Below are 57,259 nucleotides of genomic sequence, written 5' to 3' on the forward strand. Positions count from 1 at the left end.
AGTAGCTGGTGCCGTAGAAGTCGTTGTCGCCGTACTCCTCGACCCCGACCCGGTTGATCGCGGCGACGAAGTACTCGTTGGCGACCGCGGCGGCGGGCTGCTCCAGCTTCCACAGGTACGACGACAGCCCCCGATGTGTCGCCGACGGGTTGTAGACGAGCTGCGCGCCGGCCAGGCCGAGGGCGCGCCAGCCCTCCGGGAAGTGCCGGTCGTAGCAGATGTAGACGCCGACGCGGCCGACGGCCGTGTCGAACACCGGCCAGCCCACATTGCCGGGCCGGAAGTAGAACTTCTCCCAGAAGCCCTTGACCTGCGGGATGTGGTGTTTGCGGTATTTGCCGAGGAAGGTGCCGTCCGCGTCGATGACGGCCGCGGTGTTGTAGTAGAAGCCGGACTGCTCGATCTCGAAGACCGGCACGACGATGACCATGCCGGTCTCGCGGGCGAGCGCCTGCATCCGCCGTACGGTCGGCCCGTCCGGCACCGGCTCGGCCCACCGGTAGTGCTCGGCGTCCTGGACCTGGCAGAAGTACGGAGCGTTGAAGACCTCCTGGAAACCGATGACCTTCGCACCCTGCGCGGCGGCCGCGCGGGCGTGCTCCTCATGTTTCGCGATCATCGTCTCGGTGTCACCGGTCCAGGTGGCCTGGACCAGGGCCGCGCGCACGATCGGGCTCATCGGAACTTCCCTCCGGAAAAGATGTCGTCCTAAGGGCGAAAAGGACAACGCCCGCCTATGACGGCTGACGCTACGAGCCCGCCGATGGGACGTACAGTGCCACGCTGTAACGCGATCCTGTCTCCATGTTCCACCACGTCACCTGCGGCGATATCGCCCAGGCGCATGTTGCGAACAGAAGTGTCCGGTGTTAATTCCCGGTTCCCTCTTGTTCGATGAGCCAGGCCGCGATCTGTGTTCTGGAGTGGAAGCCGAGTTTGTGGAGGATGCGCTCGACGTGGCCCTCCGCGGTGCGCTCCGCGACCACGAGCGCGGTGGCGATCTGCCGGTTGCTCAGGCCCTTGGCGATGAGCCGGGCGACCTCCGTCTCCCGCCGGGTGAGCGGCGAGCCGGGATCGGCGCTCCGCGGACCGGAGGAGGGCGAAGGCTGTTCGAGGACGTAGGCGAGCGCCTCGTCGTAGGGCATCGCGGCCCCGCGCCGGACGGCGGCCTGGAAGGCATCGTCGCCGAGGGCGGCGCGGACATTCGCCTCGCACTCCTCGTGATACCGGAGGAGATTCCCGTACCCGGACAGCGGCGCGCTGATCGCCTGCCAGGTCCGCCGCCGGATCCCCATGAGCAGGGCGGCCCTCTTGTGGTCCCCGCCCGTGGCGGCGATCCAGGCCAGAACCTCTTCACCGACCGCGACGCCCAGCCGGTCGTCGAGCGCGTGGTTGAAGCGCACGCTCTCCTGTTCCAGGGATGCGGCGCGTGGCAGGTCGCCCTCGCGCCACACCTCGACGCCGAGCGCGAATGTCGTGTACGCCTTGTGCCATCCCTCCCCGTGGGCGTCGCACACGGCGATGCCCTCCTCCGCGGCGGCGACGGCGCATGCGGACTCGCCGCGCAGGGAGTGGCCCAGGGTCAGCCGCATGAGCGAGAGCACCAGGCCGGCCAGGTCACCGGTGGTCCGGTGCAGGGCCACCGCCTCCCGGTAGCAGGTGATCGCAGCTTCGGCCTGGTTCCGATAGACGGCGATCATCCCCGTGTAGAGCGCGGCATAGGCCTGGACCGACGTCAGCCCGAGACGCTGCCCGATGGCGCGGCCCTCCTCGAGCATCGACTCCGCCGCGTCGAGGTCGCCCTGGATGATCGCGACCCAGGAGCAGGTCCACAGGGCCCGCGCCCGGACGGCGTCCGGCCGCGGGTACGCAGCGAGGCCCTGCTCGAGCCAGTCGCGGCCCTCACCGAGGTAGTAGCTGCTGATCCAGTGGTAGAGCAGGTCGGTGGCCATGCTCAGGCCGGCCGGGGCGCCGTCGGGATCGGCGCGGTAGTGCTCCAGCGCGGCGCGCAGGTTCGGGTGGTCGGCCCGCAGCCGGGTGAACCACTCCACCTGCGACGGGCCGAACAGATTGGCGCACGCGTCGGCGGCCAGTCTCCGGTAGTGGTCGCGGTAGCGGCGACGCAGCGTCGCCTCCTGCCCGGACTCGGCGAGGCGTTCCCTGCCGTACTCCCGGATGACGTCGAGCAGCCGGTACCGGACTCCGAAGGGGCCCTCCTCCCGGGTCAGGACGGACTTCTCCACCAGCCCGGTCACCAGGTCGACGATCTCCTCTTCGGCGATGCCGTCACCGGCGCAGACCGCCTCGGCCGCGGCCAGGTCCAGGCCGCCGGTGAACACCGAGATCCGCGCCCACAACAGGCGCTCCTCCTCGTCGCACAGGCCGTAACTCCAGCCGACCAGGGCTCGCAGGGTCTGGTGGCGGGGCAGGACGGCCCTCGAACCCGACGCCAGCAGCCGGAACCGATCGTCGAGCCGGTCGAGCAACTCGCTCGCGGACAACACCCGCAGCCGTACGGCCGCCAGCTCCAGGGCGAGGGGAATGCCGTCGAGCCGGTGACAGATCCGCTCGACCACGTCGCGGTTCTCGTCCGTTATGGCGAAGTCGGGCACCACCGCCATGGCCCGTTCCCCGAAGAGCCGGATCGCGTCGGAGACGGCGGGCGTGGCCGGGCGCGCTCCATCGGCGTCCGGCAATGCCAGCGGCGGAACGCTGAGCGTCCGCTCGGCGAAGATCCCCAGGGGCTGCCGGCTCGTGGCGAGGATCCGCAGCTCCGGCACGGCGGCCAGCAGGGCATCGGCCAGGACGGCGCACGCCTGCACCAGATGCTCGCAGTTGTCCAGTACGAGCAGTGTCCGTGTGCCCTCGAGGTGTTCGATGAGCACCTCGAGAGGCGGCCGGGCGGATTGATCACGGATCTCCAGCGCCTCGACGATGGCATGTGCGAGCAACTCCGGCCGGTCCAGCGACGCCAGCTCGATGAACCACACGCCGTCGGGGAACACCCGCTGCAGGCCGTCGGCGACCTTGAGGGACAGCCGGGTCTTCCCGACCCCGCCGGGGCCGGTGAGCGTCACCATCCGGCACTCGGACAGCAGCCGCCGGACGGCGTCGATCTCCCGCCGGCGTCCCACGAAGCTGGTCAACTCGGCGGGCAGGGCCGGCGTTCGGCGTCGGTGCAGGGCGTTGGACGACATGGCGCGCACGGGGCCCCTGAAGTCCGGCCCGGCGTCGGCCGGGCCGGATTCCGGATCAGGGCACTGGTCCTTCCTGGGCGGGCTCGAGCCGGGCCCCGTCGTAGAATCCGGCTCCCATGTACACCAGTGGGGCCACGTCGAGACAGGTCGCGGCGAGGACCCGGCCGATGAAGATGGTGTGCGTGGCGGCGCGGACGCGTTCGCGGACCTCCGCCTCGAGACTGGCGCACGCTCCGTCGAGGATCGGGCTGCCGTGCTCGCCCATATGCCAGTGCACGTCGCGGAACTTGTCGGGGTTCTTGGTCGCGAAGTGCCGGGCCACGCCGGCCTGGTCGCCGGCGAGCAGGTTCACCGCGAACCGCTCCGCGCGGAACAGCGGTTCGTAGGTGGACGAGGTCTTGGCCACGCAGACGAGGATCAGCGCCGGATCGAGCGAGACGCTGGAGAACGCGTTGACGGCGAGGCCCCGCGGCGTGCCGCGGTCCACGGTCGTGACGATGGTCACGCCGGTGACGAACTTGCGGTGGAACGCACGCAGGTGATCGGCGTCGACGACCGGTGAGGCGATGTTCGTGGTGTCTGTCATGTGACGTCCCGGAGGCTCAGGATGCCGAGAGTTGTCAGGAGGTCGCGCGGATCCCAGGTGACCCACTCCTCGGCGACGAGGGGCCCGTCGAAGCGCGCGATGGTGATGCCGGAGACGACGACCTCGCGTTCGGTGGGGGGCACGTCGAGGAACTCCCCCTGGTGGGTCCCCACGCTGTGCCAGCGGACCACCGTCTTCTCATTCTCGCTGATGAGGTCGTCGATGGTGGTAACGAGGTCGGGAAACGCCCGCTTGACCATCGTGATGGCCTTCTTCAGGCTCGCGGCGTCCTGATCTCCGGACTGTGTGTGGCGCACGTATCCGGGCGCGAGCAGCTCGTCCAGCGCGTCGACCCGGCCGTCGTTCCAGGCGCGGTGCCAGACGTCGGAGATCCGTTGCTTCCGGTGCTCAGTGCCGTTCATGATCCCGTCCCGATGGTGCTCGTCGTCCGGCCGGGCCCGTCCGCCGTTCCACCCTGATCAGCGCATGACGAAGGGGTCGGCCATGGGCTCGTCGCTGGTGTTGATCCAGACGCTCTTGACGCGGGTGTACTCATGAATCACCTCGGGTCCGTTCTCCTTGCCGAGGCCGCTCTGCTTGAAACCGCCGAGCGGCGACAGCGGTGACATGGCGCGGTAGGTGTTGACCCATACCGTGCCCGCGTCGATGGCGGCCGCCATCCGGTGGGCGCGGGCGAGGTCACGGGTCCAGACGCCGGCCGCCAGCCCGTACGACGTGGCGTTGGCGAGGGCGACGGCCTCCTCCTCGCCCCGGAAGCGCATGACGGTCAGCACCGGTCCGAAGATCTCCTCCTGGCAGATCCGCATCGTGTTGTCGGTCTCGGTGAAGATCGTCGGCTGGTAGTACCAGCCGTCGCCGAGTCCTTCGGGTTCGGCGGCCCCGAGGACGACCTTGCCGCCCTCCTCCAGGCCGAGCCCGACGTAGTGGCGGACCTTCTCCAGCTGTTCGCGGAGGGCCAGCGGACCGAGTTCGGTGGAGTCGTCCAGCGGGTCGCCGAGGCGGATCGCGGCTGCCCGCTCGGTGACCAGGCTCAGCACCTCGTCATGCACGTCCTCGTGCAGGAACGCCCGCGATCCGGCGACACAGGTCTGCCCGCCGGCGGCGAAGATGCCCGCGACGATCCCCATGGCGGCGCTGCGCGGGTCCGCGTCGGAGAAGACGATGTTCGGCGACTTGCCGCCGAGCTCGAGGCTGACGCGGGCCAGCCGGGAGCCGGCGATCCCGGCGATGGCCCGCCCGGTCTCCGTACTGCCGGTGAACGCGACCTTGTCGACGCCCGGATGCTCGATCAGCGCGGCTCCCGCCGGGCGCCCGTGTCCGGTGACGACGTTGACGACGCCGGGCGGGAAGCCCGCCTCGTCCAGCAGCGCGACCAGCCCCAGCAGGGAGGCGGAGGTGTGCTCGGACGGTTTGACGACGACGGTGTTGCCGGTCGCGAGCGCCGGCGCGAGCTTCATGGAGGTGAGCAGCAGCGGGGAGTTCCACGGCGTGATGGCGCCGACCACGCCGACCGGCTCACGCCGCGTGTAGTTGAAGATCGCGGGATCCATGGTGTGCAGCACCTCGCCGCCGACCTTGTCCGCGATCCCGGCGAAGTAGTAGTAGTACTCCGGCAGCACGGCCAGCTGCCCGCGCATCTCCCGCAGCAGCTTGCCGTTGTCCATCGACTCCCGCCGGGCGAGCTCCTCGGCGTGCTCGCCGATCAGGTCGCCGAGACGGCGCAGCAGCCGGCCGCGCCGGGTGGCGGTCAGACCGCGCCAGCGCGGGTCCTCGAACGCCGCGCGGGCGGCGCGCACGGCGCGGTCCACGTCGGCGGCGTTCCCCTCGGCCGCCTCGTACCACGGCCGGCCGGTCGCCGGATTGAAGCTGGGGAAGTACTCGCCGCTCTCCGGGGCGACCTGCTCACCCCCGATGTGATGCTGATGCCGCGGAAGGGTCGTGGCGGATGTCGGCACTGGCGCTCCTGACATGGGTGAGGATTGCATGGCAGAGCTCGGCGGGCCGCTCGAGCGGCAGCAGGTGCCGTGCTCCCGGGATGATCAGGGACCCGGCCTCGGGGATCGCCGAGGCGAGGCGCCGGGTCATTGCGGGCGTGGAGCCGGGATCGTCCGATCCGGTCACGGCCAGGGTGGGCGCGGAGATCTCGCCGAGGCGGGGCCACAGGTCCCGGTCGGCGGTGGCGAAGACCTCATAACAGGCGAGGTACGACGTCCGGTCGTTGGCGAGAAGCGTGGCGAGCACCTCACGGCGCAACTCTGGCTCCCGGGCGCTCCACTCGCCGGAGAACCAGCGCTCCACCGCCGCACGGGCGGTGCCCTCGAAGTCGGCGGCGGCCCGTTCGAGCCGGGCACGCACCGCGGCGGCCTCCTCCGGGTCACGGCCGGCGACCGAGCCGACCAGGGTCAGGCTGCGCACGCGGTCCGGGGCCGCGAGCGCGAGCTCCTGGGCGACGAGGGCGCCGAGCGAGAACCCGACGACGTGGGAGGAATCGGCCACCACCTCGGCGACGTCGGACGCGAGATCGGCCGCCGTGACGCCCGGCTCGGCCCGCGGCGAACGGCCGTGCCCGCGAAGGTCGACGACCGTGACCCGGTGGTGCCGCGCGAGCTCCGGCAGACATCGGTCCCACATCGACCGGTCGAGCCCGACCCCGTGGATCAGCACGAGGTCCGGACCCTGGCCGGTCGTCCGGTGATGGATCACTGCTCGCTCGACAGCGGTGCGAGCCGCGCCTGCGGCCGTCCCTGGGCGGCGGCGGCGAGACCGACGACGATCTCGTCGGCGCGGGGCGCGTCGGCGACCCGCGCCTCGACGGTCTGATGGTGCGACCTCGTCGTCGCGTCGGTGACGTGCTTGAGCGGGATGTCGAACACCGTCCCGGCCGGGGCGCGCTTCTCGACGGCGGGCAGCAGCGTGGTGGCGTTCGCCGCCGTACGGAAGTGGTCGCCGAACTTCAGGGTGTGGATCAGCGCGGAGCCGTGCTCGACCTCGCCGTCCAGCCCGACGATCGCGGCCTTGCCGTACGCCTCGACCGGCGCCCCGAGGGCCTCGACGACACGTGGGGCGAGCAGGGCGCCCAGCTCGGGGGCGACCTTGTCGATCAACGGGCCCAGGTCGTCGACGAATCCCTCTCCGGCCCAGGGGTTCTCGATGACGGCGAGGACGACGGCGGTGCGGGCGGCGGGCCGTACGGCGTTGCCGCCCTCGGAGTGGATCTCTTCTACGAAGGTGACGATCTTCCGGACGTTCATGGGGCGGCGCCTTCCAATTCGGTGATCTCGACGGCGGAGTCGGTGGTGCGGTCGCCGATGCGGGCGTTGGGCCGCGAGCCGGACGACGCGGCGGCGATGACGACGATCTCGTCGGGGCGCGGAGCGTCGCCGACGCGGATCTCCACTGTCTGGTAGTGCGAGCGGGTGGCGCTCGCGGTCTTGTGCCACATCGGCACCGTCAGCGGTGTGCCCGGCGCGGCGCGCTGCTCGGAGAAGACGATGATCGAGGTGCCGTCGACGGCGTCGCGGAGGACATCGCCGAAGTACGGGGTGTGGATCAGCGCGGAGCCGTGCTCGGTCTCGCCGTCCACCCCGACGATGGCCGCCTTGCCGAACGCCTCGATCCGGTCGGCGCCGCCCAGCGCCTCGATCAGCCGGCCGGTCAGCGCCCGGGCGAGGAGGGGGGCCACGTCGCGGACCTCGGGCTGGAGGTCGGCGACGTGCCCGCGGCCGTGCCACGGGTTGCGGATGACCGCGGCGGCCACGGCGCGGCGGCTGATCCGGTCGACCGGGCGGCCGAGCTCGGCGACGACGTCCTCGGTCATCACGACGATCTTGCGGATGAGCGGGTCCACGGTCAGCCGCCCTGCGTCCCGGAGAACTGCGGCATGACCTTCTCGGCGAACAACTCCAGGCTCCGCATGGCGTTCCGGTGCGGCAGGCCGGGATGGGTCGTCCACAGCAGCAGGTGCTGGAGATCGATCTCGTCGCGCAGCTCGGCGATCTTCTCAGTGACGTACTCGGGGGTGCCGACGAGCATGTTGCGCGGGAACAGGAAGTCGAACGACAGCTCGTGCTCGTCGGTGAGCTCCTCGCCGGCGTTCATCAGGTTGCGCAGCCCCCGCCAGTGCATGATCCACCGGTAGGTGGTCATCACCGACTCTTCGAACTCCCGCCGGGCCTGCTCCATCGTGTCGGCGACGTAGACGTCACGGACCAGCCCGATGCCCTCGCCGAGCGCGTACTCGCGGCCGGACGCCTCACTCGCGGCGTCCCGGTACAACGCGAAGCGCTCCTTGAGCGCCGAGACCGGCGGAAGCCAGAACATGCCCTGGATGCCGCGCTCGGCCGCCCACCGGATCGACCGGGGAGAGTCGATGACCTGCCACAGCGGCATGGGCGACTGCAGCGGCCGCGGGGTGACGGCCATCTTGGTGATGACGCCGTCCTCGGTGTAGTCGGGGGTCGCGGGGGAGAGCGGGTGGCTCCAACGGACACCCGGCGCGGGGAACTCGTAGAACCGGCCCTTGTGCGCGAAGAACTCACCGCTCCACGCCTGCTGCATGATCTCGAGGGTCTCCTCGAACAGCGCGCGGTTCTGCTCCTCGTCACGCGGATCGGCCAGCGCGTTGAGGTTCAGGGCCTCCCGGCCGTACAGACCCCGGCCGACTCCGACCTCCACCCGGCCGCCGGACAGCCGGTCGAGCATCGCGATGTCCTCCGCGAGGCGCAGCGGATGCCAGAAGGTGGCGATGTTGGCCGCCTGCCCGATCCGGATGCGGCTCGTACGGGCGGCGATGTCCGCTCCCATGAGCACCGGGTTCGGCGTGATCTCGAATCCCTCGTGGCCGAAATGGTGCTCGGTGTACCAGATCGACCAGAATCCGGCCTGGTCGGCGGCGCGGGCGAACTCCCGTGCCTCATCCATGAGCTCGTGATATTCGCCCAAACGTCCCGGCGCGCCGAGGTTGTGGAAGATCGAGAAGCGCATACGGGTCACCTTTCCTCTTCATCCGCGCTGGCGCGGTCCTGGGTCTCGATTCCGGCCACGAGCGCCTGATGGCTCGCCCGGACGTGTTCGCGCATCACGCGTTCGGCGCCGTCGCCGTCCTTGGCCTCGATGTACTCCAGGACGCGGTGGTGCTCGGCGTTCGAGTTGGCCAGGCGCCTGGGCTGCGAAAGGGACGTGCGCACCAAGCGGTGGTAGGCCAGCTGGTTCATCAGGATGCGGTAGTGGGCCTCGAGCTTGCCGTTGTCCGCGCCCTCGATGAGCAGTTCGTGGAACTCGTGCACCAGCTCGGCGTAGCGCTCCACGTCACCGGCGGCGACCGCCGCGTCGGCCGCGTGGACGCTGGCGCGGAGCCGATCGAGCTCGGGAACCTGGCCGCGGAAGGCCAGCAGGCGGGCGGCGGCGGCCTCCAGCAGCTCCTTCATCTGGAACAGCTCGGTGATCTCCCGGCGGGACGGGGTGGAGACGAAGGTGCCGACGCGCGGCCGGATCTCGACCAGCCCCTCCGTCTGCAGCTGCTTGAGAGCCTCGCGGACCGGCGTGCGGCTGACGCCGAACTCCTCGGCGAGGGCCACCTCGGACAGGCTCGATCCGGGGGTGAGGTCGCCCATGGTGATCTTCCGGCGGAGCTTGTCGGCGACGCCGGCCTGGATGCTGACACCGCCGTTGCGGAGTGCCCGTCTTCCGGGATCGGCTGTTCTGGAGGACTCTTGCATGGTACGAGACGGTAAGTTGAGCGTCGCTGTGCGTCAAGACGTTGCGGGCTCATTACCTTCTGCCCAGGTAGATCGCGTTACCTGAATTCGCGCCGAGCTATTGACATCGCCGACGATCTGGGTCGAATCTCGTGCCTACCATGCAAGTCGATCGAGATACGGAGCGCCCCATGGCCCACATCGACTCTGCTGCTGACACGGGGGACCGCGGCTACCGTGACGCAATCGCCAAAGTCGAGCCGTACGGCGTCGACCACATTCCCGACGCCGAACGGCATGGCAGGCCCAGTTCGCAGTTCTTCACGTGGTTCGGGGGGAACCTCACCCTGCCCCTGCTCCTGCTCGGGTTCTGGCCGATCTACTTCGGGCTGTCGCTGCCCCAGGCCCTGCTGGCTATCGCCGTCGGCACCGCGGCGGGCGCCCTGCTCATGGGCGTGCTCGCCGCCATGGGCACCCGGCTCGGCCTGCCACAGCAGGTGCAGGCCCGCGGGGCGCTCGGCTACTACGGCAACTATCCGCCCGTCGCGATCGTCAACGTCTTCGCCGCGGTGGGCTGGGCCGTGGTCAACACGATCATCGGCGCGCAGGCCCTGAAGGAACTGCTGCCGGTTCCGTTCTGGGCCGGGATCGTCGCCATCTCGGTGCTGCAGGGACTGCTGGTCGTGTTCGGGTACAACATGATCCACTTTGTGAACCGGATCGGCAGCGTCCTGCTCGGCGTCCTGTTCGTCGCGATCACGATCGTGGCCCTGACCAAGGCGCACTGGACCACGCACGCCGATCCGCACGCGGCCTTCTACGTCGGGGTGGCGGGCGGCTGGATCACCTCGGCCGGATACTTCTTCTCCTTCCTGCTCGCCTGGGCGCCCTTCGCCTCCGACTACTCCCGGTACCTCCCCGCCGACACGCCGGGCCGCCGGGTGCGGCTCAACACCGCGGCGGGCAACTTCTGCGCGATCTTCTGGCTCGGCGCCATCGGTGCCTTGGTCGCCAGCGCGGCGGGCAAGGCCGGCGTCATCGAGTCGGTCAAGCACCTGACCGGTGGCTTCGCCCCGTTGGCGATGCTCACCATCGTCGTCTCGACCTTCCCCGTGAACGGACTCAACCTGTACGGCGGCGCGATCTCCCTGCTGACCCTGCGGGTGCCGGTGTCCCGCCGGACCGCCGCGGTCGTCGCGACCGTTCTGACGATGGTGCTGTCGCTGTGGCTGAGCGGCGACATCTACACCAAGTTCCACGACTTCCTCGTCGCGTCCGGCTACCTCATCGCGCCCTGGGTGACCGTCGTCTTCCTCGACTACTTCCTCACCGATCGGGTCAACAAGATCAACGAACTGTACGACCGCTCGCGGACCTTCGAGTGGGGCTTTCTCGCCTGGCTGATCGGCTGCGCGGCGTCCCTTCCGTTCTGGGTGTCCAACGTGTGGACCGGTCCGGTGGCCAAGGCGTATCCGGGTCTCGGTGACGTCTCCTACTACGTCGGCGCGGCCGTCGCGGCCGTCGTGTACCTCCTCACGTACCGCCTCTCGCCGCTGTCGGGGTATCTGGGCGGGCGGGGGAGCAGCGCAGTGCCCGCCGACTCGGGAGCATCGTCGGTCCAGGCAGGGTAGATCGGCGTACGTCCGGCGCGCCGGCGAGGCGAAAGCCCCGCCGGCGCGCTCACGCTTTTCAGCGCCCGGACCACGGGCCGCCGCTCACACGTCCCCGCGGCGGCTGCCGGACCACACCGGACGGAGCGGGGAGTCCGCGTCAGGTGGCGGCCGTCGCACCGGCCGTCGGCATCTCGCCCGCCTCGGCGTGTTGTTCGCGACCGTGCAGCGCGAGCAGTGCCAGCAGGCAGGAGACCAGCGCCGCAGCGCCGCAGACGACGTAGCCGATGGCGTAGCCGTGGCCCAGGGCGTCCAGGGCGATGGGCGCGGCTCCGCCCGGCGGCGAGGAGGGCGGGACGGAGTTCACGGCGAGCGGGCCGCCTTCGGCGGCGACGTGCCCGGCGGCGGCCTTGACCTGCGGGCTCAGCGACGCGGCGGCCAGCCCGGTGGTGAACTGCGAGGCCGCCCGGCTCAGCGCGACCGCGCCGATCACCGCCGGGCCGAGCGTGAAGCCGAAGTCGCGCAGGAGGCTCGTCGCGGCGCTGGCCATGCCGGCGTAGTGGATCGGCACCGTGTTCACGGCGGTGGCGGTGATGGAGGAGACGGTCAGCGCGAAACCGACGCCGACGAGACCGAGCGGCAGCACCAGGGAGGTCAGCGCCCGGTCGGAGACGGGCAGCGCCGCCGCCAGGAAGTCGCCGGCGGCCATCAGCGCCAGGCCGACCGTGAGGATCCAGCGGCCGGCCATCCGCTCCAGCAGGCGGGACGTCACGGGGAGCAGGACCAGCGCCAGGCCGTTCAGCAGCAGGAACGCGACCGAGGAGCGCAGCGGGCTCTGGTGCTGGATCGGGCCGAGCCGGATGCTCGTCGCGTACGCCGTGCCGAGGAAGCTGAACATGCCGACCACGGCGACGAACGACGCGATCGCGAACGCCCGGTTGGCGAACAGCTCCAGGCGCAGCAGGGGAGAACGGGCCCGGCGCTCGGCCACGATGAACAGCACGACGAAGACCGCCGCGATGACGAACGCCGTGATCACCGGCGCGGAGCCCCAGCCGTCGGTCGGCCCCTGGATGACCGCGTACAGCAGCGCGAACAGGCCGATCCCGATGGTGACCTGGCCGCCCAGGTCGAGCGAGCGTCCTTCTGGCGCGCTGGAGTCGGCGGCCAGCAGGAGGCTGACCAGGGTGCTGACGACGGCGATCAGCGTGACGACCACGAACGCCCATCGCCAGGAGCCGTAGTTCCCGGTGATGCCGCCGAGCACCGGCGCGATGAATCCGCCGGTGGACAGCGACGCCGCCCACGTCGCGATCGCGCGGGACCGGGCCTGGTGCGTGCGGGTCCCGGCGGCGACCATCGCCAGCGAGGTCGGGAACAGCGCGGCCGCGCCGAGGCCGGCGATCGCCTGACCGGCCCAGAGCAGGTGGACGCCGTGGCTCGCGGCGGCGACGACCTCACCGAGGACGATCAGCGCCGAGCCGCCGACCAGCAGCCGCTTGCGGCCGAAGAGGTCGCCGAGCACGCCGAAGGTCAGTTCGAGCACGGAGACGGGCAGGAGGAACGCGTCGGAGATCCAGGTGAGCTGCGAGCCGATCGGGTGCAGGTCCTCCTGGAACAGGCCGTTGAGGGTGGCCGGGATGGCGAGGGAGATCTGGGCGAGGCAGACGGCGAGGCAGCCTGCGATGAGCGTGCCGAGGGGAAGCCTGGCCGGCCCCGGGTCGGAGTGTTCGCGCAGCGACATGAGGATTCCTGGGAGAAGAGCGGTGGGACGGGGCTCCCGGGCCGGCGGCGGTTCGCCCGGCCGGGAAAGGGGCGGCTCTGCGGCCGCCGACGAGGTGGCGGGCAGGGAGGCGGCGGCTCGGCCGTCGCGGACGAGGTGGGTCGGCCCGGAAGCAGCGCACCCGGGTGGGACGGTCGGGTCGGCGGCTCAGCGGTCGCGGGCGCCGACGAGGCGGCCGGGCCGGTAGGGGACGAAGGCGGCGCCGCCGAGGTTCAGCGCCAGCGCGGCGCGCTGCAGGGCGGCGGGTTCGGCGACGTCGTCCCAGCGTCCGGTCGCGACGCGATGGTCGATCGCGTGCACGCCCGCCACCGTCTCGGCGGTGGTGAACGAGCAGTGGCCCTGACGGGCGATGTACGCCTGGCGGAGCCGGGCACCGTCGCCGGCCGCCCGGACCCGTGCGGCGAACGCCGCCTCCTGCTCGACGGGGACCAGCTGGTCGGCGGTGGTGTGCAGGTCGAGCAGCGGCACCGCCAGGCCCTGGCCGGCGGTGGAGGTGGCCTGCAGCGCGCGCCGCGCCCGCGGGTCGGCGTGCAGGCGCGCGCCCCGGGTCAGCGCCGTCAGATCGGCGCGCAGGTCCAGGCCGGCCTTCCGGTAGAGGGCCCGTACCTCGGGGGCGTGCTCGGACTTGTGCAGCAGCGCGGTGTAGTCGACGCCGGCGTTGAAGGACGTGTTGCCGCCCGCCGACTGCTCGATGGACCAGCGGCCGTTCTCGATGAACGCGAGCAGTCCCTGGCTCAGCCAGGCGAACTGCTGCGCCTCCTGGCCCTCGGCGTCGCCGGCGGACGGCGGGTTCTGGCCCGGGGCCCAGTCGGTCTGGTTGAGGTACGCGGCGGCCAGCGCGATCCGGGCCCGCCCTGCGGGAGTCGCCTGCGCGGCGGTGACGGCCGCGGTCAGCCGCTGCGCGGTCGCGGCGGCAGCGCCGGCGTCGGCGAACCCGCTGAGCGGGACGTCCTGGCCGGGCAGCAGCAGGGAGGCGATGGCGTACTCGGCGTCGTACTGGTAGTCGTCCAGGTCGACGCCGCCGGCCACCAGCCCGCACAGGCCGAGGGCGCCGTCCACGCGACCGCCCCCGTCGCGGGCGATCCGGGCGTTGACCAGCCCGCCCATCGACTGCCCGACCGACAGGGTCCGGGCGGGCCGGGCGACCGTACGGGTGAAGGCGTCCAGGGTGGCGAACTGGTCGCGTTCGGCGCTGTTCAGCGCCCACCAGGAGCCGTGCGGATCGTACGAGGAGCCGGCGAGCGCGTACCCCTCGGCGAGGAGGGCCGTGCGGGCGCCGTCGGAGGGCGCGTCCTGTGCCGCCGTCGGCCCGTAGCCGTGGCTGAACAGCAGGAGCGTGCCGTTCCAGCGGGCGGGCAGGTCGGCGACCCAGGTGGCGCCGTCGGCGAGCGTGCCGCCGAGGTGGGAGGGGGTGGCGGCGGAGGCGGCTCCGGTCAGGGCGGCCGCGCCGAGGGCGAGAGCGGCGGTGACGGCGGGGATGCGGAGGAGGCGTCGAGGCACGGAAGCGCTCCGTTCTCGGGAGAGATGTGTCCTGGGACACACGGAGGAACGGCACGAATGTATGGCTGTTTTTTCACCGTCGTCAAGACTGTGCCGAATATCGTGGTCACAGGTCGAGGACCAGGCGGGGCCCGCACGACCGGGAGACGCAGATCATCATCGTCTCGCCGCCCGCCCGCTCCTCCTCGGTGAGCACCGAGTCGCGGTGGTCGGGCTCGCCCTCCAGGACGTCCGTCTCGCATGTCCCGCACGTGCCCTCGGTGCAGGAGTAGAGGACCTCCACCCCGGCGGACCGGAGGACGTCGAGGACGCTCCGGTCCGGTGGCACGGTCAGCGTCCGCCTGGATCGGGCGAGCGCCACCTCGAACGACGACGTCCCCGCCGGAGCGGTCTCCTCCTTCGGCCGGAACCGCTCGACCTGAAGGGCGCCCGGCGGCCATCCCGCGCGGCACCGCTCCTCGACGGCGGCCAGCAGCGGCTCGGGGCCGCAGCAGTACACCAGCGTGCGGTCGTCGGGATCGGCCAGGAAAGCGTCCAGGTCCAGCAGCCCCGTCTCGTCCTGCGGCCGTACGCTCACCGCGTCGCCATGGGCGGCGAGCTCGTCGAGGAAGGCCATGGACGCGCGCGTGCGGCCGCCGTACAGCAGCCGCCATCGAGCGCCGGCCCGCCCGGCGGCCGCCACCATCGGCAGCAACGGCGTGATCCCGATCCCGCCGGCGACGAACAGGTAGCGGTCGGCGGGCCGCAGGGCGAAGTTGTTCCGGGGGCCGCGCACCCGCAGCCAGGTGCCCTCGACGAGCCGGTCGTGGACGTGCGCGGAGCCGCCACGGCCGTCCGGCTCACGGAGCACGGCGATCCGCCAGGCCGTACGGTCCGCCGGCGATCCGCACAGGGAGTACTGCCGGACGAGGCCGTCGGCCAGGAGCAGGTCGATGTGGGCGCCGGGCTCCCAGCCGGGCAGTGGCCCGCCGTCCGGCCGGCGGAGCGTCAGGCGGACCACGCCGTCGGCGGCGCGGTCCCGCCCGGCGACGACCACCTCGGTGTCGTCTTCGGCGTTGTTCACGGTCGATGCCGCCTTTCTCGGTGCACGGGACGCCGCCTCCGCGGACGGCATCCCTTACGGCGCGTCTCAGGCACTTGTGGCACTACGGGCGCGCGCCCGGGCGCGCGGGGTCGTACGTGCGGGTCGGGCGCGCGGGGTCGTACGTGCGCGTCGGACACTCGGGGGCGTACGGGTGCCGCGGACGCTCGGGGTCGTACGGGCCCGTCTCAGCCGGTCGCCGCGCCGCCGGTGAGCGAGGGGTCTCCGGAGGGCTCGGCCGCGGCCGGCGGACGGTGTCCGGCGGGGTGCGCGAGCAGCCAGTCCCACAGTTCGACGGGATCCTGGGCGCTGTGCTCGGCGCCGCAGTGGCAGGTGCCCAGCAGCGTGTCGGTGCCGGGCCGCCAGCGCACGCGGTAGACGGGCCCGGGGGGCTGCGGGCCGGTCATCGTGCGACGGCCCCGGCCGGGGTCTCCTCGCCGGCGGCGAGGCGCGCCAGGATCCGGCGGGCCGCCAGGCCGCCGGTGTCGATGTTGATGCTGAGCTCCTGGTAGCCGTCGGGTTCGGCGGCGATGACCTTCTCCAGCGTGTTCAGCGCCTCGACGTCCTGGAGCACCACCGTGCGGTTGGACTCCCGCAGGAAGGCGCTGACCTCCTCGTCGTCGCGGGCGAAGTCGCGGGCGACGGCCCAGAAGTCGTACGTGGTGTGCTCGGTCGACGGGGTGATGGCGTAGACGACCTCGACGTGGAAGGCGCCACTGTCGTCGCCGTCCGGGCCCGGCGTGACGCCGGTGGGCGCGACCCGGCTGTGCAGGACGTACAGGCAGGGCGCGTGGTACTCGATGTCCTGGAACCGGTCGATCCGGCCCTCGACGCCGGTGGACCGGGAGTAGAACGGCGGGCACTCGGCGCCGTGCATGTGCCTGCCGACCCGGACGATCCCGGCCGTCTCGTCGACCTCGGTGGTGATGGGCGTGTCGGCGACCTCGGGCGTGCCGATGTAGCCGCCGTGGAGGTACGTCTCGTGGGACAGGTCGAGGAGGTTGTCGACCAGCAGTCCGTACCGGGCGTTCAGGGGCTCCATCCCGCTGACCGTCGTCCACTCCGGGTCGGCCAGCCAGGGCGCCCGGGGGATGCCCGCCGGGTCGGCGAGCGCGCCGTCGCCGATCCAGACCCACACGAAGGAGTCCTGCTCGACGACGGGGTGGGAGGGCACCCGTGCGGTGCGGGGAATTCGCTTCTGACCTGGTACGGAGACGCAGCCGCCGTCCGGCGCGTACGTGAAGCCGTGGTAGCCGCAGACGATCCGGTCGCCGTCCAGCCGGCTCTCCGACAGGGGGAACCTCCGGTGCACGCACCGGTCGGTGAGCGCCACGACGTCGCCGGCCTCGGTGCGGTAGAGCACCAGCGGCTCGCCCAGCACCGTCCTCGCCAGCAGGTCACGGCCGACCTCTCGGCCGTACGCGGCGACGTACCACTGATTTCTCGCGAAAGACGTCATCGGCCCCTCTTTCCGCAGGTGGAGGTGGCCTCAGCGTCACGCTCGAAGAGCCGTCGCGGCCATGCCCCTTCCATCTGGTGGAAGGCCGACTCGAGGATGACGGCTCTTCCTACTTTCGGATGCACCGCTGCCGTCGAAGTGTGTCCCTTCGGGCCCCGGCGCCGGCCGCGACCGCGCCTAGCTTGCTGAACGGGCCGCATCGGCCCTGTTCAGCACACTTCCGTGGGGGTAACCGTGGCCACGTTCCTTTACCGGCTGGGTCGGCTCGCCTACCGGCGACGACGACTCTTCGTGATCTTTTGGATGGTCATCTTGGCCGCCGTGGGCATCGGCGCGAGCACCGTCTCCGGCAAGACGACGGACGGCTTCACCCTTTCCGGCACGCAGTCGCAGCAGGCGATCGACCTGCTGCACAAGGAGTTCCCGCAGGCCTCCGCCGACGGCGCCACGGCCCGGGTCGTGTTCGAGGCACCGGACGGGCGGACGCTGACGTCCGGCGCCGACAAGGCCGAGGTCCGGTCGCTGATCGCCGAGTTGAGGACGGCACCGCAGGTGGCGAACGTCCCCGACCCGTACACCGCCCGCCTGGTGAGCGAGTCCGGCACCATCGCCTACACCCAGGTGACGTACAAGGTCGGCTCGTCCGACGTCAGCGGCGCGGCCCGGGACGCCCTCCACCACGTCGTCGACCAGGGCAGGAAGGCGGGCCTGGCGGTGAACCTGGGCGGCAACGCCGTGCAGGGCAGCGCGGGGGCCGGACCGGCCGAACTGATCGGTGTCGCGGTCGCCGCCGTGACGCTGGTGATCACCTTCGGCTCGCTGCTCGCGGCCGGGCTGCCGCTGCTCACCGCGATCTTCGGCGTGGCCATGGCCGTCTTCGCGCTGACGATGGCCACCGCGGTCTTCGACATGAGCTCCAGCGCCTCGACGCTGGCCCTGATGCTGGGCCTGGCGGTGGCCATCGACTACGCCCTGTTCATCGTCTCCCGGTATCGCGGCGAGGTCCGGGACGGGCACGATCCGGAACAGGCCGTCGGGCGGGCTCTGGGCACGGCCGGTTCGGCGGTGGTCTTCGCCGGGCTGACCGTGGTCATCGCGCTGACCGGCCTGAGCGTCATCGGCATCCAGAGTCTGACGACCATCGGGCTGGCCGCCGCCTTCGCGGTCGTGGTCGCGGTCCTCATCGCGCTGACCCTGCTGCCCGCCGTCCTGGGATTCGTCGGTACGAGGATCGTGAAGGGCAGGCTCAAGACCCGCCGCCTGCGGGCGCTGGAGCGCGGTGAGGGCGAGGCGCTGGGCGTGCGCTGGGCGAGGTTCGTCACCCGCAACCCGGTGAAGGTGCTGGCCGTCTCGGTCACCGCCCTGGCCGTCCTGGCCCTTCCGGCGATGTCGCTGCGGCTGACGCTGCCCGACGACAGCATGTCCGCGCCGGGCAGCAGCGAGCGGATCGCGTACGACACCATCACCAAGGGCTTCGGCAAGGGCTACAACGGCCCGCTCACCGTGGTCGTCGACGGCCGTAAGAGCGGCGACCCGAAGGCCGCGGCCCAGGACGCGGCCGCGCTGCTGCGCGGGCTGTCGGACGTCGCCGCGGTCGGCCCGGCCAATTTCAACCAGCGCGGCGACGTCGCCGTCCTCAGCGCCGTGCCGAAGAGCGCCCCGACCAGTCAGGAGACCAAGGACCTGGTCTCCGGCATCCGCGACCGCGGCGCCGGCCTGCACAAGGACACCGGCGCCGACCTCATGGTCACCGGCCTGACCGCGGTGAACATCGACGTATCCACCAAACTCGGCGCCGCCCTGATCCCGTACCTCGCGGTGGTCGTCGGCCTGGCTCTGATCCTGCTCCTGCTCGTCTTCCGCTCGATCCTGGTCCCGCTCAAGGCCGCCCTCGGCTTCCTCCTCAGCGTCGTCGCCACGCTCGGCGTCGTCGTCGCGATCTTCCAGTGGGGCTGGCTGTCGGACGTCTTCGGCGTCGACCAGCCCGCGCCCATCGTGAGCTTCCTGCCGATCTTCCTGATCGGTGTGGTGTTCGGGCTCGCCATGGACTACGAGGTGTTCCTGGTGACCCGCATGAGGGAGGAGTACGTCCACGGCGCCGAGCCGACCGAGGCGGTGATCGCGGGCTTCCGGCACTCCGCCCGGGTGGTCACCGCCGCCGCGGTCATCATGATCTCGGTGTTCGCCGGCTTCATCCTGGACGACGTGCCGCTGATCAAGTCGATCGGCCTGGGGTTCGCCTCCGCGGTCCTGTTCGACGCCCTGGTCGTCCGGATGACCATCGTGCCCGCCGTCATGGCGCTGCTCGGCCGCCGGGCCTGGGCCCTGCCCCGATGGCTGGACCGCGGCCTGCCCAACGTGGACGTCGAGGGCGAGAAGCTGCAGCGCATGCTGGAGACGTCGACCGAAGAGGCCCGGAAGCAGGCCGGCCACCCGGTGGCGGTGCGCACGGACTGACCGGTCGGCCGTACAGTCGCAACAGACGGGCGGCCACCCTTCGTACGTACGGCCCTGACCTGCCGAGTTCGCCCGTCGCCGCCCGCCGGTCCCGTTTCCACCGGGATCCGGCGGGCGGTCCCGCCTGCACCTGAAGGGCGTCCACCGTGACCGCACGAACCTCATACACGCCGTCGACGCGCCTGATCGAGCCCGAGAGCCTGATGGGCCACACCCGGCTGGGCGCCGCCGAGCACCGCACGGTCGTCAAGCTGCTCCTCTGGCTGACGCGGGTACGGCAGAAGGACCAGGCCCACCCGAACGTCCGGCGCTGGGGGGCGCTGGGCGTGTGCGCCCTGCTCGGCATCCCCTCCCTGGTGGACGCCGCGTACGGTTCCGGGCCCGGTTTCGCGGTGGTGCTCGCCCTGAACGTGGCCGGCGCTCTGCCGTTGGTGTGGCGCAGACGGTGGCCCGTGCCGGTCTTCCTCATCGTGTCGGCCGTCACCGCGGTGGCGCTCCCGATCAACGCGGTGATCCCGGGAGTGGGCGCCGCGCGGCTCACGGCCCTGCTGAACGTCGCCCGCTTCGGAACCCCGGCCCAGCTGATCGTCTGCGCCGCCGTCAACCTGGTGCAGACGGCGGTGGCCGGCATCTTCTTCTGGACCGCCGAATCGGCACGTGCCATCTCGCAGGCCACGATCCTGTCGTTCCTCTCGGTGACCGCCGTGCTGCTGATCAGTGCGCTGGGCATGGCCGGCAAGCTGATCGACGCCTACGTCGCGGCCCTGGAGGAGCACGCGGTTCACCTGGAGGAGGACCGCGACCAGCGGGCCCGGCTCGCCGCCGCCACCGAGCGCGCCCGCATCTCGCGCGAGATGCACGACATCCTCGGCCACACCCTCGCCGTCATCGTCACCCTCGCCGACGGCGCCTCCGGACTCGCCGAGGCCAAACCCAAGCGCGGCGCGGAGACCCTGCGCATCATCGCCGACAGCGGACGCGGCGCCCTCGGCGAGCTGACCCGCCTGCTCGCCGTCATCGACGACTCTGACGACTCCGAGGCGGCGGGCAGCCCGCTCGCTCCCCAGCCCGGTCTGTCCGACCTCGACGGCCTGCTGGAGCGGGCGCGCACGGCCGGACGCAGCGCCACCTTGTACGTCGAAGGAGACCTCACCGGCCTGGGCGAGGGCCTCCAGCTCGCGGTGTACCGCATCGTCCAGGAGTCCCTCACCAACGCCCTCAAGCACGCCGCCGCCGACACGACGGTCGCCGTGTCCGTCGTCGCCGACGAGGACCTCGTCCGCGTCACTGTGGCGGACACCGGCCCGCTCGCCACCGCGAAGGCGGGGCGCGGGAGCCCCGGCGGCGGTCACGGCCTGGTCGGCATGCGGGAACGAGCCGCCCTCTACGAAGGCAGCCTCGACGCCGGCCCGAACGACCGCGGCGGCTGGACCGTCCGCGCCCTCCTCACCGCCACCCGGCCCCCCACGGCGGCCGCCACGACCACGGAGAAGCACCCGGCATGACCACCGTGCTCATCGTCGACGACCAGGCCCTGCAGCGCCTCGGCTTCGGCATGATCCTGGAACAGCACCCCGACATGACGGTCGTGGGCGAAGCCGCCCACGGCACCGAGGCGGTCCGGATGACCGCCGAACTGCGCCCCGACGTCGTGCTGATGGACGTGCGCATGCCCGGGATGGACGGCATCGAGGCGACCCGCCGCATCGTGGAGTCCGGCGGCCGCTCCCGCGTCCTGGTGCTGACCACGTTCGACCAAGACGAGTACGCCTACAATGCCCTGCGCGCCGGCGCCAGCGGCTTCCTCCTCAAGCACGCGCAGCCCGACGAACTGGTCATCGGCATCCGCGCCGTGGCCGCCGGAGACGCGGTGATCTCCCCTAGCCTGACCCGCAAGCTCATCGACGCCTTCTCCGACCGCCTCCCCGGCCAGACCCCCGTACAGCAGCGCAGACTGTCCGGCCTCACCGAGCGGGAACGCGAGGTCCTCGTCGCCATCGCGACCGGCCTGAGCAACGCCGAGATCGCCGCCCGCCTCCACGTCGCCGAGACCACCGTCAAGTCCCACGTCAGCCGCATCCTCACGAAGATCGGCGTCCGTGACCGGGTCCAGGCGGTGATCTTCGCGTACGACACCGGACTGGTCCGGCCCGCCTGAGGAGACGTCCGCGCTGAGGGCCGCTCAGGTGGCCGTCGCCGGACCGGCTCGGCGGTTCCTCCCGGGACTCCACCCGAGCGCCCGGGAGATCCCGCCCGCGGCGACCTGGACGGTGGCCGTCAGAGCGGGGACCCGCGCGTCCTCGACGTCCACCACGACGGACACCGCGGCCACCACGTCCCCGCCGGCTCCCCGTACGGGCGCGGCGAGGGAGATGGCGTCCTCGGTGATCTGGCGGTCGCTCACCGCGCAGCCGCAGCGCCGGACCTCGGCCAGCACGCGGCGCAGCACCGCCGGATCGGTGACGGTGTGAGGGGTGAAGGCGCGCAGCGGCCCGGAGCACACCGTCTCCTGGAGCTCCCGGTCGCCGTACGCCAGCAGCACCAGCCCGACCGCCGTGGCGTGCAGCGGCCAGCGCGCCCCGACCCGGCTGAGCACCCGGACGGCCGAGCGCGCCGAGATGCGCTCGACGTACACCGCGTCGAGGCCGTCGCGCACCGCGAGGTGGACGTTCTCGTGGGTCGCCTCGTACAGGTCCTCCAGGTACGGCATCGCCGTCTCGCGGAGCGCGAGGCCGCGTGGAGCCAGTGACGCGACCTCCAGCAGCCGCAGCCCGATGTGGTAGCAGCCGTCGGCGTCGCGCTCCAGGGCGCCCCAGGCGACGAGGCTGGCCACGAGCCGGTGCGCGGTGGCCAGCGGCAGGCCGGCGCGGCGGGCGATGTCGCTGAGCGACAGCGCCGGCCGGTCGGCGGTGAAGGCGCCGAGGACGCCGAGCAGCCGGTCGGCGACCGACGTCCGGCCGAAGTCCGCCGGCATGAGGGGCTCCCGTCAGCCGTAGAAGCGGTAGACCGCTTGGGCGACGCACGCGGGCTTGTCGGCCCCGTCGATCTCGACCGTGAGGTCCACGACCACCTCCACACCGCCGCCCTTCACCTCGGTGACCGAGGCTATCGCGCCGTGCGCCCGGATCTTCGAGCCGACGGGGACGGGGGAGGGGAAGCGGACCCGGTTCAGGCCGAGGTTCACGGCCATCCTGACGCCGGTGACCTCCAGCAGCTCGCTCCAGAGGGGGATGAGCAGCGACAACGTCAGATAGCCGTGCGCGATCGTGCCACCGAACGGGCCGTCCTTGGCGCGTTCCTCGTCGACGTGGATCCACTGGTGGTCGTCGGTCGCGTCGGCGAAGGTGTTCACCCGGTCCTGGGTGATCTCCATCCACCGGCTGTATCCCAGGTCGGCGCGGCCTGGGCCGTGATTTCTTCGAGGCCGTTGACGGTGATGGTCACGGGGTCCTTCCCTTTCAACTCGTCGCCGGCCCGCCGTCGGGGCCGCCGTGCGCGGAGCGGATCGCGGGCTTGAGCAGCTTGCCGCTGGGCGTGCGCGGCAGCGTGTCGGCGAACACGACCGACTTGGGGATCTTGTAGCGGGCCAGCCGGCCTTCCAGGTGGGCGAGCAGTTCCTTCTCGTCCGGTGCCGCGCCCGGCTCGGGGACGACGACGGCCCGGCCGACCTCGCCCCAGCGGGCGTCCGCGACGCCGATGACGGCGCAGTCGCGCACCGCCGGGTGCTCGAGCAGGACGTCCTCCACCTCGGCGGGATAGATGTTCTCCCCGCCGGAGATGATCACGTCCTTGAGCCGGTCGACGATCGTGACGTAGCCGTCCTCGTCGGCGCGCGCGACGTCGCCGGTGTGGAACCAGCCGTCGCCGATCGACTCCGCGGTCGCCTGGGGCAGGCCCCAGTAGCCCGAGGTGACGTTCGGCCCGTGGACCAGCACCTCGCCGCGCTCGCCGGGCGGAACGTTTCCCCCGAGCGGGTCGACGAGGCGCACGTCGGTGAAGAAGTGCGGGACCCCGGCCGACCCCGCCTTGGTCAGGGAGTCGGCCCGGTCGAGGAGCAGCACGCCGGGGGATGTCTCGGTCATCCCGTAGCCCTGGACGAAGGCGAGCCCCCGGTCCAGGTAGGCGCGGATGGTCCGGGTCGGCACGGGCGCGCCTCCGCACAGCAGCGACCGCACGCTGGACAGATCGGCGCCGGCGAACCCGGGGTCGGCGGCGATCTGGTCGTACATCGCGGGCACGCCGAACAGGCAGGTGACGCGGTGCCGCGCGATCAGCTCCAGGGTCCGCGCCGCGTCGAAGGACTGCTCCAGTACGACCGTGCCGCCCTTCAGGATCGTCGGCAGGCAGGTCATGTTGAGCGCGGCGGTGTGGAACAGGGGCGCGCTGACCAGCATCACCTCGTCGCCGGCGAGGTCGACGTCGACCAGGACGTTGACGCTGTTCCAGGTGATGTTGCCGTGGGTGAGCACGGCGCCTTTGGGGCGCCCGGTCGTCCCCGAGGTGTACATGATCAGGCAGGGGTCGCCGAGGCCGACCTCCTCGTCGATCGGGTCGGCGGGCGCGTCGTCGACCAGCGCGTCGTACGGCAGGTCCGCCGGATGCACCGGGTCGCCGACGGCGAGGCTCGCGCGCGGGGCGGCCTCCGTGTGGACGGCGCGCAGGGTCTCGGCGCCGCGGCCGGCGTGCACGAGGACCGAAGCGCCGGAGTCGGTGAGCTGGTAGACCAGCTCCGGATCGGCCAGGCGGCCGTTGAGCGGCACGAAGACGCCCCCGAGGATGCCGGTGGCGAACAGCGTCTCCAGGTACGCCGGATGGTTGGGGCCCAGGTAGGCGACGCGGTCACCGCGCCGCACGCCCCGCGTCCGCAGGACGTGCGCCAGCCGCGTGGCGCGCTCGTGCAGCGCGGCGTAGCTCGTGGCGCGGTCGCCGAAGACCAGCGCCGTCCGGTCCGGGGTCTTACGGGCCCGGCGCGCGGTCCACGAGCCGATGCCTTGGTTGCGCATGGAGGGCTCCTCTCGCCCGACGCGGATCGGCAGCTTCGCCCCGGTCAGTCCTTGCGGAGTCCCAGGAGCCGGGCGGCGTTCTCCTTGAGGATCTTGGGGCGGACCTCGTCCTTGATCGGCAGCTTGGCGAAGTCCGCCAGCCAGCGATCGGGACTGATCATCGGGTAGTCGGAACCGAAGAGGACCTTGTCCTTGAGCAGCGTGTTGGCGTACTGCACGAGCTGCGGCGGGAAGTACTTGGGCGACCAGCCGGACAGGTCGATGTAGACCTTCGGCTTGTGGGTGGCGACCGCCAGGGCCTCGTCCTGCCACGGGAACGACGGGTGGGCGAGGATGATGGTCAGCCCGGGGAAGTCGACGGCCACGTCGTCCACCTCCATCGGGTTCGAGTACTTCAGCCGGATGCCGCCCCCGCCCGGCGCTCCCGCGCCGATGCCCGTCTGCCCGGTGTGGAAGACGGCGGGCACGTCGAGCTCCTCCATCACCTCGTACAGAACGTACGCCCGGCGGTCGTTCGGATGGAACGCCTGCACGTTGGGGTGGAACTTGAAGCCCCGCACGCCGTACTCCTCGACCAGCCGCCGCACCTCGCGGGCGCCGGCCTTGCCGCGGGCCGGGTCGACACTCGCGAAGGGGATGATGACGTCCGGGTTGGCGCGGGCGGCCTCGGCGACCTCCTCGTTCGGCACGGGAGGGTGGCCGGTGGCCGACTCGGCGTCCACGGTGAACACCACGGCCGCCATCCGCCGCTCCCGGTAGTACGCGGCGATCTCGGTGAGCGTCGGGTGGCGGTGCTCGGTCTTGAAGTACGCGCCGGCTGCGGCGTCCAGGTTGGCGGACAGGGAGTGCTCGCCGCGCTCGGAGACCTCCGCGTGGGTGTGCATGTCGATCGCCGTGACGGCGTCCAGGTCGATCATCGTCTCGTCCCTTACAGCGTCGGCGCCGGAATGCCGTACGTCTCCGGGTGCTGCCCGACCGACACGGGCCAGGCGGCCGCGATCGCGTCGGCGGTCCAGCCGCCGTCGGCGTACGCGGCGGTGATCTCCTGCGGGTGGGACCACAGCGAGAGCTTGTCGCCGCCGATGCCGACGCACTGCCCGGTGACGTCCTTGGAAGCGTCCGAGGCGAGGTAGACGACCAGCCCGGCGCAGTCCTCGGGCGTGCCGAACGCGTACCCCTTGCGTAGCGCGTCCGGCAGCGGCGCGCCGTCGTTCTCGTATGCCTCGACGTACGGGGCGAACGCCGGGATGGTCCGGGTCATGGCGGTGGCCGCGTTGGGGATCACGGCGTTCGCGGTGATGCCGGCCCGGGCGAGCTCCATCGCCCAGGTGCGCACCATCGCGGCGATGCCCGCCTTGGCCGCGGCGTAGTTGGTCTGGCCGAAGTTGCCGCGCTGCCCGGCGGGGGAGCCGGCGACGATGATCCGCCCGCCCTCGCCCTGCTCCCGCATGCGCACGGCGGCGGCGCGGACGCAGGTGAACGTCCCGCGCAGGTGCACCTGCAGCACGGTGTCGAAGTCCTCGTCCGACATCTTCCACAGCACCCGGTCGCGCAGCACGCCCGCGTTGGTGACCATCGCGTCCAGCCGGCCGAACTCGTCCACGGCCCGGGCGACCAGGGCCTCGGCGGTCTCGGTGCTGCCGACCGGGCGTACCTCGGCGACGGCCCGGCCGCCGGCCTCGGTGATCTCCTTGACCGCCGCCTCGGCGGCGTTGGCGTCCACGTCGTTGACCACCACGGCGGCGCCGGCGGCGGCGAGCGCGGAGGCGTAGGCGAGACCGAGGCCGCGGCCGGCGCCGGTGACGACGGCGACCTTGCCGGTGAGATCCATCAGGAGTCCTTTCGCGCGCGGAGCCCGGAGACGTGTCTCCGGCAACGACAAAGCTAGGCAGATATAGGACTGTCGTCAATATGTTGCCTAATGATTGCCCGTATCGTCGCACGTCCGAGCCGTCCAGCGCCTTACGCTGTCCTGGTGACCAGTACCGATCAGGTCGAACCCGACATGTCCTCGGTCGCCGCCCTCGACGGGGGCGACGTGGCGGAGAGCACCCCGCGCCCGCAGTCGCTGATGCTCAGCTTCTTCGGCATCCACGTGCTGGGGCGCCAGGTCGCATTGTCGTCCGCCAGCATCATCGACGTCCTGGCGGGCGTCGGGGTCGGCGAGGACGCCGTACGTTCGACGCTCACCCGGATGGTCCGGCGCGACCTCCTGGAGCGGCACCGGCGCGGCCGCAAGATGTACTTCGGGCTCACGCCGCGCGCCGTCGAGGTGCTGCGCGACGGGCACCGGCGCGTGTGGCAGACCGGCGCCGTCAACCGCGCCTGGGACGGCACCTGGACGATCGTCGGGTTCTCCCTGCCCGACTCCTGGCGCCGGGAGCGGCACGACCTGCGCTCACGCCTGCTGTGGGGCGGGTTCGGGCCGCTGCAGAGCGGCATGTGGGCCGCACCCGGCCGGGTCGACGTCGCCGCTCTGGTCGAGGGTCTCGGCCTCGACGCCCACCTCAAGGCGTTCCAGGGCGCCGCCGTCGCGCCGACCGAGGCCGCGCGCCTCATCGACGCCGCCTTCGACGTGCCCGGCATCGCCCAGCGTTACCAGGCGTTCCTGTCCCGATGGGACCGGCCGGAACCCGCCGCCGAGGCCGACGACCTCGCCCGCCAGCTGCTGCTGCACACCGACTGGCTCGACCTCGTCCGCCGCGACCCGCACCTGCCCGCCGAGCACCTGCCCGCCGACTGGCCCGCCGTCCGCGCCGAGCAGGTCTTCCACTCCCTCGCCCACCGCTACGAGGAGCCGCGCACCCGCGCCGCCGAGATCCTCGACGGCGTCCCCCTGGACTAGGGCTTCTGCTGGGACGGGTCGACGTCCGCGATCCGCATGATCGACGGCCTCTCGGTGGCGCGCAGCCCACGGGCCACGTCCTCGGCGCCGCGCAGCACGCGTAGGGCGTTCTTCCAGGTCAGCTTGGCGATGTCCGCATCGCTCCAGCCGCGGCCCAGGAGTTCGGCGATGAGGTTCGGATAGCCGGACACGTCCTCCAGCCCCGCCGGGGTGAACGCGGTGCCGTCATAGTCGCCGCCGATGCCGATGTGGTCGATTCCCGCCACCTCGCGCATGTGGTCCAAGTGGTCGGCCACGGTCGCGGCCGTCGCGACCGGCCGCGGATGCGCGGTCTCGTACGCCCGCTGCACCTCCATCGCCCCCGGCGTCGTGTCCAGCGGGTCCAGGCCCTGCGCGCGCATGTTCTCGTCGGCCGCCCGCGTCCACGCGATGGCCTCGGGCAGCACGAACTTCGGCACGAACGTCGCCATCGCCACGCCGCCGTTCGCGGGCAGCCGCTCCAGCACGTCGTCGGGGATGTTGCGCGGATGATCGCACACCGCCCGCGAGGAGGAGTGCGAGAAGACGACCGGCGCCCGGCTGACCCGCAGGGCGTCCCGCATCGTGTCGGCGGACACGTGAGACAGGTCCACCAGCATGCCGAGCCGGTTCATCTCCCGTACGACCTCCTCGCCGAACGCGGTGAGGCCGTTCGCGGCCGGTTCGTCGGTGGCCGAGTCCGCCCACGGGGTGTTGTCGTTGTGGGTGAGCGTCATGTAGCGGACGCCCAGCGCGTACAGCGCCCGGAGCGTCGCCAGGGAGCAGGCGATCGAGTGCCCGCCCTCCGCGCCCAGCAGCGAGGCGATACGCCCGTCCGCGCGGGCCGCCTCCACGTCGTCGGCGGTGAGGGCGAGCCGCAACTGATCGGGGTAATGCTCCGCCAGCGCCCGTACGCAGTCGATCTGCTCCAGCGTGGCGCTGACCGCCGCGTCGCCCGCCATGTCCGACGGCACGTACACCGACCAGAACTGCGCGCCCACCCCGCCCGCGCGCAACCGGGGCAGGTCGGTGTGCAGGAAGGCCGACTGGTCGACCGCGACGTCACGGCGGTCCAGGTCGTACGCGACCTGCTCGCGCAGCGCCCACGGAAGGTCGTTGTGACCGTCCACCACGGGGTGTTCGGCCAGCAGCGCGCGAGCGCGTTCCACCATGGCCGGATCGGCGACATAAGTCATTGCTGTCCTGCGCCCTCACTGTGCTCGGGTGATCGTTTAGTGCTGCACCCAGCCTAAGCGGGCGACGGCTCGGGTGGATGCGGTGGGACCATCCGGTGTCGCCGCTGCTCTCGGGTGACGTCCGGCACCGGTCGCGGATGATGAACGAATAAACATCAATCGTGATCTTGTAAAAAACGATCTTGGTTGGAAGACTCGCGGGGTCTGAGGGGAGCGATTTCCAGAACCACACGAAAGGGTCTTGAGATGCGCATCCGCAAGCTCACGGCAAGTGCGGCGGTCCTGACGGCCGGCCTGGTCACGGTTCTCCCGGTGACCGCGAACGCCGCGACGCCGAACAGCGGGAAGACGATCACTCCGATGACCATCAACGTCGCCAAGGACGGCAACGTCGAGCTGATCGTGCACCGCAAGGGCCGGCACGTGTACGCCGCGACCGTCCAGGTGCTGGGCCCTCTCATGGGCACGGTCATGCTGGAGTACAACACGTCAAAGGGCGGCAAGAAGACCCACAACCGGCTCTGCGACCAGGGCGGTGCCACCATCTGCGCCTGGCAGTTCCAGGTGAAGAAGACCTACCCGAAGAACACCGTCATCGCGGGCGGCGCCAAGTGGAACGGCAAGTGGATCGGCATCCCCGAGTACATCCTGAAGTGAACCCTCGGTCGGCTCAGCGGAGCCGGTGCGGGGCGGCGTCCAGCGGACTGAGATCCCGGCACATGCGCACGTACCCGTAATCCGCGTCCTCCTGTTCGACAATCCGCGCCCGACGGCCGGTCGGCTCAGTATGCCCCCGGCCGTCGGGCGCGCACGGTTTTTGGCGGCCATCCAGGGCGCTTCGAGGGAAATGCGGTTTTATTCCGGCCGCATTCGTGTGTCGACTTCACCATTATTTTGGCATTTCCTGGACGGTCGTCGCTGGCGAATTCAATGGAATGCGCGGTAGCTTGCGATCGGTCCATCCGGGTGGGGCGATGCGCGGTGGAATGTTTTATTGCCGTGCGCGGCACCTTGCCCTGAAGGCGGCTCATATCCGGCTACATCCATCGCGAGACGGTACGAAATCGCCGTGCGATGGGAAATGGGGGCGAGAATGAAGATCCGCGTTGCCGTGGGCGTGGTGACCCTGATGTGCTGCGGGACGATCGGATTCGCGCGAGGCGGCGACGCCGCGACGACGCATGGGCATGACGCCCCCTCGACCGTCACCGCGCCGCCCGACGCCCAGCGTGCGGACGGGCCCGTCCGTATCGCGGACGCCCCGCGGGCGCGGACCGCGGGCCCGGAGCGCGCTCAGCAGCCGACCTATCTCGGCCGGTACCGGGTTCACAGTTCCTACAACAACCGGTGCCTCGACGCGGACCTGGGCACCATCAACGCGAACGGCACCAAGGTCCAGCTGTGGGACTGCATCGCCGCCAACAGGAACCAGTGGTGGTACGCATGGGGCTATGGCACCTATATCCGCTTCCAGAATGTCTACAGCGGGCGTTTCCTGGACGCTGATCTCGGCACGATCAACGGAAACGGCACGAAGGTCCAGCTGTGGGACTTCGTCAGCGGCAACAAGAACCAGTGGTGGCCGGTCATCAACTACGGCACCTACTCGCGGATCGTCAATTCATTCAGCAACCGGTACCTCGACGCGGATCTAGGCACAATCAACGCGAACGGCACCAGGGTCCAGCTGTGGGACTTCATCAGCGGCAACAGGAACCAGTGGTGGTGGTTCGAGAGCTTCTAGCCGCCGTCTCGCGGTAGCACCGTGAGCGGCCCGTCACCGGCCGGCTGAGCGGCCGGCCGGTGACGGCCTGTTCGTATATGGACCCCCGCTTTTCCGCCTCGCTCAGTGGCCCGCGTGGGCGGCGTCGCGGAGCAGATCCATGAACGCGGACAGTGCGGGTCGGTCGCCGAGCGGCTCCGTCCGGGGAGCCGAGCACACTCTGGCCGACTTCGCCGCCGGCCTGCGGGTTCAGCGCGTCGTCGAGCACTTCCACAGCGCACCGCACGCGCCGCTCGCGTGACAACGGCGTGGTCGGCGCGATCGACGGTGTCGTGGGCGCCCGGAGAGCCACTGCGTGACACCGTGGCCGTGCGCTCTCCCGTGCCCACGCGGGTGGCATCACACCCTCAGGTAGCGGCGGTGCTCGCCTCCGGCGGGCGCACCATGAAGACGTCGATCGGGTCCTGGGCCTCCACGACGAATCCGTGGCGCTCGTAGAGGCGACGGGCGGCACTGCCCTGCAAGACGTTCAAGGCCACGGTCATGCCCTGCGCGTCCGTCCGCTCCAGCATCCTGCGCAGGACGGCGGATCCCAGCCCTCGGCCCTGACAGTGCGGAGCGAGGTAGAAGTGCTCCAGCCACTGCCTGCCGTCGGCCGGACGGACCGTGACGCATCCGACGAGCTCGCGATCGACCATGATGATCGACGTGTACTGCGGCGAGAAGGAGTCCCGCAGCCGCTGCCGTACCCGGTGCTCGTCGTAGCGCCCAAGGCGTTCCAGATCCCCACGCATGACCGTGGCCCGCAGCTCCGCGATCACCTCGACGTCCGCTGCCACCGCGGAACGCAACGCCCACCCAGCCGTACGCGCCGACGTGCTCCCAGGCGCCGCCTCGTCCGATCGCCCACCGTTTCCCATCACGCCGGCTCACCTTCCCAATCGGCCCTGGTCAGCGCGTATTCGACCACGCCGTGCTCGAAGCCCTCGACGGCGTCCAGGTCGTCGCGGTGAAAGGTGCGTACGAGCGTCAGGCCGGCCTTCTCCATCACGCGCCGGGAGCCGAGATTGACCGTCATCGTCTCGGCGACCACCCGTTCGACCCCCAGCTCGGTGAAGCCCTTGCGGATCAGCGCACGCGATCCCTCGGTGGCGTAACCCTTGCCCCAGGCGGACCTGCGCAGCCGATAGCCGAGCTCGATCTCGCCGTGACGTGGCTCGTTGATACGTGGCCGGAAGTGGAACCAGCCCAGAAACCGTCCGGTGGCCTTCTCCTGCGCCGCCCAGAACCCGAAACCTCCGAACCGCTCGTAGTAGCCGAGCAGTATCGGTATCCGGGCACGGATCTCCTCGCGGGGAGTCGGCCTGCCACCAGTGAGGAAGCGCATGACCTCAGGGTCACTGTCGAGCTCGACCAGATTGTCCTCGTCGCCGTCGGTGAAACGGCGCAGCGTCAAGCGGTTGGTCTCCAGGAAGATCGACATTCCTCGATTATCGCCCGTACCCGGATATCTTCGCGGCGGCGCATCGGCGCCGCTGCCCGCCACTCCGCCCCGTCCAGCCAGGGGCTATGGGAGGTCGAGCCGGATCACCGGGATCACGCGTTCGCCGGCACGCTTCCGGAAGCGCCGCCATCCGGGATTCAGGGAGAGCGCCTGGCAGCGGCGGGCGCGGTGTTGACGGCGACCACACCTGCGCGAGCATCGCCGAGCCCGTGGGCGCCCGGAGCGCTAGCGGCCCGCGACAGGCCCGGGTGCGGTGGAGCCGTCGGCGGTGAGGCCCCTGCGAGTGACGGCGACCGCCTCCTCCGTACGGCCCATCCTTTCCAACAGGAAGATGAGGAGGGACAGCGTCTCGGCGCTGCCGCACACGATCTCGCCGCGCAGGAGGCGCAGCGTCTCCTCTTCGTGACCCGCCTTGTACAGCTGCACAGCCGCTCTTCGCACGGAATCCGATCGCCCCGCTCTCGACGCACGCTCTGTGGTCTCGAGAGCCTGTTGAACGCGGCCCGCGGCGAGCGACCGGCGCACGAGCAACTCGATCGCCGCGTCGATCCCGTCGTCCGCCGCCGAGCGGAGCAGCCGGTCGGCCTCTTCCACTTCGCCGAGAGCGAGCTGTACCTCCGCCAGCAGGTAGCGGGCCTTGCCACCGTGTGTGTCCATTGCGGCCCGCAGGAGTGGCACGCACTCCGCACGCTTGCCCGACTTCGTCAGCAGTTCGACGAGCTCCGTCAGCGCCTGGTGGTCCACGTCGGCCGCCCGGCGGAGCACCTCTTCGGCCTCGGTACGCCGGTTCGCCTTGATCAACAGGTTGGCCAGCAGACGGGCGAGGTCAGGATCCTTCTCGGGGCCGGCGCGTACGGCGTCCAGTGCTCGCAACGCCCTGTCACGCAGGGACGGAGTGCCGAGCAGCGTGTGCAGTTCCGGGTCACGTCGGCGGGAAGGGCCGGCGCTCAGGCGGCCCATGTTCAGCCGGCGGACGCTCACCTGCCGTAGCAGTCGCTCCTCCCGCGCTCTGCCGACCCTCATGCGCACCAGGATGCGGAGTTCGGCCATCACCTCGGGAAAGGCCGTGGTCGACCGCGTCTCACCATCCGACGTCCGGCGTTCGGGCCGGTCGCTCGGCCGGAGCGAAGGGAGGAGCGCGGGTTCGATATCGAGGCGGCGCCTGACCTGTACGGCCTCCGCTGTCTTGCCGGAGCGTCGCAGAAGGATGGCCAGCAGGCGGTCGGCGGTGCGGTCGCCCTGGTCGGCCGCAGCGCGAAGCACGCCCTCGGCTTCGTTCTCACGCCCGTTGTTGTGGAGCAACACCGCCAGGTCGCGGCCGGCCTGACGGTCACCGGCCGCGACGGCGCGGCGCAGGACCTCTTCTATCTCCCGGCCCCGGTTCTCCCGGCGCAGCATGGCGAGCAGCAGCCCCTGCGACTCGGCGTCCCCGGCATCCGTGCCGATCCGGAGCACCTTCTCGGTCTCCTGCCTCCTGCCCATCTGCGTGAGCAAGCGGTGGAGCGGCGCGATGGCGGAGACGGCGCCGCGCTCCAGAGCGGCCCGCCAGAGCGCGAGCGCCTGGACGTAGCGGGCCCGGGCCAGCGCGGACGTACCCATGCGTTCGAGATCGTCCGGATCGGTGGCGTACGCCGCCAGTGCCTGCCACGCGCCGTCGGTCACCGGCGCGCACCGGCGTGCGTTCCGGCCATGCTGGTCGATGAAGTCCGCGAGGAGATACCCCTCGATCCGACCTTCCACTCGAGAGGTGGGCGTCAGCAGGGACACTTCGCCTCGCACCGTCTCGCACGCGTAGGCCAGCGCGTTGTCGAACCAGTCGGCCGACGCGGCCGCCAGTTGCGGGCCGGTCAGTGACGAGGCACTCAGCGCGCGCAGCAGTTCAGCGGGCAGCGGGGCGAAATGACCCAGGCGGCGCGCGTCGACGGCAGCGTGGATGACCGCCCGGCTGTACGGGTCAGGGGCGTTCTCCCAGCGACTGACCAGGTCGGGCCCGCCCGCGAGGGTCTGCGTGACACCGTAGCCGTGCGCGAGCCCGGTCAGTGCGCTGGCCAGCCGCGGGTCCCGCTTGGCGAGGCGCTCGGCACCGGCGAGGTCAGAGGGCGTGAACGCGTCGGGCACGCTGATCTTCGTCGCGGTCTCCATCAGGAACCGGACCTGGCGGTGTGGGTCGGGCGCGCCCTGCAGCGGCGTCCGGGTGCAGGCGAACCAGTAGTGCGGCCACATCGAACCGATGACGACCACCTGCACGGTCGAGGAGAGGAGGCGACGCACCGCGGCCGCCGCGGCCTCCCCGTCGCGTCCTCCCAGGTACGTCTGGCTCTCGTTGAGCCACAGGACGGTGCGCGGTCCGATCCCCGCCTCGACAGAAGTGATCAGTTCGGACGCGGTGAGGGGATGGACGAGCCGCCAGCCGGGGAGACGGCTTCTGACGGCCTCGTAGGCGCTACGCGTCTTCCCGGTCGAGGAACTGCCGACCAGCATGACGAAGACGGGAGCCGCGGGATCCCCGATCGCCTGTCGCAAGAGCCGGTCGTGATCACGGTCGACGTACGTGGGCAGCTTGGGGGAGATGCCCGAGGCGGCCGCGCGTTCGTCGAGCGCGATCGCGGGATGAACCCCTAAGACGATGGGATCGCAATGCTCGACGGTCACCGGGGAGGATGGCGGGGCCTGCCACTGACTCCGTGGTTCGTCCTCGACCGTGCGGGACTGGACGACCTGGCTCACCACCGCCACGACGACCAGCAGACCGGTCACCGTCCAGGTCAGCGGGACCCACCATCCCGCCTTCACCTCGACGGTGCTCGTCGCGAGGTTGCCGACCAGCCCGATCGCGATCGGTACGGCGGCGACCGCCACCGGCGAGATGACACTGCGGCGTCGACCGCTCACACCCATGGGGACATCATCGCCAGACCACGCTCCGCCGAACAACATGTGAGCTCTCGGACGACGCGGATCTCCCTGCGGCGTACGTGAGCCCGGAGTGAACGCAGGGCCGCGGGCACGACCGCCGTCGTCCGGTCAGCGCTGAGCGACGTCTCGGAACACGACCCAGCGCATGACGCTGTACATGTAGACCGCCTCGCACAGGCCCGCGGCGATCCGGGCCAGGTGGTACTCCAGGCCCAGCCAGGCGAGGCCGGCGCCGACGCCGACGATGAACGCGACGTAGTTGATCCCGATGGCCACCAGATACAAGACGACCTGCGGCCCGGCCGGGGCGTGCGAACGGAAGTTGAGGCTGCGGTTCAGCAGGAAGCTCAGCCCGAACGCCACCAGGTAGGCCACGGTGATGGCCAGGGGCAACGGCCAGCCGAGACCACCACGGAACACCGTCAGCAGTCCGAGGTCGATCGCGAACGTCAGCCCGTTGATGAGCGCGTAACCCAGGAAGCTGGCCGCGACGACGCGGGACAGGCCGAAGGGCAACCTGCGCGCGACGGCGGCCATGAACGCCTGGAAGCGCCCCTGGTCCGTACCGGTGACGGCGTGACCGGCCGCCGTGGACTTGTGGTCCCGGGCGGCGGAGACGGCCGTGTCGTCGCGAAGGCTCACCAACAGAACTCCCCGAATGTAGTGGCTGTAGACACGCTAGAGGGCTCGAGGCAGCCGCACCTCAACTCCGAGAACGATTCCGGGTCCCCCGCAGGACGTAGCCCGCATCGTTTGGGACGGCGGTCAGCCGATCGGCATGGTGACGGCGATGGGCCAGGCCAGCAGGACGCCGCCGACGATGGCGGTCAGCCATACCGGTGCCCGGAGTGCGCGCAGGGCGGAGGCCTGGACGCCCTGCCAGACCAGCAACCCGGCGATGAGCGGCGCCATCAGCAGGACGAGCGCCGGGGCCATGCCCAGGAGGCCCGCCACGCCCAGGCCGGCCAGCGCGCCCGCGGCGGTCCAGGCGTGGATCATCGTCGCGGCGAGCCGGTCGTACCCGGCGCACAGCGCCTCCACTCCGCCGAAGAACGCGGCGGCGCACGCCGCGACCGCGATGAGGGCCCAGGGCCGCGGGCCGACGGGGACGGCGTGCGCCCAGCCCAGCTGTGCCGGGACGGCGAAGGACACCACCGTCAGCAGGACCAGGGCGACGGCCGGCCCGGCGATCACCGGCCACGAGCGCCCACCGCCGCTACTTACGGCGTCGGCGCGCCTGACGAACAGCGCGACGGCCAGTGTCACGACGCCGATGACGCCGAAGAACCCGGCGAGCGGACCGGCCACGGCGAGCGGCAGCAGGTGCCGGGGGATCACCGTCATCGCCGCCACGGCCGTCAGGACGGCGCCCGCCGGTACGCCGAGCGCGAGGGGGAGCGGGAGCCGGCGGCGGTCGCGGCCCGGCCCGGAGGGCCGCCCCAGGAGAACGGAGGCGATCGCGCCGAAGCTCAGCACGGCCGCCAGGTGCAGCAGCATCGCCGATCCGGCGCGCTGCACGGGCCGGATGCCCACCCCGTGGCCGCCGGTGGCGGAGTGGCCGAAGGACGCGTCGAACCAGTCCGCGACCTCACGGTGGGTGCGCGGGCTGAAGAGCACACTGACGTGTTCGACACCGCCGACGAGCACCGCCCGGCGGGCGGTCCCGGCCCGCGGATCGCCGTACGTCACTCCGGAGCGCCCCTGCGGATAGGCGGCCCGCAGCATGTCGACGGCGCCCTCGCGGTACCCCGGGAACTCCAGGCCGCCGGCGAGCAGGAGCAGGTCCCGGGGGCGCGACGCGGAGCCGGCCGGCGACATCAGCCCCTGAGAGACGGCCACCGTCGCGCGGATGTCCGGATGCGCGGTGGCATACCGTACGACCGCGGCGGCGCCCATCGAGTGACCGAGGAGGCCGATCCGTGCGCCGTCGACCCACGGCATGGTCCGCAGGTGCCCGACGGCGACGTCCAGGTCGCGGGCGAGCCGCGCGTCGGCGGCCGGGCCGTCTCCGGCGTCGGGCAGCCGTTCGGTGTTCGCCCCGCCGCCGGCGAGGTCGACCAGCTCCACCGCGTATCCGCGGTGCGCCAGGGTGTCCGCGAGGCCCCGCATGAGCTGCCTGCTCGCGGCGAGACCGTGCGCGACCACCACACCGGGGAGCCGGCCCGTCGTTCCGGTGGGCCGGACGACCTCGACCGGCACCCCGGCCACCACGGCGGAGCTCCGCTCGATGCCCCGGTCCGCCGTGGCCAGGCCCACGGCCCCGACCGTCGCGGACACCAGGGAGATCAGCAGCGCCACGACGCGGAGCGGCGTGAGAACCGGTCGTCCCGTTCGCGTGCGGTCCGTTTCGGCCTCTTGCCGGCCCGGCCCCACGTCTTCCTTGGTCTCCAAAGTCCGTCCTTCGCCGATCGAAAGCCACCCCCCGCCGCTCAGGCACCCGGAATGACCGGCTCGGCTGAGGACGCGGAACCACATGCTCTCGCTTTGACGCCGGTATCCAGTCGAGGAGTTCGAGCCGGATCGTCATGCCGCCCGCGGTCTACCTCCGCGCGGATCGCGGGGACGACTCTGGGATGTCACGGTCGCCGATCTCCTCCAGGCGGTAGTGCAGCCGCAGGACGGGCAGTGACCACAGCGTCAGCGTGTGGTCGGTGCGCAGGACACCTTCGGCGTCGACGAAGACGTGGAACCTCTCGTGCACGGGGACGCGCCGGGCCCGGACGGGGGAGCCGTCTCCGCGGTCGACGACCAGGTAGGCGCCGTCGTCGCCCCAGCGGCCGGCGGGCGAGATCAGAGCCAGGCCGCCGTCCGCCGTGACCTCGGGGCGCAACAGTACGACCAGTCGCCCGTTCGGCAGCGGGAACACCACCCGTACGCTGGGCCGCCGCCGTCCGGGCAGGGTGACTGCGTCCACCGGTCGATCAACCGTCCCGCGGTATCCGCCACAGGCCGAGGTTACGTACGACGGACGATCTTTGCCGATCAGCAGGCCACTTTCGGCCGTTCGCTTCCTGGCGTTGCTTCACCCAGGAGCCTGCGCTGGATGGTGGGTCCGCCGGAATCCCGAGGAGCCGGGGCTTGACGGGGACCAGCCGCACGCCCGGTGCTTCAGGACCGAGAAGTCGAGGTGACCCGCCAGACGTGGAGCAGGTGGTCATGGCTGGTCAGCACCTGGCGCCAGGTGGACGGGATGCCGGGGAGCGCGATCCGCGCGGCGTCGCCGCAGCGGGGACAGGCGTCGCTGCCGACGCTGTACGCGACCACGTAGTCGCCCGCGGCGGGCTGCCCGGCACCGGTCAGCGGCCGGAGACGGCCGCGCCATACCCGGTGGCCGGTGGGGCTGACGAAGTAGATCGGGATGATCCGGTACAGCTTCGTGTCCGTCCACACCGTCCGGGCGCCCGAGTGGGCCAGCCAGGAGCGGAACTCCGGCAGCGCGTCCGACGACACGCGCGGTGAGCCCGCCCAGCCGGGTTTGCCCGGGAGGCCGAGCACGGACAGTCCGGTGACGGCCAGCCCGACGCAGCACACGACCACCGCGGGCACGGCCGACCGGACGCGCTCCGGCAGCCGGATCGCGCGGGCGAGCAGCCACAGCACCGCGACGCCGCCGAGGACGAACGCGGGGAACAGGGGATACCAGTACCGCAGGAGCTGCAGACGCAGCTTCGGATGCGCCGGGTCGAGCACGCCGCCGAGCAGGGTGAGCGGCACCCACAGCAACGCGATCCACAGCCCGAACACCTCGGCCCGCCGCACGTACGGTTCCCCGCCGACCGGCCCTCCCTCGGCCGGCCGCTCGCCGCGCCGCGTCCACGCCCGTACGAGCCGGACGGCGCAGAGCACGCCGGCGCCGAGCGTCAGGGCGAGGAGCAGCAGGAGGCCCGGCCCCTCGGGGAGTATGGCGAGCTGCTGCGGCAGCCGCCACAGGTAGACCCACAGTGGCAGGTTGTGGAAGGTCTTGGCGACTTCCGGACGGGACGGCAGGTCGCCGAGGCCGGAGCCGGCGTGCAGGCGGGCCAGCGGGTCGTGGTACAGCCACTCGTTGAAAATCGTCTCGCCCACGCCCGTCAGCGCTACCGGGACGAACGCCCACAGCGCGTCCCACCGGCCGATCCGCCGCCACAGCAGCACGGGGACCAGCGGCCAGACGAACACGATGAACTCGCGGACGAGGTAGCTCCACCCCATCAGCAGGCCGATCGCGACGAGCCAGATCCGCCGGTGCGCGAGCAGGCCCGAACGGACCGCGACGGTCAGGGCGACGGCGGCGGTGAACAGTGCGGTCGCGGGCAGGTCCGGCAGCAGTTCGGTGCCGGCGACGACCACGATGCCGACACAGGCCAGGACCACCGCCGACACCGCGCCGACGAGGCGATTGAACAGCATGCGGCCGATCGCGTACACGGACGCGAACAGCAGCAGCGCCGCCGCGACCGGGAAGGCGTGGTAGGTCACCTCGGAGTACCCGAAGAAGCGCATCACCACGGCGGTCGGCGCGGTCAGCCCGATCCGCAGGTACTGGTGGTTGAAGATCGGGTCCGCGGGCCGCGACGGGAACGACCGGGCGGCGTCCATGTAGCGGCTGTGGTCGACCGGCTGCGGCACCGACAGGTTCCACAGCAGCAGCACGGCATAGGCCACGAGCAGCGCGGCGGGCAGCAGGAACTCGTCGCGGCGCCGGCGCGGGGCCGCCGCCGCGACGGACGGTTGGGAGGCGGTGTCCAGCATCAGAAGATGACGTGCTCCTCGGCGGGCCCGTGGAACGCGACGCGGCCGTGCCGCATCAGTTCCTCGTCGCTGACCTTCCAGGTGTGCGCCTCGCGATCGCCGCGCACGGAGACGAAGTTGAACCGGTCGGCGGAGTAGATCCCGACGCCCTCGGCCTGCGCGCGGCGCAGGAGGTCGCTGTCGACGGCGCGGGGCAGGTCGGAGAACCGCAGCTTCCGCATCGCGTCGCCGTCGGCGAGGATCGTGCCGCCCTGGATCAGCTCCGCTTCGGTGTGCTCCAGGTGCGGGAAGCGCAGCAGGGTCACGCCGTGGGTCCGCATCTCGCAGTAGTGCGCGCCCTTCCCGATCAGCCCGGCCGTCGTGTGGTCGAAGGCGTACGCCAGGTCGCTCAGGTAGTGCGGGCCGTACAGGTTGTCGTCGTCCATCTTGGCGAGGTACGCGCCGTCGGCCGCGTCGATGCCGAGGTTGAGCACGGCGCCGAGCGTCAGCCCGGCGTCGGCGGACAGGACCACGACGTTCTCCAGCCCGGCGGCGCGCGCCTTGGCCTCGGCCCGGTCGGAGGTGAAGCCGTGCGTGACGAGCACGAGCTGCAGCGGCCGGTGGACCTGGCGGGCGACCTGCTCGATGGCGTGGTCGATCTGCTCGGGCCGGTTGGTCGGCAGGATCACCGAGATCGAGCGCTCCCGGCCGGGCACGGACACGCCTGCCGCCGACAGGACCGAGTCGACCCGGTGCCCGTACAGGTGCTTGGCGAACACCTCGCGCATGGCCAGGTGCCCGATCTGGTCCCGCAGGTCCGCGCTCTTCATCAGCTCGACGAGCGCCTCGGTGGTCTGCTCGGGCGTGGTGGAGAGTCGCACGAGGTCGCCGAAGACCTCCTCCAGGGCCCGGGAGTGCCCGGAGACCACCGGCGTGCCGCACGCGGACAGCTCGAAGACGCGGCGCGCGCACATCGTCGGCGACTTCGTCACCGAGTTGACGTTCAGGAAGATCTTGTACGCCTTGTACGCGGCGAGCATCCGCTCGTACGGCAGCGAGCCGACGATGTGGTCGGCGTACTCCGGCGGGAACTGGAAGTCCGGGTCGTCGGAGATGCGGCTGTAGATGTGCAGGTCGAACTCGCGGGCCGGGGCGAGGATCGTGTCCATCTGCGCCGCTCGCTCGGGGTACTTCTTGGAGTGGTACGTCCCGGCGAACGCCACCTCGTACTTGCGCCCGCCCGGAACGGCGACCGGGTTGTGGATGCGCGGCTGCGCGCCGAACGGCAGCAGCGCGACCCGGTCGTGGCCCAGCGCCTCGACGTATCGCGGGATGCAGTCGGCGTCGACGGTGAAGACCTGGTCGAACAGCTTGGCCGTCTCGATGAACCGGTCGAAGTTCGGCGGGTCCTCCTTGTTCCAGAACACCGTCGGGATGCCCTGGGCGCGGCACCAGGCGACGAGGTCGCGCACGGGCTGCTTCGGCGCGCCGGCCGCGCTCATCATCGTCGCCCACCGGCCGTCGTTGCCGTGCCAGGCGGACTCGACGAACAGCAGCGCCGGCTTCTCGCGTTCGAGGACCTCACGCCAGTCGTCCGGGCCGAACTTGATCTGCTGCCACTCGTACCGGAACGCCATCGCGCTGAACACGTCGAGGATCACCGCGACCTTCAGGTCGCGCGCGACCGGCCCGTCCGGGACGACGACCTCCGGGATGGCGATCGCGGAGTAGTGCCCGCTCTGGTCGGGCGAGCCGGTCGTCGTGACCGGCTTGGGCTCGGTCAGGCGCGGCGGTGCCTTCAGGGCGCTCGCCACGTTCTTCGGCAGCTTGAGCGCCTCTGTGGGGCGTTTGGCGCTCCACAGCGCCTCGCCGAGCCGCCACCACTTGCGGTTCTTGGCCGACTTCAGCTGCCAGGTGACGTACTCGGTGCGGTACGCCTGGTGGGCCAGCCGCGCCTCGAGGTTCTTCATCCGGGCGTTGACCTGCTCGTAGCGGGCGATCGCGACGTCGTAACGCCGCATCCGCTCCTTCTCGTCGTGCATCGACTCCTGGATCGCGATGAAGGCGCGCTCCATCATCGGCTGGGAGTCGAGGATGAGCCGGTCCGGGTCGGCCATCGCCCCCGGCCGCGCCCGCACCCGCAGGTACTTGTCGACGATGTCGAGGCTCTCGATCGAGAGGTACGGGGCGAGTAGCCGCACTACGGAGTCCACGTAGAAGGTGGCGTAGTGGTCGTGGTGCTTGCTGAGGCCGAACGGCGTCGTCAGGGCGAGCAGACCGTCCGGGCGCAGCACCCGCGCGGCCTCCTTCAGCAGCGGGGAGGCGTCCGGGGAGTGCTCGATGATCTCGCCCATGATGACGGTGTCGAACGAGTCGTCGGGCAGGTCCAGGGCGGACGCGTCCGCGAGCCGGTACGTCAGGCGCTCCCGTACGTCCTCCGGCTCGGCTTCGCGCTCCTTGTTCGCGTACTCGACACGGTCGGCCTGGATGTCCACGCCCAGGGCGGTGAGGCCACGCCGCGCGCACAGGAGCGAGGCGATGCCCTGCGAGCACCCGACATCGAGCACCTCTCCGGTGGCTTGGTCGACGAGCCAGTGGATACGATCACGAGCGACCCGCTGCGTGCTTTCGGCCCAGATCTCGCCTTTGTAGACCTCGGAGATGCGATCGGAGTTAGCCATTGAGCCTCTTGTCGTTGGGTGTGGCGCAGAGACGCTAGCCGCAGCCGGCGAACGGACGGTGTCGAACAGGCGACGCCGGGGTAATCGACGGAGAATTAAGGTGGTCACCGTGGCAGACGTGGGCTCCTCCCGGTAGATGGCATCTCCGCATCCGCCGGAGACGGTCCTGGGGTGGGTCCGTGACGTCGTGGGCGGCCGGATCACCTCGATCCGCTCGATGGGCGCAGGCTCGACGACCCTGCACGCGATCGACGCCGGGACCGATCCGGCACGCCGCCTGGTGGTCCGCCGGTTCCACGACCTGGCGCGGCTGCGGACCGACCCCTGGTACGTCCCGGCCAACGAGGCCGCCGTCCTCGAACTCCTCGACGACACCGAGGTACCCGCCCCGCGCCTGCTCGCCGCCGACCCGAACGGCCGCATCTGCGACGTCCCCGCGCTGCTGGTGACGCGCGTGCCGGGCCGCCCGGCGGCCATGCCGTGGGACATGGACGCCTACCTGGCCGCCTTGGCCCAGGCCCTCGCGCGGGTCCACGAGGTGCCGCCCGAGTCGGATCTGCGGTCGTACGCGCCGTACCACGATCCGGCCGTGTACGGTGAGCGGCGCCCGCCCGCCTGGTCGGGCAGCCCCGAGCTGTGGCAGCGGGTCTTCGAGGTGATCTCCGGCCCCGCTCCCGAGACTCCCACCGGGTTCATCCACCGCGACTTCCATCCGGGGCAGACCCTGTGGTCGGGCGACCGGCTCACCGGGATCGTCGACTGGACCACCGGATGCCGGGGACCGTACGGCGTCGACCTGGCCCGGGTGCGGATCAACCTGGCCATCGAGTACGGCGTGGAGGTCGCCGAACGTTTCCTGGCCGTCTACCAGGCGACGGTCGGCCACGACGGCCGCCACCCCTACTGGGACCTCCTGGACGCCGCCGACATGATCCTCGGCATGCCCGTCCCGGAGACGCAGGCCGTCGCTGACGGCTACTCCCGCTTCGAGCACTGGACGGCGATCGCCCTGGCTAGCCTGTGAGCCGCCGTCCGCGCCCCGCGGATCTCGGGCCGTGGCCGTCCGAGTCCCTGCTCCGGGGTCTTGACGAGGAGCGCCCGCCTTTCCTAGCCTCCCGATAAGGAAGGCTTATTAACTAATGCTCGTCGGGGTTCCCGGCCGCCCGTGCCGGGAGCGGGCGTGACCGGCCGCGGCCCGTCCGGCCGCCGACTCCCACCGGAGGTCGACCTTGACATCCGCTCCCACCGTGCCGCCGCGCAGGCCAAGGCTCCCCAGGGCACTGACGGCCTCGGCGGCGGCCGCGGCCCTGGCCGCCGTGCCGGGCGCGCCCGCCGTCGCCGCCGTACCGCACCCCACGGCAGGCCACGCCGTCGCCGCGCCGCAGGTCGTCCCGGCGCCCGCGTCCCTTCACACGCTCCCCGGCGTGTCGTTCTCGCTCACCCGGGGCACGCGGATCCTCGTACGGCCCGGGGCGGACCGCGCCGGGACGTACCTCGCCGGGATCCTGCGCCGCTCGACCGGCTACCCGGTGCCGGTCTCGCGTACCGGCGGGGCCACGGGTGCCATCGCGCTGTCCCTCACCGGCGGGGGAGGCGGCGAGGCCTACCGGCTGAGCGTGCTGCGCGACTCGGTGCGGCTGTCCTCCGGGACGCCGGCCGGGCTGTTCCGCGGCGTGCAGACGCTGCGCCAGCTGCTGCCGCCCGCGATCGAGTCCGCCACCGTACGGCCGGGGCCGTGGAGCGCGCCCGGCGTCGAGATCGAGGACGCCCCGCGCTTCGCCTGGCGCGGCACGATGCTCGACGTGGCACGGCACTTCTTCACCGTGCGGCAGGTCGAGCGCTACATCGACACCGCCGCGCTCTACAAGGTCAACGTGCTCCACCTGCACCTCAGCGACGACCAGGGCTGGCGTATCGCGATCCCCGGCCGGCCGCGTCTGACGTCGTACGGCGGCAGCACCGCCGTCGGGGGCGGCCCCGGCGGCTTCTACACCGAGCGCGACTTCACCGAGATCGTCCGGTACGCCGCCGAGCGCTACATGACGGTCGTGCCCGAGATCGACGGTCCCGGCCACACCAACGCGGCGCTCGCCTCGTACGCGGAACTGAACTGCGACGGCCACGCCCCGCCGCTCTACACCGGCACGGACGTCGGCTTCAGCTCTCTGTGCATCGGCAAGCCGGTGACGTATCGGTTCCTCGACGAGGTCCTCGGGCGGCTCGCGAAGCTCACGCCCGGCCCGTACCTCCACATCGGCGGCGACGAGGCGATGAGCACCAAGCCGGCGGACTACGCCGAGTATCTGCGGCGGGTCGCGGAGATCGTGCGGCGCCACGGCAAGACGCTGGCCGGGTGGGCCGACATCGGGGCCGCCACCGTCCCGCGCGGCGCCGTCGCGCAGTACTGGCAGCCGGCGAAGGGCTCGGAGGAGGGCACCGCGACCGCCCGCGCCGCCGTACGCCAGGGCGCCCGGCTCGTCATGTCGCCCGCCGACCACGCGTACCTCGACATGAAGTACACCGCGAGCACCCCGCTCGGTCAGGACTGGGCCGGCCTCGTCGAGGTCCGCGACGCGTACGCGTGGGACCCGGGAACGCTCATCGACGGGGTCACGGACAAGGACGTGGCCGGGGTCGAGGCGCCTCTGTGGACGGAGACCATCGTCAGCGACCACGACATCGACTACATGACGCTGCCGCGCCTGCCCGCCATCGCCGAGATCGGCTGGACGCCGCAGAACGGGCGCTCGTGGAGCGACTTCCGGCTGCGCCTGGCCGCGCAGGGGCCTCGATGGGCGGTGCTCGGCCGCGCGTACTACCGGTCGCCCCAGGTGCCCTGGGCCACGTCCTGAACGGCCGGGGATACGGACGGTCGAGCAAGGTCACTATTCACGACCGTAATCAGACAAGGGTTGTGATTTTCCGTAAAGTAAAGACTTCTTCCCCCGCGCTCACCTGCGGCGTTAAGTTCGGAATGTTCCGGTATTAGGCGGGTGTGCCGATCCTAAGAGGATCTTCCCAAAATGAATCGCACCGCCCAGCCCGCCGGCCCGGAACCAGAGATGGAGAGGCGCGTCGATCCGCCCCAGTAGATCCAGCCTCTCCACAGACCGGCCTCTCGCGCATCCGGGGCCGGTGATAAGGGCGCTGGACGCCGTGGGTGACGAGACACCGGCGTCCAGCGCCCCATTAACGGGGGAGGGGCGACGGTGACCGACAGGACCGGACGGCCGGCGGCCTGGATCGGCAGGCCCATGAGCGAACTCACCGACGAGGAACTGACGGAGCTCGCCGAATGGCTGGCCGGGGAGCGTCCCGCCGACGACCCCATGCTGATCGCCGTCCAAGGACTGCGCCGGGAGCGGACGCGAGGCGCGCAGCCCGGACGGCCCGGGAAGCCGGAACGGCCCGGGAGACGGGTGCCGGGCGGGGAGTCGAAACGGTCCGGGAAGCGGATGCCGGGCGGGGAGCCGGGACGGCTCGGGGAGCGGCGCACCCGATAATGGCCTGTCATGGACGAACGTCTCATCGACAGGATCGGCCGGCGCGTGTCGGTCGTCGGGCTGGGCACCTGGCAGCTGGGTGCCGACTGGGGTCAGGTGGAGGAGAAGGACGCGGTCGCCGTCCTCGAGGCGGCGGTGGAGTCCGGGGTCACATTCCTCGACACGGCCGACGTCTACGGTGACGGCCGCAGCGAGCAGATCATCGGCCGGTTCCTGCGGGCTCACCCAGGGCTGTTCGTCGCGACGAAGATGGGGCGTCGCGCGCCCCTCGATCCGGCGGAGTACACGCTGGACAACTTCCGCGCCTGGACCGACCGGTCGCGGGCCAACCTCGGCGTCGACACGCTCGACCTCGTCCAACTGCACTGCCCGCCGACGCCGGTCTACTCCCGCGACGAGGTCTTCGACGCCCTGGACACCCTCGTCGACGAGGGACGTGTCGCCGCGTACGGCGTCAGCGTCGAGACGTGCGACGAGGCGCTGACCGCGATCGCCCGCCCAGGCACGGCGAGCGTCCAGATCATCCTCAACGCCTTCCGGCAGAAGCCCCTGGAGCGGGTGCTGCCCGCCGCCGCCGAGGCCGGCGTGGGCATCATCGCCCGCGTGCCGCTGGCGTCCGGTCTGCTGTCCGGACGTTACCGCCACGACACCGAGTTCGGGCCGGCCGACCATCGGACGTACAACCGGCACGGCGAGGCGTTCGACGTCGGTGAGACGTTCTCGGGGGTGGACTTCGACACCGGTGTGGAGGCGGCGCGGGAGTTCTCCGCGCTCGCCGCGCCCGGCGCCGTCCCGGCCCAGACCGCGCTGCGGTGGATCATTCAGCAGCCCGGTGTCAGCACGGTGATCCCCGGGGCCCGCAACGCCGAGCAGGTCCGCGCCAACGCGGCCGCCGCCGATCTGCCGCCGCTGCCCGAGGCGACGCTGGACGCCGTCCGCGACCTGTACGACGGCCGGATCCGCCCGCAGGTCCACCACCGCTGGTGACGCGCCGGGGCCGGACCTTCCGCGACGATCTCGGCATGTGCATTATGCACATGCCGAGATATGATGCCGATCACATCAGGGTGCCGGCCGCGCTCCCCAGCGGATCCGCACGTCGATCCGCGGGACGTCGAGGGCCGATCCGCGCGGGCGGTGTCCCGGAGGGGGTCACATGCGGCGGACAGACCCGGGCATCCCATTGCCGGACGACGACTGGCGTAAGAGCCGGTACAGCAATCCCAGCGGCTGCTGTGTGGAGCTCGCGTGGGCCTCGCCGCCCACGCCCACCACGGCGGGAGCACCGACCCCGAGACCGGCGGAGGGCGGCGCGTGGACCGAGCGCCACGGCACCGCCTGAGCACCTGGAGGCGCCCGCACGCCGCCGTTCTCCGGACCGGGTGATCCCGGCATAACACGCCGTCCGGGTCGCGGCCACCCTCGCCTCATCGATGGCCGGACCCGGACGAGTCGGTCTCCAGGGCATGATTCGCCCGGCTGTCGGCGAATCCGCCGATCATGCGCCCCGCCCGGCGTGCCCGCCGACGGCGACCGGTCGCCGTGGGGGCGGACCGGCGACGCCGCGCGGCGGTACCGACAGGTAAGGTCATGACCAGCGTGGGGGAGCGGGAGGTGGGCGTTTGAACGACCGTCTGTGGACGTGGCCGAACGCATTGAGTTTCGCGCGTCTGATCGGCGTTCCCGTCTTCTTGTGGTTGGTCCTCGTCAAGGAGGACTGGTGGGCCCTCGGCATCCTCGTCTTCGCGGGGCTGTCCGACTGGCTCGACGGCAAGCTGGCGCGCATGCTGGACCAGACCAGCGAGCTCGGCACGCTCCTCGACCCGGCGGCCGACCGGCTCTACATCTTCGCGACGCTCATCGGGCTCGTCGTCCGGGACGTCGTCCCCCTCTGGGTGGCGCTCCTCCTGGTCGCCCGCGAGGTGTACATGGCCGTGCCCCTTGCCATCCTGCGGCGGCACGACTACGCCGCGCTCCCGGTGCACTTCGTGGGCAAGACCGCGACGCTCTGCCTGCTCTACGCCTTCCCGCTGCTGTTCCTGGGCGTCCACACGGGGACCTATGCCACCGTCGCGAAGGTCTTCGGCTGGGCGTTCGCGATCTGGGGAACGGGTCTCTACTGGTGGGCCGCTGTTCTCTACACCGTCCAGGTCCGCCGGTTGGTGCTGGCCGACCGCAGCTCAGGCGAGCTGAAGGGAGCGGAACCCCGACCATGATCGGCGCAACCGTCGTGAAGGAGTGGCTCCATTGAAGGCCGTGGTGATGGCGGGTGGCGAAGGTACCCGCCTGCGTCCGATGACCGCCAACCAGCCCAAGCCGCTTCTGCCGGTGGTCAACAAACCGATCATGGAACACGTGCTGCGCCTGCTCAAGCGGCACGGCTTCACCGAGACCGTCGTCACCGTCCAGTTCCTCGCCGCGCTCGTCCGCAACTACTTCGGCGACGGCGAGGAGATCGGCATGGCGCTGAGCTACGCGACCGAGGAGATGCCCCTCGGCACCGCCGGCAGCGTCAAGAACGCCCAGGACGCGCTGCGCGACGACCGCTTCCTCGTCATCTCCGGCGACGCGCTCACCGACATCGACCTGACCGACATGGTGCGCTTCCACCGCCAGAACGGCGCGCTCGTCACCATCGGCCTCAAGCGCGTGCCCAACCCGCTGGAGTTCGGCATCATCATCGTGGACGACGACGGCCGCATCCAGCGGTTCCTGGAGAAGCCGACATGGGGGCAGGTGTTCTCCGACACCGTCAACACCGGCATCTACGTCATGGAGCCCGAGGTCCTCGACCACGTCGCGGCGGGGGAGTCCGTCGACTGGTCCGGCGACGTCTTCCCCAAGCTGCTCGCCGAGGGCGCCCCGCTGTACGGCTACGTCGCCGACGGCTACTGGGAGGACGTCGGCACCCACGAGAGCTACCTCAAGGCCCAGGCCGACATGCTGTCCGGCAAGATCCAGGTCAAGCTCGACGGCTTCGAGATGTCACCGGGCGTCTGGGTCGGCGAGGGCGCGGAGGTCGACCCCGAGGCGATCCTCAAAGGCCCCCTGTACATCGGCGACTACGCCAAGGTCGAGGCCGCTGCGGAGCTGCGGGAGTTCACCGTCCTCGGCAGCAACGTCGTCGTCAAGGAGGGCGCCTTCCTGCACCGGGCGATCGTCCACGACAACGTCTTCGTCGGACCGCGGACCAACCTGCGCGGCTGCGTCGTGGGCAAGAACACCGACATCATGGCCGCCGCCCGCGTCGAGGAGGGCGCGATCGTCGGCGACGAGTGCGTGATCGAGGCCGAGGCGTACATCTCCAGCGAGGTCAAGGTCTACCCGTTCAAGACGATCGAGGCGGGCGCGGTCGTCAACACGAGCGTCATCTGGGAGTCCCGCGGCCAGCGCACCCTGTTCGGGCCCCGAGGCGTGTCCGGCCTGGTCAACGTGGAGATCACGCCGGAGCTGGCGGTACGGCTCGCCAGCGCGTACGCCACCACCCTCAAGAAGGGCGCGGGCGTCACCGCGTCCCGCGACGCCTCCCGGGCCGCCCGCACGCTCAAACGCGCTGTGCAGAGCGCGCTGACCGCCAGCGCGATCAACGTCCAGGACCTCGAGGCCTGCCCGATCCCCGTGGCCCGCTACGAGACCGCCCGGGAGGACTGCTCGGGCGGCATCGTGATCCGTACGACCCCGGGCGACCCGCAGGGCGTCGACATCCTCTTCCTCGACGAGAACGGCGCGGACCTGTCCCAGGCCGCCCAGCGCAAGCTGGAGCGCGTCTTCAGCCGGCAGGAGTACCGGCGGGCGTTCCCCGGCGAGATCGCCGAGCTGACCTACCCGCCCCGCATCTTCGAGACGTACGCCCGGGACCTCCTCCGCTGCATCGACATGCGCGGCGTCCGCGAGGCCGAGCTGAAGATCGTCATCGACTGCGCCGGCGGCACCGGCTCCCTCGTCCTGCCGCAGCTGCTCGGCCGCGTCGGGGTCAAGGAGGTCCTCACCGTCAACAACCGCCTCGACGAGGTCTCGCCCACCGAGACCCTCGCGGAGCGCATGCGTGACCTGCAGCGCCTGGGCGACCTCGTGTCGTCCTCACGGGCGGCGTTCGGCGTCCGTTTCGACACCGTCGGAGAGCGCATCAGCCTCGTCAACGAGAACGGCGAGCTGATCAGCGACGACCGCGGGCTGCTCGTGGTCCTCGACCTCGTCGCGGCCGAGCGGCGCGGCGGCCGGGTCGCCCTGCCCGTCACGACGACGCGCGTCGCCGAACAGGTGTGCCGCTTCCACGGCGTGCAGGTCGAGTGGACCTCCACCTCCCAGGACGTGCTGACCAAGGCCACCACCGCGGAGGACATCATCTTCGCCGGCGACGGCCGAGGCGGCTTCGTGGCCCCCGAGTTCAGCCCCACGATCGACGGCATCGCCGCGTTCATGCGCCTCGTCGGCCTGGTGGCGCGCACACGCCTGACCCTCTCCCAGATCGACCAGCGGATCCCCGAAGCCCACCTGCTCAGGCGATCGGTGCCCACCCCCTGGGCGGCCAAGGGCAGCGTCATGCGCCACGTCGTCGAGGCGGCCGGCGACCGCACCATCGACACCACCGACGGCGTCCGCGTCATCGAGGACGACGCCGGCTGGGTGCTCGTGCTGCCCGACCCGTCCGAGGCGGTCACCCACCTGTGGGCCGAGGGCACCGACCCTGACTCCGCCCAGGCCCTCCTGGAGAACTGGGCCGGCGTCGTGGAGGCCGCCGGCTCATGATCGACCAGAACGCGGGCGGGTCCCAGACCGGACCCCGCCCGGACGTCGGCGCCGAGACCGCGGCGAGTGCCGACGAGATGGGTCCCGGCGCGCGTGCGGACGTCGATGGCGGGACCGGCGTCTCCGGCGGGGCGAGTGCCGACGAGGCGGGTTCCAGTGTGCGTACGGACGCCGACGCTCCTACCGGATCCGACGACCCGGCGGAGGCCGTCCCCGTACAGGCGGGCACTGGAGAAGGGACCGGAGCCCCGCCGTCCCGGCCCCGGCGCCCATGGTGGCGGCGGTGGGCGCGGCGGCTGGGGCTGACCGCGCTGGCCCTCGCCGTCGCCGCGACACTCTTCTCGCTCATCTTCAACGCCGCCACCGCGGGCCGTGCCCGGGTCCCGGCCGGGCTGACCTATGTACGGACCGGCGACCTGATGACCAGGTATCGCGTCTGGGGCACCGGGGGATCGCCGGTCGTCCTCGTGCACGGGGCCGCCGAGTCCGCCGACACCTGGGAGCGGGTCGCCGACCTCCTCGCCCGCGACCACCGCGTGTACGCCCTCGACCTCAACGGGGCCGGGTACACCTCCCGGCGCGCCCCGTACAACCTCGATCATCAGACGCGGCAGCTGCTGGCCTTCCTCGACGCGCTGAACCTGCGCCGGCCGCTGCTGGTCGGCCACTCGTCCGGCGCGGCGACGGTCGCGGAGGCGGCGCTGCGCGCACCGGACCGTGCCGGCGGGCTGATGTTCCTCGACGGCGACGCCCTCAGCACCGGGGCCGGGCCGCCGCCCGCCTTCCGTTACCTGGTCGTCCCGCCCTATCGGACGACCATCCTGCGGCTGGTCGTGCGCTCCGACTGGCTCATCCGCACGATCTACTCCACGCAGTGCGGTCCCGGCTGCCCGCGGCTGGACGCGGCCGGGCTGGACCGGTGGCGCAGGCCCTTCGAGGTGGCCGGCGCCGAGTCCGGGGTCTGGGGCATGCTGCGGTACGGCGTCCCCGGCCTGGCCGAGAGCCGGCTCACGCTGCTCCGGTCGGTCGGCGTGCCCAAGGCGGTGGTGTACGGGGCGCAGGACGCCGTGTTCGCCAAGGACTCCGCGGCCCAGACCGCGCGCCGGATCGGCGCCCCCGACCCGACGCTGATCCCCGGTGCCCGGCATCTGACGCTGATCTCCGCGCCCTCTCAGGTCGCACGGACCGTCGAAGACCTCGCCGCCCGCCGCGTCCCCTGACGCCGCATGGACGCGGGGCCCGATCGGGGTGCCGGCGCTCAACGGTGGGGTGCACGGCGGTCTGATCGCGGGTGTCGGTGTTCAGCGGTCGTGTGGCGGCCCGATCGGAGGCGCCGATCCTCAGCGGTCGTGCGGGCAGCGGCAGGCCGGCGGTCGTGCGTGCGGTCACCTGATCGGGCTGCCGGCCCTCAGCGGTCGTGCGCGGCGGTCCGATCGGGTGCCGACCACTCAGCGGTCAGACGCGGGCTCGGCGGCGTGGTCGAGGTACCGGCCCGTCATTGGCCGGATGCACGGTGGAGCCGTCAGCGGCCGCGTGCGCGGCGGAGTCGGCCGGAGATCAGCGCGGGCCCGGCGTGCACGGTGACGCCGGCGAAGTCCCCGGACGCCTCCGCCACCCAGTACGTGTGCTCGAGGATCACGGCGGGCACGCGGCTGATGACCGGCGTGCGGCCCGACCCGGTGAACTCCGCCGTGACCGTCGACACCCCGGTGGGCAGCTGACCCCAGGCCAGCGCCCATCCGGGGCCGCCCCGGGGATTGCGCCAGGCGCCGCGGAGGACCGACACCGACACCGGCGTGGCGACGCAGACGTCCGTCAGCCGGCGTCCCTCGTACACCTCCAGAGCGGCGCGATCGGCGGCGGCCCGGCCGATACGGACCGTCCAGCCACTGATCGGCAGCCGCATGAGCGGGACCACGCCCGCGTACTCCCCCATCGTTCCCCCATGTCCCCTGCTGCGCATGTGACCAAGTCCACCGTGCGTTTCTGGGAAGGCCGTGCACGCTTCCTAAGAGTTGTCTGTGAAAGGGCCGCCGACGTCCCGTATCGGTCTGCTCGCCGCGGCGGACTCGCTCTGTTGTCTGGTCGCTCGTCCTTCTCACTCGCTTCGCGGGCGGCTCGTCCCTCACCGCCCACTCCGCTCGCTGCGGCGGACTCGCTCCGTGTCCGGCCGGTGCCGCGGGCTTGGGAGAATGTCCGAATGAGTGAACGGGGAGAAGGGGCGCGCTGGAATCGGCCCGACGCCTCGATGTCGCTGCTCGCCGACCTGCTCGCCGGGAAGGGGCTCGATCCCGGCTACGAGGAGGCCGCCGCCCGGCGGGCGGCCGGCGGCGACCGGAGCAGCCGCACGGGCCGATCGGCGCGGCTGCTCGCCGGCACCCTCGTCCTCGGCCTGCTCGGAGCCGTCGCCGCCGTCCAGGTGCACCGCGGGGAGCCCGTCGCGCAGCGGCAGCGCAGGGCGCTGCTCACCCAGATCCGGGAGCGGACCGGGGAGAGCGAGGCGCTGCAGCGGCAGGCCGACCGGCTGCGGGGCCAGACCGAGCGCCTCCGCCGGACCGTTCTGGCGCGCAGCGCCGCCGGGCGTACCGCGCGACAGGAGATGGACCGGCTGGCCGCGGCCGCGGCGGACGCACCGGCCCGCGGGGCGGGGCTGACGGTCGTCCTGGACGACTCGCACACCCGGGGGGATCCCAAGGACGGCCGCGTGACCGACCAGGACATGCAGCGGCTCGTCAACGCGCTCTGGGCCGCCGGAGCGACCGCCGTCGCCGTCAACGGGCAGCGGATGACCGCCATCACCGCGATCCGCTTCGCCGGCGATGCCATCCTGGTCGACTACCGGCCACTGTCCCGGCCCTACACCGTGACCGCCCTCGGTGATCCACGCCGGATGGACGGGACGCTCGAGGGTTCACCGGCCGCCCGATCGTTCCGTACTCTCAAAGCCGCGTTCGGCATCCGTTTCGACATCCACCAGGAGGACAGCGTGCGACTTCCCGCCGCGCCGGCTCCCAGTCTCCGCTACGCGGGGGAGGTGCCGTCGAAGTGATCGCTCTGGTCGGGCTCCTGGCCGGGGTCGCCCTGGGCCTGTTCTTCCATCCCGACGTGCCGCTGTGGCTGCAGCCGTACCTGCCGATCGCGATCGTGGCCGCGCTCGACGCCATGTTCGGCGGCCTGCGCGCCCGCCTCGACGGGGTCTTCGACGAGAAGGTGTTCGTCGTCTCCTTCCTCAGCAACACGATCATCGCCGTGCTCATCGTGTTCTTCGGCGATCAGCTCGGCGTGGGGTCGCAACTGTCCACCGGCGTCGTGGTCGTCCTCGGCATCCGGATCTTCTCCAACGTCGCCGCCATCCGCCGCAAGCTCTTCCAGGCATGAGCGAGCCGGAGACGAAAGCGGGCCGCGCGCGCCGGTTCGACGGGGGGCGGCTGCTCATCGGGGTGCTGTGCGCGGCCCTGGCGTTCGCCGTGACGGCCGAGGTGCGCTCCAACGACCGGACCACGAAGTTCGCGACCGCCCGGCAGGACGAGCTGGTCGGGACTCTGGGGGACCTCTCCCAGCGTTCGGAGCGGCTGCGGGGCGACATCCGGGATCTGGAGAACACCAAGTCCGGGCTCGAGCGCGACACGCAGGGCCAGACGGCGGTCGAGGACGCCCGGCGGCGCGCCGCGACGTACGGCATGCTGGCCGGCACCCTGCCCGCGGCGGGTCCGGGCATCCAGTTCACCGTCGACGATCCGCGCGGTCGCCTGCGGGCCGAGGACCTCCTCGACATGCTGGAGGAGCTGCGCGACGCCGGGGCCGAGGTGATCCAGGTCGACGACGTTCGCGTCGGCGTCAGCACGTATCTCGCCGACGCGGCCTCCGGGGGCGTCGTCGCCGACGGGCGGATCCTGACGCGGCCGTACCGGTTCCTCGTCATCGGCGACCCGCACACGCTCGCCACCGCGCTCGGCATTCCGGGCGGAGTTCTGCAGACGCTTCGGAACTCCGGCGCGCGGGGGTCCGTTGCCCAGGAGCAGAGGATCGTCATCCGTGCGATACGGTCGCCGTAGACCGAGGATGCGGCCGCGCGCCGGGGCTTCCCCGCGCGGCGGCATGGACCGACGATCACTGTCGAAGGTAGCTTGAGGGGACAGGACTCTTGTCGTGGTTGACCCCTCGGTCAATGCCGCGTAGGTTGCGGCAACCGTCGTGATGGCGGACGAGGGAATGAAAGCGCCATTACCGACGGTGCTGAAGGGGGGATCGTGTGCTGGGGCTGACCGGAGGTACGGTGCCGATGGTGCCGTCAGTGCTCGACGTCCGCGCCGTACGGTGCCAGAGGCACACCCGAGGCCATAGGTAGGAGGCCGAGCCGATCAATGCCGAGCGTCTACTGCACGCAGTGTGGTCACGCCAACCCGGAGGATGCGCGATTCTGCTCGCAGTGCGGAACTCCACTCACCCGTAGCGCGGCGCCGCCACCGCCGCCGATGCCGGGCGAGCCGGGCGACTCGACGTCGACGATCTCGCTTGGCGCGGTTCCCGACGTGGAGCCGGGCGGCGATGAGCTGTCGCCCGACCAGATGGCGGTCGAGGCGCTCCCGCCGGACACCGCCCTGCTGGTCGTGAAGCGGGGGCCGAACGCCGGGAGCAGGTTCCTGCTCGACAGCGACAAGACCACGGCGGGGCGTCATCCGGAGAGCGACATCTTCCTCGACGACGTCACCGTGTCCCGCCGCCACGCCGAGTTCTACCGTCGCGGATCGCAGTTCTCCGTACGCGACGTGGGCAGCCTGAACGGCACCTACGTCAACCGCGAGCGGATCGACGAGGCGGGCCTGTCCGGCGGCGACGAGGTCCAGATCGGCAAGTTCCGGCTGGTGTTCCTCACCAATCCGCAGTACGCCGCCGACGGAAGGGGCGATGGCCGGCGGGAGGGCCGTGACGAAGCCGGAGGCGCGGTGTGGCCGATTCTGAGGGGGCGCGCGGGGGCCGTGCGCCTAAGGACGCGGTGAGTGACGGGCGCCACGCGGGCACGCGGGCGCCGCAGGACGACGGCGTGCGGCTGCGCACGCCGTCGGACCGGGGGTGGGAATGAGCACGTCCGCGGCCCGTGCGTACATGACGATCGGGGAGGTGCTCGGCCTCCTGTCCGCCGAGTTCCCCGATGTCACCGTCTCGAAGATCCGGTTCCTCGAGGCGGAGGGGTTGATCGAGCCCGAGCGCAGTCCGTCGGGTTACCGCAAGTTCGTCCCGGCGGACGCCGAGCGGCTGAGGTTCATCCTGGCCGCTCAGCGTGACCACTATCTGCCGCTGCGCGTCATCAAGGAGCACCTGGACGCGGTCGACCGCGGCCTGGACCCGCCTCCGCTCGGCGCCCGGCGCCGGGCGCCCCGGGGCCTCGTCGCGACCGACAGCGTCGTCGATGAGACCGCCGAGGTACGCCTGACCCGCCGGCAGCTCGCCGACGCGGCCGGGATCGACGGCGACGCCCTCGCCGAGCTGGAGGAGTTCGGGCTGATCCGCCGGGCGGGGAGCCACTACGACCGGGACGCGCTCACGATCGCCCGTGCGGCGGCGGCGCTGCGGTCGTTCGGGTTCGAGGCGCGTCACCTGCGGGCGGTGAAGGCCGCCGCGGAGCGCGAGATCGGCCTGATCGAGGCGGCCGTGGCGCCCACCATGCGCCAGCGCAGCCCGGGTGCGCGCGCCCGGGCCGCCGAGACCGCCGGGGAGATCGCGGCGCTCTCACTGAAGCTGCACGCCGCACTGGTCTCAATGGGGTTGCGGGAAGGCCTCGATCCGTAGAGATCGCGATTTCGACTCGTCTTCGACTCCCCGGCTCAGCGTGACTGGGGTGTACGTTGGCTACAAGGGTTTCGGGTAGCCGTCTTCAGCAGGGAGCCGCTGTGAAGCAGATGGAGGTCGTCGGCGTACGGGTCGAGATGCCCTCCAACCAGCCGATCGTGCTGCTGAAGGAGACGGACGGCGACCGTTACCTACCGATCTGGATCGGTGCGGTGGAGGCGACCGCGATCGCCTTCGCCCAGCAGGGTGTGCTGCCGGCGCGCCCGCTCACTCATGATCTCTTCCGCGACGTCCTCGAGGCCTTCGACGTCCAGTTGCGCACGGTGAACATCACGGCGCTGCGGGAGGGCATCTTCTTCGCCGATCTGGTGTTCTCGAACGGCGCCGAGGTGAGCGCCCGCCCCTCCGACTCGATCGCCCTGGCCCTGCGGACCGGCGCGTCGATCTTCGCCAGCGAGGACGTCCTCGACGAGGCGGGCGTGGCGATCCCCGACGAGCAGGAGGACGAGGTCGAGAAGTTCCGCGAGTTCCTGGACACGATCTCTCCGGAGGACTTCGGCCGCGCCACCTGAGCGGCGTCTCGGACCCGGCGGCAGCGACTCGTCCTGGGCTCTGTCGGCGTGCGGTTGCGGGCACCTGGCGGTCTCGACGCGCGTGGCGGCGCAGACGAAGGTCGCGGGCGTCTGGCGGTGCCGACGAACGGTCGCGGGCGTCAGGTGTGCCGACGCCCCGGGTGTCTGAGCGGTGTCCTGAACCGGCGTCGGGCTGTCCCGGGTATCCGGCGAGGGCCGAGGTTCGATCTCGACGCGCTGTTACGAGTAGCTGAAGCGCGCCCCGAAATCGACCCCGCCGAAGCGCCCCGGCACGCGTCGCCACGACTCCGCTCGGTAGCAGGATCGTAATCCGAGGGGAAAGGTTCCTCCCTACTTCCCGGGAACTTCTGTGCCGTGGAGAGCGTCACAACGTGGGTAGGTGCCGTTGTACGCGTCGATTGCGGGGTTTATTAGACGTCGTAACAGTTTGTGTTGGCTGCGACGCGCCGACCGCGAACGTTGACCCTGCAGGGGTCGCGACCTACCGTGCTGCTTGAACACCCGCGGCGTAATTCCGTCAAACCCCCTTGGTGGATCGCTGCGGGATGATAGAGCCGGAGGTCCGCGTGGCGGCAAGCAGCGGCGAGGGCAAGGCGACCCGCGAAAGGCACGATGCGTCTCAACGCGCCGGGGAGCAG

Annotated in this window: 52 protein-coding genes and 1 pseudogene (2 of these 53 running past the window's edge); 23 read left to right on the forward strand and 30 right to left on the reverse strand. The window is 71.4% G+C overall.

The window, feature by feature from the left end; translation table 11 throughout:
* The 10 genes from ACYVF7_RS26300 to ACYVF7_RS26345 all read right to left on the reverse strand — a co-directional run.
* Positions 1-679, reverse strand: the 5' portion of a protein-coding gene (locus ACYVF7_RS26300) for a nitrilase-related carbon-nitrogen hydrolase (RefSeq protein WP_460345925.1). It extends 164 nt beyond the left edge of the window; the window shows 679 of its 843 coding nt (coding positions 1-679); it begins with the start codon at positions 677-679; its stop codon lies beyond the left edge, outside the window.
* Positions 680-869: 190 nt separating this feature from the next.
* On the reverse strand, positions 870-3,197 hold the full coding sequence (locus tag ACYVF7_RS26305; protein WP_460345928.1) for an ATP-binding protein: 2,328 nt from the start codon (positions 3,195-3,197) through the stop codon (positions 870-872).
* A 55-nt stretch (positions 3,198-3,252) separates the two neighbouring features.
* Positions 3,253-3,783 carry a flavin reductase family protein gene (locus tag ACYVF7_RS26310; protein WP_460345931.1) on the reverse strand — a complete coding sequence of 177 codons (531 nt, stop codon included), beginning with the start codon at positions 3,781-3,783 and terminating at the stop codon, positions 3,253-3,255.
* On the reverse strand, positions 3,780-4,205 hold the full coding sequence (locus ACYVF7_RS26315; RefSeq protein ID WP_460345934.1) for an ester cyclase: 426 nt from the start codon (positions 4,203-4,205) through the stop codon (positions 3,780-3,782). Before ACYVF7_RS26315 ends, ACYVF7_RS26310 begins: the two co-directional genes overlap by 4 nt.
* A 57-nt stretch (positions 4,206-4,262) precedes the next feature.
* The gene (locus ACYVF7_RS26320) at positions 4,263-5,759 is read right to left on the reverse strand and encodes an aldehyde dehydrogenase (protein WP_460345937.1); all 1,497 of its coding nucleotides are present in this window, start codon (positions 5,757-5,759) and stop codon (positions 4,263-4,265) included.
* On the reverse strand, positions 5,707-6,507 hold the full coding sequence (locus ACYVF7_RS26325; RefSeq protein WP_460345940.1) for an alpha/beta fold hydrolase: 801 nt from the start codon (positions 6,505-6,507) through the stop codon (positions 5,707-5,709). The genes ACYVF7_RS26320 and ACYVF7_RS26325 overlap by 53 nt, the downstream gene beginning before the upstream one ends.
* The gene (locus ACYVF7_RS26330) at positions 6,504-7,055 is read right to left on the reverse strand and encodes an amino acid synthesis family protein (protein WP_460345943.1); all 552 of its coding nucleotides are present in this window, start codon (positions 7,053-7,055) and stop codon (positions 6,504-6,506) included. Before ACYVF7_RS26330 ends, ACYVF7_RS26325 begins: the two co-directional genes overlap by 4 nt.
* Complete coding sequence (locus tag ACYVF7_RS26335; RefSeq protein ID WP_460345946.1) at positions 7,052-7,651, reverse strand: amino acid synthesis family protein; 600 nt, start codon at positions 7,649-7,651, stop codon at positions 7,052-7,054. Before ACYVF7_RS26335 ends, ACYVF7_RS26330 begins: the two co-directional genes overlap by 4 nt.
* A gap of 2 nt (positions 7,652-7,653) precedes the next feature.
* Positions 7,654-8,787 carry an LLM class flavin-dependent oxidoreductase gene (locus tag ACYVF7_RS26340; RefSeq protein ID WP_460345949.1) on the reverse strand — a complete coding sequence of 378 codons (1,134 nt, stop codon included), beginning with the start codon at positions 8,785-8,787 and terminating at the stop codon, positions 7,654-7,656.
* 5 nt (positions 8,788-8,792) lie between these two features.
* Complete coding sequence (locus ACYVF7_RS26345; protein ID WP_460345951.1) at positions 8,793-9,521, reverse strand: GntR family transcriptional regulator; 729 nt, start codon at positions 9,519-9,521, stop codon at positions 8,793-8,795.
* A gap of 170 nt (positions 9,522-9,691) precedes the next feature.
* On the opposite strand from ACYVF7_RS26345, the gene ACYVF7_RS26350 reads away from it, so the two are divergent.
* Positions 9,692-11,131, forward strand: a complete 1,440-nt coding sequence (locus ACYVF7_RS26350) for a purine-cytosine permease family protein (RefSeq protein WP_460345954.1) — start codon at positions 9,692-9,694, stop codon at positions 11,129-11,131.
* Between the two features lie 139 nt (positions 11,132-11,270).
* On the opposite strand, the gene ACYVF7_RS26355 is transcribed toward ACYVF7_RS26350, so the two are convergent.
* The 5 genes from ACYVF7_RS26355 to ACYVF7_RS26375 all read right to left on the reverse strand — a co-directional run bounded on the left by ACYVF7_RS26355 (position 11,271) and on the right by ACYVF7_RS26375 (position 16,933).
* Entirely contained in the window at positions 11,271-12,854 is a 1,584-nt protein-coding gene (locus ACYVF7_RS26355) for an MFS transporter (protein ID WP_460345957.1), read from the reverse strand.
* Between the two features lie 186 nt (positions 12,855-13,040).
* Complete coding sequence (locus tag ACYVF7_RS26360; RefSeq protein WP_460345960.1) at positions 13,041-14,393, reverse strand: hypothetical protein; 1,353 nt, start codon at positions 14,391-14,393, stop codon at positions 13,041-13,043.
* Positions 14,394-14,499: 106 nt separating this feature from the next.
* Positions 14,500-15,456 (reverse strand): PDR/VanB family oxidoreductase, encoded by a 957-nt coding sequence (locus ACYVF7_RS26365; protein ID WP_460345963.1) that lies wholly within the window; start codon positions 15,454-15,456, stop codon positions 14,500-14,502.
* 206 nt (positions 15,457-15,662) lie between these two features.
* Entirely contained in the window at positions 15,663-15,881 is a 219-nt protein-coding gene (locus ACYVF7_RS26370; RefSeq protein ID WP_460345966.1) for a hypothetical protein, read from the reverse strand.
* A complete protein-coding gene (locus ACYVF7_RS26375) occupies positions 15,878-16,933 on the reverse strand; it encodes an aromatic ring-hydroxylating dioxygenase subunit alpha (RefSeq protein WP_460345969.1) in 1,056 nt (351 codons plus the stop codon). Before ACYVF7_RS26375 ends, ACYVF7_RS26370 begins: the two co-directional genes overlap by 4 nt.
* Before the next feature lie 234 nt (positions 16,934-17,167).
* On the opposite strand from ACYVF7_RS26375, the gene ACYVF7_RS26380 reads away from it, so the two are divergent.
* The 3 genes from ACYVF7_RS26380 (at position 17,168) to ACYVF7_RS26390 (ending at position 21,548) form a co-directional block, all read left to right on the forward strand.
* Entirely contained in the window at positions 17,168-19,390 is a 2,223-nt protein-coding gene (locus ACYVF7_RS26380) for an MMPL family transporter (RefSeq protein WP_460345972.1), read from the forward strand.
* Between the two features lie 146 nt (positions 19,391-19,536).
* Positions 19,537-20,895: a sensor histidine kinase gene (locus ACYVF7_RS26385; RefSeq protein ID WP_460345975.1), complete on the forward strand. Its 1,359-nt coding sequence runs from the start codon at positions 19,537-19,539 to the stop codon at positions 20,893-20,895.
* On the forward strand, positions 20,892-21,548 hold the full coding sequence (locus tag ACYVF7_RS26390) for a response regulator (protein WP_460345978.1): 657 nt from the start codon (positions 20,892-20,894) through the stop codon (positions 21,546-21,548). The genes ACYVF7_RS26385 and ACYVF7_RS26390 overlap by 4 nt, the downstream gene beginning before the upstream one ends.
* A 24-nt stretch (positions 21,549-21,572) precedes the next feature.
* Here the strand turns inward: ACYVF7_RS26390 and ACYVF7_RS26395 are convergent, their stop codons facing one another.
* From ACYVF7_RS26395 to ACYVF7_RS26415, 5 genes are all read right to left on the reverse strand, one after another.
* Positions 21,573-22,364, reverse strand: coding sequence for an IclR family transcriptional regulator (locus ACYVF7_RS26395; protein ID WP_460345981.1), 792 nt, complete (start codon positions 22,362-22,364; stop codon positions 21,573-21,575).
* 12 nt (positions 22,365-22,376) lie between these two features.
* On the reverse strand, positions 22,377-22,763 hold the full coding sequence (locus ACYVF7_RS26400) for a MaoC family dehydratase (RefSeq protein ID WP_460345984.1): 387 nt from the start codon (positions 22,761-22,763) through the stop codon (positions 22,377-22,379).
* An 85-nt stretch (positions 22,764-22,848) separates the two neighbouring features.
* Complete coding sequence (locus ACYVF7_RS26405) at positions 22,849-24,393, reverse strand: acyl-CoA synthetase (RefSeq protein ID WP_460345986.1); 1,545 nt, start codon at positions 24,391-24,393, stop codon at positions 22,849-22,851.
* Between the two features lie 44 nt (positions 24,394-24,437).
* Positions 24,438-25,310 (reverse strand): amidohydrolase family protein, encoded by an 873-nt coding sequence (locus ACYVF7_RS26410; RefSeq protein ID WP_460345989.1) that lies wholly within the window; start codon positions 25,308-25,310, stop codon positions 24,438-24,440.
* 11 nt (positions 25,311-25,321) lie between these two features.
* A complete protein-coding gene (locus ACYVF7_RS26415) occupies positions 25,322-26,224 on the reverse strand; it encodes an SDR family oxidoreductase (protein WP_460345992.1) in 903 nt (300 codons plus the stop codon).
* Positions 26,225-26,368: 144 nt separating this feature from the next.
* Between ACYVF7_RS26415 and ACYVF7_RS26420 the strand changes: the two genes are divergently transcribed.
* A complete protein-coding gene (locus ACYVF7_RS26420; RefSeq protein WP_460345995.1) occupies positions 26,369-27,238 on the forward strand; it encodes a PaaX family transcriptional regulator in 870 nt (289 codons plus the stop codon).
* Here ACYVF7_RS26420 and ACYVF7_RS26425 read toward each other — a convergent pair.
* Positions 27,235-28,452, reverse strand: coding sequence for a dipeptidase (locus ACYVF7_RS26425; RefSeq protein WP_460345999.1), 1,218 nt, complete (start codon positions 28,450-28,452; stop codon positions 27,235-27,237). The genes ACYVF7_RS26420 and ACYVF7_RS26425 overlap by 4 nt on opposite strands.
* Before the next feature lie 246 nt (positions 28,453-28,698).
* Between ACYVF7_RS26425 and ACYVF7_RS26430 the strand changes: the two genes are divergently transcribed.
* The 3 genes from ACYVF7_RS26430 to ACYVF7_RS26440 all read left to right on the forward strand — a co-directional run bounded on the left by ACYVF7_RS26430 (position 28,699) and on the right by ACYVF7_RS26440 (position 30,476).
* Complete coding sequence (locus ACYVF7_RS26430) at positions 28,699-29,109, forward strand: hypothetical protein (protein WP_460346002.1); 411 nt, start codon at positions 28,699-28,701, stop codon at positions 29,107-29,109.
* Positions 29,110-29,545: 436 nt separating this feature from the next.
* Entirely contained in the window at positions 29,546-30,196 is a 651-nt protein-coding gene (locus ACYVF7_RS26435; RefSeq protein ID WP_460346005.1) for an RICIN domain-containing protein, read from the forward strand.
* Between the two features lie 139 nt (positions 30,197-30,335).
* The gene (locus ACYVF7_RS26440) at positions 30,336-30,476 is read left to right on the forward strand and encodes a hypothetical protein (protein ID WP_460346008.1); all 141 of its coding nucleotides are present in this window, start codon (positions 30,336-30,338) and stop codon (positions 30,474-30,476) included.
* 106 nt (positions 30,477-30,582) lie between these two features.
* Here the strand turns inward: ACYVF7_RS26440 and ACYVF7_RS26445 are convergent, their stop codons facing one another.
* From ACYVF7_RS26445 to ACYVF7_RS26480, 8 genes are all read right to left on the reverse strand, one after another.
* Positions 30,583-31,014 carry a GNAT family N-acetyltransferase gene (locus tag ACYVF7_RS26445; RefSeq protein ID WP_460346010.1) on the reverse strand — a complete coding sequence of 144 codons (432 nt, stop codon included), beginning with the start codon at positions 31,012-31,014 and terminating at the stop codon, positions 30,583-30,585.
* A gap of 80 nt (positions 31,015-31,094) precedes the next feature.
* Positions 31,095-31,658, reverse strand: coding sequence for a GNAT family N-acetyltransferase (locus ACYVF7_RS26450; RefSeq protein ID WP_460346014.1), 564 nt, complete (start codon positions 31,656-31,658; stop codon positions 31,095-31,097).
* A 246-nt stretch (positions 31,659-31,904) separates the two neighbouring features.
* Positions 31,905-34,577 (reverse strand): tetratricopeptide repeat protein, encoded by a 2,673-nt coding sequence (locus ACYVF7_RS26455; protein ID WP_460346017.1) that lies wholly within the window; start codon positions 34,575-34,577, stop codon positions 31,905-31,907.
* A gap of 126 nt (positions 34,578-34,703) precedes the next feature.
* Positions 34,704-35,237: a GtrA family protein gene (locus ACYVF7_RS26460; protein ID WP_460346020.1), complete on the reverse strand. Its 534-nt coding sequence runs from the start codon at positions 35,235-35,237 to the stop codon at positions 34,704-34,706.
* A 123-nt stretch (positions 35,238-35,360) separates the two neighbouring features.
* Positions 35,361-36,986 carry an alpha/beta fold hydrolase gene (locus ACYVF7_RS26465; protein WP_460346023.1) on the reverse strand — a complete coding sequence of 542 codons (1,626 nt, stop codon included), beginning with the start codon at positions 36,984-36,986 and terminating at the stop codon, positions 35,361-35,363.
* Positions 36,987-37,134: 148 nt separating this feature from the next.
* Positions 37,135-37,509 carry a hypothetical protein gene (locus ACYVF7_RS26470; RefSeq protein ID WP_460346026.1) on the reverse strand — a complete coding sequence of 125 codons (375 nt, stop codon included), beginning with the start codon at positions 37,507-37,509 and terminating at the stop codon, positions 37,135-37,137.
* 194 nt (positions 37,510-37,703) lie between these two features.
* A complete protein-coding gene (locus ACYVF7_RS26475) occupies positions 37,704-39,326 on the reverse strand; it encodes a glycosyltransferase family 39 protein (protein WP_460346029.1) in 1,623 nt (540 codons plus the stop codon).
* Positions 39,326-41,986, reverse strand: a complete 2,661-nt coding sequence (locus ACYVF7_RS26480; RefSeq protein WP_460346032.1) for a methyltransferase domain-containing protein — start codon at positions 41,984-41,986, stop codon at positions 39,326-39,328. Before ACYVF7_RS26480 ends, ACYVF7_RS26475 begins: the two co-directional genes overlap by 1 nt.
* A 136-nt stretch (positions 41,987-42,122) precedes the next feature.
* Here ACYVF7_RS26480 and ACYVF7_RS26485 point away from each other — a divergent pair, with 136 nt between their 5' ends.
* The 8 genes from ACYVF7_RS26485 to ACYVF7_RS26520 all read left to right on the forward strand — a co-directional run bounded on the left by ACYVF7_RS26485 (position 42,123) and on the right by ACYVF7_RS26520 (position 51,458).
* Entirely contained in the window at positions 42,123-43,010 is an 888-nt protein-coding gene (locus ACYVF7_RS26485; protein WP_460346035.1) for a phosphotransferase family protein, read from the forward strand.
* Between the two features lie 205 nt (positions 43,011-43,215).
* Positions 43,216-44,838, forward strand: coding sequence for a beta-N-acetylhexosaminidase (locus ACYVF7_RS26490; RefSeq protein WP_460346038.1), 1,623 nt, complete (start codon positions 43,216-43,218; stop codon positions 44,836-44,838).
* A gap of 357 nt (positions 44,839-45,195) precedes the next feature.
* Positions 45,196-45,489, forward strand: a complete 294-nt coding sequence (locus ACYVF7_RS26495; protein ID WP_460346041.1) for a hypothetical protein — start codon at positions 45,196-45,198, stop codon at positions 45,487-45,489.
* Positions 45,490-45,498: 9 nt separating this feature from the next.
* Positions 45,499-46,476, forward strand: a complete 978-nt coding sequence (locus tag ACYVF7_RS26500) for an aldo/keto reductase (protein WP_460346044.1) — start codon at positions 45,499-45,501, stop codon at positions 46,474-46,476.
* Between the two features lie 169 nt (positions 46,477-46,645).
* Positions 46,646-46,831: a DUF397 domain-containing protein gene (locus tag ACYVF7_RS26505; RefSeq protein ID WP_460346047.1), complete on the forward strand. Its 186-nt coding sequence runs from the start codon at positions 46,646-46,648 to the stop codon at positions 46,829-46,831.
* Positions 46,832-47,111: 280 nt separating this feature from the next.
* A complete protein-coding gene (locus ACYVF7_RS26510) occupies positions 47,112-47,705 on the forward strand; it encodes a CDP-alcohol phosphatidyltransferase family protein (protein ID WP_460346050.1) in 594 nt (197 codons plus the stop codon).
* 31 nt (positions 47,706-47,736) lie between these two features.
* Positions 47,737-50,238, forward strand: a complete 2,502-nt coding sequence (locus ACYVF7_RS26515; RefSeq protein WP_460346053.1) for a sugar phosphate nucleotidyltransferase — start codon at positions 47,737-47,739, stop codon at positions 50,236-50,238.
* Complete coding sequence (locus ACYVF7_RS26520; protein ID WP_460346056.1) at positions 50,235-51,458, forward strand: alpha/beta fold hydrolase; 1,224 nt, start codon at positions 50,235-50,237, stop codon at positions 51,456-51,458. Before ACYVF7_RS26515 ends, ACYVF7_RS26520 begins: the two co-directional genes overlap by 4 nt.
* A 302-nt stretch (positions 51,459-51,760) precedes the next feature.
* Here ACYVF7_RS26520 and ACYVF7_RS26525 read toward each other — a convergent pair whose 3' ends face one another.
* Positions 51,761-52,201 carry a hypothetical protein gene (locus ACYVF7_RS26525; protein WP_460346058.1) on the reverse strand — a complete coding sequence of 147 codons (441 nt, stop codon included), beginning with the start codon at positions 52,199-52,201 and terminating at the stop codon, positions 51,761-51,763.
* A 237-nt stretch (positions 52,202-52,438) separates the two neighbouring features.
* Between ACYVF7_RS26525 and ACYVF7_RS26530 the strand changes: the two genes are divergently transcribed.
* The 7 genes and pseudogenes from ACYVF7_RS26530 to ACYVF7_RS26560 all read left to right on the forward strand — a co-directional run.
* Positions 52,439-53,287 carry a DUF881 domain-containing protein gene (locus tag ACYVF7_RS26530; protein WP_460346062.1) on the forward strand — a complete coding sequence of 283 codons (849 nt, stop codon included), beginning with the start codon at positions 52,439-52,441 and terminating at the stop codon, positions 53,285-53,287.
* On the forward strand, positions 53,284-53,616 hold the full coding sequence (locus ACYVF7_RS26535) for a small basic family protein (protein ID WP_460346065.1): 333 nt from the start codon (positions 53,284-53,286) through the stop codon (positions 53,614-53,616). The genes ACYVF7_RS26530 and ACYVF7_RS26535 overlap by 4 nt, the downstream gene beginning before the upstream one ends.
* The gene (locus tag ACYVF7_RS26540) at positions 53,613-54,293 is read left to right on the forward strand and encodes a DUF881 domain-containing protein (RefSeq protein ID WP_460346068.1); all 681 of its coding nucleotides are present in this window, start codon (positions 53,613-53,615) and stop codon (positions 54,291-54,293) included. The genes ACYVF7_RS26535 and ACYVF7_RS26540 overlap by 4 nt, the downstream gene beginning before the upstream one ends.
* A gap of 309 nt (positions 54,294-54,602) precedes the next feature.
* Positions 54,603-55,127: pseudogene (locus tag ACYVF7_RS26545) on the forward strand (FHA domain-containing protein); the annotation flags it as partial.
* 190 nt (positions 55,128-55,317) lie between these two features.
* Positions 55,318-56,028 (forward strand): transcriptional regulator FtsR, encoded by a 711-nt coding sequence (gene ftsR / locus ACYVF7_RS26550; protein ID WP_460346071.1) that lies wholly within the window; start codon positions 55,318-55,320, stop codon positions 56,026-56,028.
* Positions 56,029-56,129: 101 nt separating this feature from the next.
* Positions 56,130-56,600: a bifunctional nuclease family protein gene (locus tag ACYVF7_RS26555; protein ID WP_252781406.1), complete on the forward strand. Its 471-nt coding sequence runs from the start codon at positions 56,130-56,132 to the stop codon at positions 56,598-56,600.
* 587 nt (positions 56,601-57,187) lie between these two features.
* Positions 57,188-57,259: the start of a MerR family transcriptional regulator gene (locus tag ACYVF7_RS26560; protein ID WP_460346074.1), read on the forward strand. 522 nt of this gene lie beyond the right edge of the window; only the first 72 of its 594 coding nucleotides appear in the window; its start codon is at positions 57,188-57,190; the stop codon falls past the right edge of the window.

The organism is Actinoallomurus acanthiterrae, assembly GCF_054775715.1.

Excerpts from the sequence above, each read along its gene's own strand:
- ACYVF7_RS26520 (WP_460346056.1), top strand. The coding sequence starts at position 50,235 with ATGATCGACCAGAACGCGGGCGGGTCCCAGACCGGACCCCGCCCGGAC.
- ACYVF7_RS26450 (WP_460346014.1), bottom strand. The coding sequence starts at position 31,658 with ATGTCGATCTTCCTGGAGACCAACCGCTTGACGCTGCGCCGTTTCACC.
- ACYVF7_RS26530 (WP_460346062.1), top strand. The coding sequence starts at position 52,439 with ATGAGTGAACGGGGAGAAGGGGCGCGCTGGAATCGGCCCGACGCCTCG.
- ACYVF7_RS26405 (WP_460345986.1), bottom strand. The coding sequence starts at position 24,393 with ATGCGCAACCAAGGCATCGGCTCGTGGACCGCGCGCCGGGCCCGTAAG.
- ACYVF7_RS26480 (WP_460346032.1), bottom strand. The coding sequence starts at position 41,986 with ATGGCTAACTCCGATCGCATCTCCGAGGTCTACAAAGGCGAGATCTGG.
- ACYVF7_RS26340 (WP_460345949.1), bottom strand. The coding sequence starts at position 8,787 with ATGCGCTTCTCGATCTTCCACAACCTCGGCGCGCCGGGACGTTTGGGC.
- ACYVF7_RS26315 (WP_460345934.1), bottom strand. The coding sequence starts at position 4,205 with ATGAACGGCACTGAGCACCGGAAGCAACGGATCTCCGACGTCTGGCAC.
- ACYVF7_RS26375 (WP_460345969.1), bottom strand. The coding sequence starts at position 16,933 with ATGACGTCTTTCGCGAGAAATCAGTGGTACGTCGCCGCGTACGGCCGA.
- ACYVF7_RS26310 (WP_460345931.1), bottom strand. The coding sequence starts at position 3,783 with ATGACAGACACCACGAACATCGCCTCACCGGTCGTCGACGCCGATCAC.
- ACYVF7_RS26525 (WP_460346058.1), bottom strand. The coding sequence starts at position 52,201 with ATGCGCAGCAGGGGACATGGGGGAACGATGGGGGAGTACGCGGGCGTG.
- ACYVF7_RS26505 (WP_460346047.1), top strand. The coding sequence starts at position 46,646 with ATGCGGCGGACAGACCCGGGCATCCCATTGCCGGACGACGACTGGCGT.
- ftsR (WP_460346071.1), top strand. The coding sequence starts at position 55,318 with ATGAGCACGTCCGCGGCCCGTGCGTACATGACGATCGGGGAGGTGCTC.
- ACYVF7_RS26500 (WP_460346044.1), top strand. The coding sequence starts at position 45,499 with ATGGACGAACGTCTCATCGACAGGATCGGCCGGCGCGTGTCGGTCGTC.
- ACYVF7_RS26350 (WP_460345954.1), top strand. The coding sequence starts at position 9,692 with ATGGCCCACATCGACTCTGCTGCTGACACGGGGGACCGCGGCTACCGT.
- ACYVF7_RS26425 (WP_460345999.1), bottom strand. The coding sequence starts at position 28,452 with ATGACTTATGTCGCCGATCCGGCCATGGTGGAACGCGCTCGCGCGCTG.
- ACYVF7_RS26355 (WP_460345957.1), bottom strand. The coding sequence starts at position 12,854 with ATGTCGCTGCGCGAACACTCCGACCCGGGGCCGGCCAGGCTTCCCCTC.
- ACYVF7_RS26345 (WP_460345951.1), bottom strand. The coding sequence starts at position 9,521 with ATGCAAGAGTCCTCCAGAACAGCCGATCCCGGAAGACGGGCACTCCGC.
- ACYVF7_RS26440 (WP_460346008.1), top strand. The coding sequence starts at position 30,336 with ATGAACGCGGACAGTGCGGGTCGGTCGCCGAGCGGCTCCGTCCGGGGA.
- ACYVF7_RS26390 (WP_460345978.1), top strand. The coding sequence starts at position 20,892 with ATGACCACCGTGCTCATCGTCGACGACCAGGCCCTGCAGCGCCTCGGC.
- ACYVF7_RS26395 (WP_460345981.1), bottom strand. The coding sequence starts at position 22,364 with ATGCCGGCGGACTTCGGCCGGACGTCGGTCGCCGACCGGCTGCTCGGC.
- ACYVF7_RS26430 (WP_460346002.1), top strand. The coding sequence starts at position 28,699 with ATGCGCATCCGCAAGCTCACGGCAAGTGCGGCGGTCCTGACGGCCGGC.
- ACYVF7_RS26410 (WP_460345989.1), bottom strand. The coding sequence starts at position 25,310 with ATGATCGACCTGGACGCCGTCACGGCGATCGACATGCACACCCACGCG.
- ACYVF7_RS26540 (WP_460346068.1), top strand. The coding sequence starts at position 53,613 with ATGAGCGAGCCGGAGACGAAAGCGGGCCGCGCGCGCCGGTTCGACGGG.
- ACYVF7_RS26485 (WP_460346035.1), top strand. The coding sequence starts at position 42,123 with ATGGCATCTCCGCATCCGCCGGAGACGGTCCTGGGGTGGGTCCGTGAC.
- ACYVF7_RS26475 (WP_460346029.1), bottom strand. The coding sequence starts at position 39,326 with ATGCTGGACACCGCCTCCCAACCGTCCGTCGCGGCGGCGGCCCCGCGC.
- ACYVF7_RS26305 (WP_460345928.1), bottom strand. The coding sequence starts at position 3,197 with ATGTCGTCCAACGCCCTGCACCGACGCCGAACGCCGGCCCTGCCCGCC.
- ACYVF7_RS26455 (WP_460346017.1), bottom strand. The coding sequence starts at position 34,577 with ATGGGTGTGAGCGGTCGACGCCGCAGTGTCATCTCGCCGGTGGCGGTC.
- ACYVF7_RS26400 (WP_460345984.1), bottom strand. The coding sequence starts at position 22,763 with ATGGAGATCACCCAGGACCGGGTGAACACCTTCGCCGACGCGACCGAC.
- ACYVF7_RS26415 (WP_460345992.1), bottom strand. The coding sequence starts at position 26,224 with ATGGATCTCACCGGCAAGGTCGCCGTCGTCACCGGCGCCGGCCGCGGC.
- ACYVF7_RS26435 (WP_460346005.1), top strand. The coding sequence starts at position 29,546 with ATGAAGATCCGCGTTGCCGTGGGCGTGGTGACCCTGATGTGCTGCGGG.
- ACYVF7_RS26330 (WP_460345943.1), bottom strand. The coding sequence starts at position 7,055 with ATGAACGTCCGGAAGATCGTCACCTTCGTAGAAGAGATCCACTCCGAG.
- ACYVF7_RS26370 (WP_460345966.1), bottom strand. The coding sequence starts at position 15,881 with ATGACCGGCCCGCAGCCCCCCGGGCCCGTCTACCGCGTGCGCTGGCGG.